This is a genomic window from Halomonas sp. MCCC 1A11062, assembly GCF_021404355.1.
GTDB lineage: Bacteria > Pseudomonadota > Gammaproteobacteria > Pseudomonadales > Halomonadaceae > Halomonas > Halomonas aerodenitrificans.
On record NZ_JABFTW010000010.1, the window covers coordinates 113,559 to 169,892 of the forward strand.

Annotated in this window: 53 protein-coding genes; 19 read left to right on the plus strand and 34 right to left on the minus strand. The window is 64.4% G+C overall.

Translation table 11 applies throughout. The features are described 5' to 3' along the window. Nucleotides 1–482: 482 nt before the first annotated feature. The 4 genes from HOP58_RS13005 to HOP58_RS13020 all read right to left on the minus strand — a co-directional run bounded on the left by HOP58_RS13005 (nt 483) and on the right by HOP58_RS13020 (nt 2,941). On the minus strand, nt 483–764 hold the full coding sequence (locus HOP58_RS13005) for a DUF503 domain-containing protein (RefSeq protein WP_010628074.1): 282 nt from the start codon (nt 762–764) through the stop codon (nt 483–485). A gap of 110 nt (nt 765–874) precedes the next feature. Beyond that, a complete protein-coding gene (locus tag HOP58_RS13010; RefSeq protein ID WP_010628073.1) occupies nt 875–1,297 on the minus strand; it encodes a hypothetical protein in 423 nt (140 codons plus the stop codon). A 248-nt stretch (nt 1,298–1,545) separates the two neighbouring features. Continuing rightward, nucleotides 1,546–2,157, minus strand: coding sequence for a glutathione S-transferase family protein (locus HOP58_RS13015; RefSeq protein WP_234260511.1), 612 nt, complete (start codon nt 2,155–2,157; stop codon nt 1,546–1,548). A gap of 22 nt (nt 2,158–2,179) precedes the next feature. Further along, complete coding sequence (locus tag HOP58_RS13020) at nt 2,180–2,941, minus strand: metallophosphoesterase (protein ID WP_010628071.1); 762 nt, start codon at nt 2,939–2,941, stop codon at nt 2,180–2,182. A 164-nt stretch (nt 2,942–3,105) separates the two neighbouring features. On the opposite strand from HOP58_RS13020, the gene HOP58_RS13025 reads away from it, so the two are divergent. Then, nucleotides 3,106–3,678, plus strand: coding sequence for a hemerythrin domain-containing protein (locus HOP58_RS13025; protein ID WP_234260512.1), 573 nt, complete (start codon nt 3,106–3,108; stop codon nt 3,676–3,678). 92 nt (nt 3,679–3,770) lie between these two features. On the opposite strand, the gene HOP58_RS13030 is transcribed toward HOP58_RS13025, so the two are convergent. The 3 genes from HOP58_RS13030 to HOP58_RS13040 form a co-directional block, all read right to left on the minus strand. Continuing rightward, nucleotides 3,771–4,229 carry a VOC family protein gene (locus HOP58_RS13030; protein WP_234260513.1) on the minus strand — a complete coding sequence of 153 codons (459 nt, stop codon included), beginning with the start codon at nt 4,227–4,229 and terminating at the stop codon, nt 3,771–3,773. A 67-nt stretch (nt 4,230–4,296) separates the two neighbouring features. Beyond that, nucleotides 4,297–5,052: a hypothetical protein gene (locus tag HOP58_RS13035; RefSeq protein WP_234260514.1), complete on the minus strand. Its 756-nt coding sequence runs from the start codon at nt 5,050–5,052 to the stop codon at nt 4,297–4,299. An 8-nt stretch (nt 5,053–5,060) separates the two neighbouring features. Further along, a complete protein-coding gene (locus HOP58_RS13040; RefSeq protein WP_234260515.1) occupies nt 5,061–6,533 on the minus strand; it encodes an amidohydrolase family protein in 1,473 nt (490 codons plus the stop codon). Between the two features lie 261 nt (nt 6,534–6,794). Here HOP58_RS13040 and HOP58_RS13045 point away from each other — a divergent pair, with 261 nt between their 5' ends. The 7 genes from HOP58_RS13045 to HOP58_RS13075 all read left to right on the plus strand — a co-directional run bounded on the left by HOP58_RS13045 (nt 6,795) and on the right by HOP58_RS13075 (nt 13,627). Further along, a complete protein-coding gene (locus tag HOP58_RS13045; RefSeq protein ID WP_234260516.1) occupies nt 6,795–7,670 on the plus strand; it encodes an NAD(P)-dependent oxidoreductase in 876 nt (291 codons plus the stop codon). Nucleotides 7,671–7,688: 18 nt separating this feature from the next. Continuing rightward, nucleotides 7,689–8,891, plus strand: a complete 1,203-nt coding sequence (locus tag HOP58_RS13050) for an MFS transporter (RefSeq protein ID WP_234260517.1) — start codon at nt 7,689–7,691, stop codon at nt 8,889–8,891. Nucleotides 8,892–9,018: 127 nt separating this feature from the next. Then, entirely contained in the window at nt 9,019–9,873 is an 855-nt protein-coding gene (locus HOP58_RS13055) for a MoxR family ATPase (protein WP_234260518.1), read from the plus strand. 3 nt (nt 9,874–9,876) lie between these two features. After that, nucleotides 9,877–11,055: a VWA domain-containing protein gene (locus HOP58_RS13060; protein WP_234260519.1), complete on the plus strand. Its 1,179-nt coding sequence runs from the start codon at nt 9,877–9,879 to the stop codon at nt 11,053–11,055. 234 nt (nt 11,056–11,289) lie between these two features. Beyond that, on the plus strand, nt 11,290–11,931 hold the full coding sequence (locus HOP58_RS13065) for a hypothetical protein (RefSeq protein ID WP_234260520.1): 642 nt from the start codon (nt 11,290–11,292) through the stop codon (nt 11,929–11,931). Further along, nucleotides 11,928–12,686 carry a DUF3307 domain-containing protein gene (locus HOP58_RS13070; protein ID WP_234260521.1) on the plus strand — a complete coding sequence of 253 codons (759 nt, stop codon included), beginning with the start codon at nt 11,928–11,930 and terminating at the stop codon, nt 12,684–12,686. The genes HOP58_RS13065 and HOP58_RS13070 overlap by 4 nt, the downstream gene beginning before the upstream one ends. A gap of 2 nt (nt 12,687–12,688) precedes the next feature. Further along, a complete protein-coding gene (locus HOP58_RS13075) occupies nt 12,689–13,627 on the plus strand; it encodes an N-acetylmuramoyl-L-alanine amidase (RefSeq protein WP_234260522.1) in 939 nt (312 codons plus the stop codon). Here HOP58_RS13075 and HOP58_RS13080 read toward each other — a convergent pair. Then, entirely contained in the window at nt 13,606–14,622 is a 1,017-nt protein-coding gene (locus HOP58_RS13080; RefSeq protein ID WP_234260523.1) for a 1-aminocyclopropane-1-carboxylate deaminase, read from the minus strand. The genes HOP58_RS13075 and HOP58_RS13080 overlap by 22 nt on opposite strands. Nucleotides 14,623–14,814: 192 nt before the next feature. On the opposite strand from HOP58_RS13080, the gene HOP58_RS13085 reads away from it, so the two are divergent. Further along, on the plus strand, nt 14,815–15,312 hold the full coding sequence (locus HOP58_RS13085; RefSeq protein WP_234260524.1) for an Lrp/AsnC family transcriptional regulator: 498 nt from the start codon (nt 14,815–14,817) through the stop codon (nt 15,310–15,312). 40 nt (nt 15,313–15,352) lie between these two features. Here the strand turns inward: HOP58_RS13085 and HOP58_RS13090 are convergent, their stop codons facing one another. Further along, nucleotides 15,353–15,790 carry a hypothetical protein gene (locus tag HOP58_RS13090; RefSeq protein ID WP_234260525.1) on the minus strand — a complete coding sequence of 146 codons (438 nt, stop codon included), beginning with the start codon at nt 15,788–15,790 and terminating at the stop codon, nt 15,353–15,355. A 134-nt stretch (nt 15,791–15,924) separates the two neighbouring features. Here HOP58_RS13090 and HOP58_RS13095 point away from each other — a divergent pair, with 134 nt between their 5' ends. From HOP58_RS13095 to HOP58_RS13105, 3 genes are all read left to right on the plus strand, one after another. After that, the gene (locus HOP58_RS13095; RefSeq protein ID WP_234260526.1) at nt 15,925–16,518 is read left to right on the plus strand and encodes a GNAT family N-acetyltransferase; all 594 of its coding nucleotides are present in this window, start codon (nt 15,925–15,927) and stop codon (nt 16,516–16,518) included. Nucleotides 16,519–16,864: 346 nt separating this feature from the next. Continuing rightward, nucleotides 16,865–18,586, plus strand: a complete 1,722-nt coding sequence (locus HOP58_RS13100; RefSeq protein WP_234260527.1) for a proline--tRNA ligase — start codon at nt 16,865–16,867, stop codon at nt 18,584–18,586. Continuing rightward, on the plus strand, nt 18,546–19,253 hold the full coding sequence (locus HOP58_RS13105) for a lytic transglycosylase domain-containing protein (RefSeq protein WP_346657460.1): 708 nt from the start codon (nt 18,546–18,548) through the stop codon (nt 19,251–19,253). The genes HOP58_RS13100 and HOP58_RS13105 overlap by 41 nt, the downstream gene beginning before the upstream one ends. A gap of 6 nt (nt 19,254–19,259) precedes the next feature. Here HOP58_RS13105 and HOP58_RS13110 read toward each other — a convergent pair whose 3' ends face one another. The 7 genes from HOP58_RS13110 to rfaH all read right to left on the minus strand — a co-directional run bounded on the left by HOP58_RS13110 (nt 19,260) and on the right by rfaH (nt 23,854). Continuing rightward, complete coding sequence (locus HOP58_RS13110) at nt 19,260–19,691, minus strand: hypothetical protein (protein ID WP_234260528.1); 432 nt, start codon at nt 19,689–19,691, stop codon at nt 19,260–19,262. Beyond that, nucleotides 19,688–20,638 (minus strand): alpha/beta hydrolase, encoded by a 951-nt coding sequence (locus HOP58_RS13115; RefSeq protein WP_234260529.1) that lies wholly within the window; start codon nt 20,636–20,638, stop codon nt 19,688–19,690. Before HOP58_RS13115 ends, HOP58_RS13110 begins: the two co-directional genes overlap by 4 nt. A 66-nt stretch (nt 20,639–20,704) precedes the next feature. Further along, a complete protein-coding gene (locus HOP58_RS13120; protein WP_234260530.1) occupies nt 20,705–21,835 on the minus strand; it encodes a GGDEF domain-containing protein in 1,131 nt (376 codons plus the stop codon). Further along, entirely contained in the window at nt 21,829–22,314 is a 486-nt protein-coding gene (locus tag HOP58_RS13125; protein ID WP_234260531.1) for a hypothetical protein, read from the minus strand. The genes HOP58_RS13120 and HOP58_RS13125 overlap by 7 nt, the downstream gene beginning before the upstream one ends. A 153-nt stretch (nt 22,315–22,467) precedes the next feature. Beyond that, nucleotides 22,468–22,584, minus strand: coding sequence for a cytochrome c oxidase subunit CcoM (gene ccoM, locus HOP58_RS23165; protein WP_275949231.1), 117 nt, complete (start codon nt 22,582–22,584; stop codon nt 22,468–22,470). 157 nt (nt 22,585–22,741) lie between these two features. Further along, nucleotides 22,742–23,248, minus strand: a complete 507-nt coding sequence (locus tag HOP58_RS13130) for a peptidylprolyl isomerase (RefSeq protein WP_234255473.1) — start codon at nt 23,246–23,248, stop codon at nt 22,742–22,744. Between the two features lie 63 nt (nt 23,249–23,311). Beyond that, the gene (gene rfaH, locus HOP58_RS13135; protein ID WP_010628049.1) at nt 23,312–23,854 is read right to left on the minus strand and encodes a transcription/translation regulatory transformer protein RfaH; all 543 of its coding nucleotides are present in this window, start codon (nt 23,852–23,854) and stop codon (nt 23,312–23,314) included. Between the two features lie 179 nt (nt 23,855–24,033). Here rfaH and HOP58_RS13140 point away from each other — a divergent pair, with 179 nt between their 5' ends. Beyond that, nucleotides 24,034–25,401 (plus strand): MFS transporter, encoded by a 1,368-nt coding sequence (locus tag HOP58_RS13140; RefSeq protein ID WP_234260532.1) that lies wholly within the window; start codon nt 24,034–24,036, stop codon nt 25,399–25,401. A gap of 8 nt (nt 25,402–25,409) precedes the next feature. On the opposite strand, the gene HOP58_RS13145 is transcribed toward HOP58_RS13140, so the two are convergent. Together HOP58_RS13145 and HOP58_RS13150 are read right to left on the minus strand one after the other, a co-directional pair. Continuing rightward, nucleotides 25,410–27,227 carry an SEC-C domain-containing protein gene (locus HOP58_RS13145; protein WP_234255475.1) on the minus strand — a complete coding sequence of 606 codons (1,818 nt, stop codon included), beginning with the start codon at nt 27,225–27,227 and terminating at the stop codon, nt 25,410–25,412. 107 nt (nt 27,228–27,334) lie between these two features. Then, nucleotides 27,335–28,579 carry an AarF/ABC1/UbiB kinase family protein gene (locus HOP58_RS13150; RefSeq protein WP_010628046.1) on the minus strand — a complete coding sequence of 415 codons (1,245 nt, stop codon included), beginning with the start codon at nt 28,577–28,579 and terminating at the stop codon, nt 27,335–27,337. 133 nt (nt 28,580–28,712) lie between these two features. Here HOP58_RS13150 and HOP58_RS13155 point away from each other — a divergent pair, with 133 nt between their 5' ends. From HOP58_RS13155 to HOP58_RS13170, 4 genes are all read left to right on the plus strand, one after another. After that, entirely contained in the window at nt 28,713–30,647 is a 1,935-nt protein-coding gene (locus tag HOP58_RS13155; protein ID WP_010628045.1) for a DNA topoisomerase III, read from the plus strand. Nucleotides 30,648–30,723: 76 nt separating this feature from the next. Beyond that, nucleotides 30,724–31,629, plus strand: a complete 906-nt coding sequence (locus HOP58_RS13160; RefSeq protein ID WP_234260533.1) for a 2-dehydropantoate 2-reductase — start codon at nt 30,724–30,726, stop codon at nt 31,627–31,629. 131 nt (nt 31,630–31,760) lie between these two features. Next, the gene (locus HOP58_RS13165) at nt 31,761–32,417 is read left to right on the plus strand and encodes a hypothetical protein (RefSeq protein WP_010628043.1); all 657 of its coding nucleotides are present in this window, start codon (nt 31,761–31,763) and stop codon (nt 32,415–32,417) included. Nucleotides 32,418–32,684: 267 nt separating this feature from the next. Further along, on the plus strand, nt 32,685–33,344 hold the full coding sequence (locus HOP58_RS13170) for a peroxiredoxin (RefSeq protein WP_234260534.1): 660 nt from the start codon (nt 32,685–32,687) through the stop codon (nt 33,342–33,344). 99 nt (nt 33,345–33,443) lie between these two features. Here the strand turns inward: HOP58_RS13170 and ppc are convergent, their stop codons facing one another. The 5 genes from ppc to cysM are packed head-to-tail and all read right to left on the minus strand — an operon-like array spanning nt 33,444 to nt 41,591. Beyond that, the gene (ppc, locus tag HOP58_RS13175; RefSeq protein WP_234260535.1) at nt 33,444–36,092 is read right to left on the minus strand and encodes a phosphoenolpyruvate carboxylase; all 2,649 of its coding nucleotides are present in this window, start codon (nt 36,090–36,092) and stop codon (nt 33,444–33,446) included. Further along, on the minus strand, nt 36,089–36,994 hold the full coding sequence (mazG, locus tag HOP58_RS13180) for a nucleoside triphosphate pyrophosphohydrolase (protein WP_010628040.1): 906 nt from the start codon (nt 36,992–36,994) through the stop codon (nt 36,089–36,091). Before mazG ends, ppc begins: the two co-directional genes overlap by 4 nt. Then, nucleotides 36,991–39,267, minus strand: coding sequence for a GTP diphosphokinase (gene relA, locus HOP58_RS13185; protein ID WP_010628039.1), 2,277 nt, complete (start codon nt 39,265–39,267; stop codon nt 36,991–36,993). Before relA ends, mazG begins: the two co-directional genes overlap by 4 nt. A gap of 4 nt (nt 39,268–39,271) precedes the next feature. Further along, the gene (locus HOP58_RS13190; RefSeq protein WP_234260536.1) at nt 39,272–40,693 is read right to left on the minus strand and encodes a TRAM domain-containing protein; all 1,422 of its coding nucleotides are present in this window, start codon (nt 40,691–40,693) and stop codon (nt 39,272–39,274) included. A gap of 1 nt (nt 40,694) precedes the next feature. Then, entirely contained in the window at nt 40,695–41,591 is an 897-nt protein-coding gene (gene cysM / locus HOP58_RS13195; protein ID WP_010628037.1) for a cysteine synthase CysM, read from the minus strand. A 117-nt stretch (nt 41,592–41,708) separates the two neighbouring features. Here cysM and HOP58_RS13200 point away from each other — a divergent pair, with 117 nt between their 5' ends. After that, on the plus strand, nt 41,709–44,423 hold the full coding sequence (locus HOP58_RS13200; RefSeq protein ID WP_234260537.1) for an ATP-binding protein: 2,715 nt from the start codon (nt 41,709–41,711) through the stop codon (nt 44,421–44,423). Nucleotides 44,424–44,478: 55 nt separating this feature from the next. Here the strand turns inward: HOP58_RS13200 and pdxJ are convergent, their stop codons facing one another. The 10 genes from pdxJ to rpoE form a co-directional block, all read right to left on the minus strand. After that, nucleotides 44,479–45,273: a pyridoxine 5'-phosphate synthase gene (pdxJ, locus tag HOP58_RS13205; RefSeq protein WP_010628035.1), complete on the minus strand. Its 795-nt coding sequence runs from the start codon at nt 45,271–45,273 to the stop codon at nt 44,479–44,481. Nucleotides 45,274–45,305: 32 nt separating this feature from the next. Further along, nucleotides 45,306–46,007 carry a DNA repair protein RecO gene (gene recO, locus HOP58_RS13210; RefSeq protein ID WP_234260538.1) on the minus strand — a complete coding sequence of 234 codons (702 nt, stop codon included), beginning with the start codon at nt 46,005–46,007 and terminating at the stop codon, nt 45,306–45,308. 51 nt (nt 46,008–46,058) lie between these two features. Then, nucleotides 46,059–46,958, minus strand: a complete 900-nt coding sequence (era, locus tag HOP58_RS13215) for a GTPase Era (RefSeq protein ID WP_234260539.1) — start codon at nt 46,956–46,958, stop codon at nt 46,059–46,061. Next, nucleotides 46,955–47,647, minus strand: a complete 693-nt coding sequence (gene rnc, locus HOP58_RS13220; RefSeq protein ID WP_010628032.1) for a ribonuclease III — start codon at nt 47,645–47,647, stop codon at nt 46,955–46,957. Before rnc ends, era begins: the two co-directional genes overlap by 4 nt. A 24-nt stretch (nt 47,648–47,671) precedes the next feature. Beyond that, entirely contained in the window at nt 47,672–48,475 is an 804-nt protein-coding gene (gene lepB, locus HOP58_RS13225; RefSeq protein ID WP_010628031.1) for a signal peptidase I, read from the minus strand. 13 nt (nt 48,476–48,488) lie between these two features. Next, complete coding sequence (lepA, locus tag HOP58_RS13230) at nt 48,489–50,306, minus strand: translation elongation factor 4 (protein WP_010628030.1); 1,818 nt, start codon at nt 50,304–50,306, stop codon at nt 48,489–48,491. Nucleotides 50,307–50,504: 198 nt separating this feature from the next. Beyond that, the gene (locus HOP58_RS13235) at nt 50,505–51,938 is read right to left on the minus strand and encodes a DegQ family serine endoprotease (protein WP_010628029.1); all 1,434 of its coding nucleotides are present in this window, start codon (nt 51,936–51,938) and stop codon (nt 50,505–50,507) included. Between the two features lie 43 nt (nt 51,939–51,981). Beyond that, nucleotides 51,982–52,923: a MucB/RseB C-terminal domain-containing protein gene (locus HOP58_RS13240; RefSeq protein WP_234260540.1), complete on the minus strand. Its 942-nt coding sequence runs from the start codon at nt 52,921–52,923 to the stop codon at nt 51,982–51,984. Between the two features lie 47 nt (nt 52,924–52,970). After that, nucleotides 52,971–53,681 (minus strand): sigma-E factor negative regulatory protein, encoded by a 711-nt coding sequence (locus HOP58_RS13245; protein ID WP_234260541.1) that lies wholly within the window; start codon nt 53,679–53,681, stop codon nt 52,971–52,973. 182 nt (nt 53,682–53,863) lie between these two features. Continuing rightward, nucleotides 53,864–54,469, minus strand: a complete 606-nt coding sequence (gene rpoE, locus HOP58_RS13250) for an RNA polymerase sigma factor RpoE (protein WP_010628026.1) — start codon at nt 54,467–54,469, stop codon at nt 53,864–53,866. 298 nt (nt 54,470–54,767) lie between these two features. Between rpoE and HOP58_RS13255 the strand changes: the two genes are divergently transcribed. After that, the gene (locus HOP58_RS13255) at nt 54,768–55,844 is read left to right on the plus strand and encodes a 3-deoxy-7-phosphoheptulonate synthase (RefSeq protein WP_010628025.1); all 1,077 of its coding nucleotides are present in this window, start codon (nt 54,768–54,770) and stop codon (nt 55,842–55,844) included. Nucleotides 55,845–55,924: 80 nt separating this feature from the next. Here HOP58_RS13255 and HOP58_RS13260 read toward each other — a convergent pair. After that, nucleotides 55,925–56,334, minus strand: a 410-nt coding sequence (locus HOP58_RS13260; RefSeq protein ID WP_234260542.1) for a transposase, incomplete at its 5' end; no start/stop codon positions are given.

Here is a 56,334-nt window from a genome sequence, read left to right on the forward strand (position 1 = left end):
GAATACCGCTCCGCAAGGGTAGACCATGCCAACGAAAAGAGAACACCACCGACCGACCAAGGTCGCATTGCCTTTGCCGACACGTTCGCCCAAGCTCGGGAAAAATAAAAAAGACCCCCCGAAGGGGGTCAGGTGGAGCACGCCAGCTCACATCGGTATATCGCCCGCTGTCGTTCAGCCTTTGGCGACGTTGCTCAGAAGGCAGTTCTTGCCGACCTTCCGAAGCGTTGATCGGTTACTCAGTACTAATTAGTAACTCAGTACTGGGTTTCTTGCTTCGTTGCTCAATACAATGCGATAGCCGCGCCAACAATTACAGAACTCTTGAAAAAACAAAGACCTGCAAGAAAAACAGTACGCATGCTTTGTGCCATACGCCGCCAGCTCACTCCCTTCTGCACCATCAATGCTCATAAAAATGGCCTGCTGACTTATTTTGATGCAATGCAAAATCAGCGTGCCTTCATATGCCAAGCACTCATCTACAGCATTTCGCGTGAAACCTTCAGCACTCGGCCGTCCACCGTGCGCTGCAACTTGTCTTCGATCTCACTGCACAGCGACTCCACTTTCTGTCGCTCGTTCCCTGTCACCACGAAAGTCCACTCGCTTGCTTCGAGCCGATCGTGCTGGCCGCTCTCGCACACTGCCACAGCCGGATTACGACCGAAGCGCTCGTGAATGCCACCCATGCGCTGGCGCTTCTCCTTGAGCGATGCGCAGCCCGGCAGGGAAACGTCGAGTGTCAGTACGGCGATGAACATGCGGCTGAGGCTCCTGTCGATGGATGGCCCGCCTGGGCCAGTAGAGCGATGCGGCTTCACCCATCCAGATGAGGCCCAGGCAGACCGCTTTCAACCGGCAGCCGTCGCGCTCAGGCGCTATCGACGTTGCCCGTCGGCAAGGTCACCTTCATGTTCATCATGACGTTCACCGCAAACGCCAGTATGCCCAAGCCAACGATCACCGAGGCCAATGCCACCACTGGCTCGAGCTGTCGCATGCCGCCCGCGTAAAAGTGCAGGCATACCAACAGCACCGGAAGACCGCCGTTGTGCAGGTAGAAGTGAAGTCGGCCGAGAAGGCTACGCGCAGCAGCCGGATACAAGTGATACATCAGACCGGCCAGGGCCAGGCTTGCCCAACCCAGCAGGTTGATGTGTGCATGCACGCTACGAAAGACATATTGATGACTGGCGGCCATCACGATGCCGTAGATGACGCCAACCAGGAGATACACCACCGCAATTTTCAGCCACAGAAGGGCCATTTTCTTGTCTGCCATTGCACCGGTCATTGTCGTTCTCCCACGAACCCTTGCTCAGCGGGCAACGTCGGCTCGGCCATGGCCCCGATGGAGTATGTGAAACCTCCATGAGGACAGGATGGTGCAGACCGCCTGCCGTTGACGGGTTGATTTCGTTATTGTCAGGGTGGTGACAGGCTGCGCTGCCAATGCTGAAACGGCGCAACCACGTACCATGGGTACGCCATTTCTTTATGGCACCAAATCGGATACTTGGGTACTAGCTTTGATGGGCTACGTCACGAGTTCTTCGAGCCCATCGGAACATGTCGTGGATGAGCAGCCACCCTGGCGAGCCAGGCCTGCACGGCAGGATAGCCAGCGAGCGAGAAGCCACCTTCATTGGCGACGTGGGTATAGGCATACAATGCGATGTCCGCCACGGTGAGCGTCTCCCCCACCAGGTAGGGCGAGGCTGCAAGCGTCTGCTCCATGACGTCGAGTGCCTTGTACCCACTCGCTTGCTTGCCTTCGTATTCCGCCCGGCGCTCCTCGGGCAGGCCAAGGTATTTGGCGATGAAGCGCGCTACCGCAATATAGGGCTCGTGGCTGTACTGCTCGAAGAACTGCCAGCTCAGTACGTGCGCCATGGCCAGCGGCTCATCGGGCAGATAGGCGGTACCGTGGGCTAGATAATCGAGAATGGCGTTGGATTCGGCCAGGTACTCGCCAGAAGGCAGTTCGAGCAACGGAATCTTGCCGTTGCGGTTCTTGGCCAGAAACTCGGGACGGCGCGTGTCGCCGGCCAGAATATCGACATCGATCCATTCGTGTTCGATGCCCAGATGGCTCATCAATAGCTGTATCTTGTAGCAGTTGCCGGACCGACGATCGCCGTAGACCTTGAACATTATTCTCATTCCCTCTTCTCGCTCATATTTCGACGACCAAGTCGTTCACGAACAGCGGCGGCTCGAACTCGTCGGGGTAGCCGCCTGGGTTGGCCAGTATCCGCGTGCCGCCAAGCACACGATCCACCGGCTCGTGCACGTGGCCGTGAATCCACAGCTCCATACGTCCCATCAGGCTCGGCAGATGAGAGGCAAAGGCTGGCGACAGCGCATCGCCCCGGTAGCGCGGCGGTATACACTCCGCCAAGGGAGCGTGGTGGCTGATCACTACCCGCGGCCCGTCGAAGGGCCGGGTCAGTTCCGCCTCCAGCCAGGACAGCGATTCGGCATGCAGCCGGCGACTCTCCGCCGGGCTGAAGGTCTGCCCTTCCGGCTGTTCGATGATGCTGAAATCGGGCATCATCCAGAGGGCTTTCTGCTCGGTCAGCTCAGGATCATGTTCCGGCTCACCATCGTACAGGGCGAAGTCGGTCCATAGCGTCGTGCCATGAAAGCGCACCCCATCCAGCGTCAGTGAGCGATTGTCGAGCAACTCGATACCCAGCCGCTCGGCTTCGTACGCCATGGCCTGTCGCAACAGCGGCATGCTGGTGCCATAGAATTCATGATTGCCCGGCACGTAGAGAATGGGCAACCCGGCGAAACGCTCGGCCGCCCAGCTCAGCCCCTCGGCATGCCGGTGAATGTCACCGGCGAGAACCACCGCATCAGCCGGGACGTCCGGCAGTTCGCGCCCTTCATCGAAGTGTTCCAGATGAAGGTCGGATAGCACCCTGAGTCGCATGTCCCCTCCCTTTCGAAGCGCAGGATCGTTGATCCGCCTCCTGGCGAGCGATTCAGCATAAGGCGGTAGTGCCCGGCTATGCCAGGTTTGGCTGATACGACCACTCACGGCTATGTTGAGATGGCCTGTTGCAAAAGGCGCAACGACTCAATGGAGGGAGTCTCATGAATCAGCATACCAACACGTCTACACACGACGTCGTCGATATTCTCACCCTCGACCATCGCGAGATGGAGGACCTGCTGGACCAGATCCAGCGTTCCCCCGACGCCGAGCAGCGCCGGGAGCTCACCGATACGCTGATTGCCGAAGTGATGCGTCATTCGGTTGCCGAGGAAATGTACGTCTATCCGGTGATGGAGAAGCGTATTCCCAACGGCAAAGAGGAAGCCGAGCATGACAAGGAAGAGCACGACGAGATCGTCCAGGTGATGAAGCAGCTGGAAGACGTTGACGCCGCCGAACCGGCCTTCATGGACCATGTGCACAAGCTGGACGAACTGCTGCGCCACCATGCCAAGGACGAGGAAGCCGACCAGTTCCCCCAACTGCGTCAGCGTCTCCCCGAAGAAGAGCGAATCGACCTGGGCAAGAAAGTGGAGAACGCCAAGCAGCTGGCGCCAACCCGCCCTCACCCCAGCGCGCCCCACTCCGAACTGTTCCACAAGACCGTGGGCCCGGGTGTGGGCATGGTCGACCGCCTGCGTGACAAGCTCAGCGGAAGAATGACCGGCTGATCATTACTTGCCGGATCCAGGTGCCTAATTCAAGGCACCTGGATGGTCCGCTCATAATTCAAGTCTGGGGTACGCCGTAATTGCTTGCCCAATCAACGACTAGGCGCCATAGCCGAGTCAAAGCAGTGCCTTTTTACCATGGGTCGTAGGTGCCGAAGTTCCAGATGGCCTTCCAGGTCGCGGCAGCTGAAGCCCCTGCCGCCATAATCTTCGTCCTTGATCTCCATGACGATCTCGGCACCAGCCGCTTTGGCGCGGGTGTACACGGCGTCGGCATCCGAAACGATGAGATAGGCACACTGCGTTTCGGCGCCACCGATCTCATCCGGCTGTTTCATCAGGCGCCCGAACTCACTGTCCGTGGCGGACCCCAGCATGATCATTCCGTTGCCGAACGTCAGTTGAGCATGGGCTATGGAACCATCATCGTTGGCGGCCGCGAATTGCTGCTCGAAGCCGAAGACATGGCAGAGCCATTCAATGGCCGCTGGCGCGTCTCGATAGCGTAGGCAGGGAATCACCGTGGCACGTGTGTTCTTTGTGTCGCTCATATTACTTCCCTCTTGCACGACCGCGCTTGCTGGCAACCATACTCGGGATCCCCCCTCCGATGGCTGCCTAAAAGCGCCAAGTTAAGCCCACTAGCGGGCCGCCCATCGCAATATCGAGCCGCGCGCCTTCTTCGTCACGATCCAGTGCCAGATGGCGATAGCCGGCGGAAAGATAGAGGGCTTCGCTGAATTGATAGTTTGCGGTTGCCACAACCTGCCAGGTGCTGTCAGCCCCGATACCGAATCCCCCTACATCGGCATGCAGCAGCGTGGACCATGCCGGACTCCACACCGAACGCAAGCGCGCGGCCAGAATCGGGTCGACCCAGCGCTCGGTGTCTCGCAGACCGATCCCCAGGCCCGGCACGGAGACTTCTGCTTCCATACGCCAGGCCCGCACGCCGACGAGCAGGTCCAGAAAATGCCCATGATCACTGAAGACCTGGTAGCCGGCTGCCGCTGTGAGCGAGCGCTGCTGCACCTTGCCTTCGGCGGTCACGCCCGGCGGAATCACACCCTCATGGCTGAGCGAGGCGTAGGTGATATCCCCGAACAGCACCCATCGCTCGTAGCGGGCGCTGCCAGAAATGAAGAGCGCGCCTTCCAGGTCGTCCAGTATCTCGCCGAACGTACGCGAGGTGCTCACCGACGGGGAACTCGCGAGCGGGCGAATGTCACCGGACAGATTCGCCAACCAGACGTACGGCGTGAGCTGAAAGCGCCAACTGTCTTCACGTGTCTGGGCCTGGGCCTGGGCCTGGGCTGCCGCAGTAAAGCCCATCGCCACGATGACCAGGACAAGGTAAATCAATCGGACGATCATGGTTCGCCTCACAGAGTGTTCTTGTAAATGCGTCCATCCTTCATGATCAAACGCAGGTTGCGATCCGGATCGGTGAGGAAATCGAGGTCGCGACTCGGGTCACCATCCACGACCAGCAGATCGGCCAGTGCACCTTCCTCGATGCGCCCCAGCGTGCCGGGATAGGGGCTTCGAGGGCCGGAGAGCCCGAGCAGCTCCCCGTTGCGGCCGGTGGCCATGGACAGCACCGTGAGCGGATCGTAAAAGCGCGTCAGCTTGGCAAGATGGCGTAAATGACCAGGCGCATTCTGAGGGCTGAAGAGGATATCGGTGCCCCACGCCAGTCTGACATCGAAGCGCTGCGCCAGCTCGTAGGCACGCTCGGTACCCTCGGCCACTTGGCGCTGGGCCTGGCGGCGAGCCTCGTCGGGGTAGACGTTGGCGTCCTCGTCCTGAAGAAAAGGCTGCAGACTCCACCAGGTGCCCTCTCCCGCCATCATTCTCACGCTCTCCTCATCGGCGAGCTGGCCGTGTTCGATGGACTTGGCACCAGCCCTGATGGAGCGTTGGATACCGCGTGGGGTGTAGACGTGCACCATCACGTAAGTACCCCAATCTCCCGCGGCCTCCACGGCGGCACGCAGCTCACGCTCCGTGAACTGCGTGCTGTCCAGAGGATCGTAGGCCGAGGCAACCCCACCGCCCCCCATCAGCTTGATCTGGGAAGCGCCGAGCATCAACTGCTCGCGGGTGCGCCGCATTACCTCGGCTTCGCCATCGGCGATCGCTACCACCCCTTGACGCTCCGGCTCGCTGAGGGGCGTCGTGGTGCCTCGGGGTACTTCATAGCGCATACGGAAGTCGCCGTGCCCCGAAGTCTGCGAGATCATCGCTCCGGCCGGGAAGATCCTCGGCCCCGTGACAACCCCCTCATCGATGGCACGCTTCAGCGCGAAGGATGGTCCACCGGCATCCCGCACCGAGGTGACTCCACGCATCAGGGTACGCTCCGCTTCTCTGGCGGCGACGAGATGTACGTACCCCGGGTCGGCAGTCATCGCCGCTGTCTGGGTGATGGCGACCAGGGTGCTATGCCAGTGTGCGTCGATCAGCCCTGGCATCAGAACGCGGCCACCACAGTCGATCACTTCGGCTCCCTGCGGCTCGGCATCTCCAGCCAGCAGCGCCTGGATACGGCCCTCCTCCACCCGCAGAGCTACATTTTCACGCAGCGCCCCGCTGCTGCCATCGAAGAGCCTGAGATTGTAGAACAGCAGTGGGCCACTGCGGTCCTGCGGTTGGGCGCTTACGGCCCTGGGCGCATGAAGCCCGGCAAATAGCGCCATGACGGCCGCCGCACCGCCAAGGAAATGACGCCGCGAGATATCGGCCATCATGCGTTGATGGAAGTGGTGCAGCAGCGGCGAGCCACAACAGCAGGCACCGTGGGTATGGGCAACCGATTGCGTACAGGCACGCATGGTATGGCCAGCGGTCGGCATATTGAGGTCCTCGTCCTGAGGGCGCCTCAAGATAAGCGAGTATTGCCGCCCCTGTACGGTGCCCGTTTCTACAGGTTCCACAACGTAACACCTAGAAACTAGACCGCTGCCCGACTCTACGCCAGAGCTTATCGATTACCGTACGGTCGATGTTCTCAGTCTACGCATACCGCATCACCAACCATGATCAGCTTGATGGAAAATACTTCCATAGCGCATGCTAGGTGTTCCGCTTCCCTGCCCCCATTCTGGAGAAACGACATGACACAGCCCCGCCTCGGCTTCATCGGCATCGGTCTGATGGGCGACCCCATGACGCGCCGCCTGCTCGATGCCGGCTACATGGTCACGGTATGGAACCGCACAGCGGAGAAGTGCACTCCACTGCGTGAGGCCGGAGCCACGGTGGCAACCTCCATCGCTGAGTTGATGGCAGGGGTGGATGTGGTGATGCTGTGTCTGGCCAACACGGCCGTGGTGGAAGAGGTAGTGTTCGGCGACGGCGGCGTGACGGCGCATGGCCGCGCGGGACAGCGCTTGGTCGACCTCTCCAGCAGCGACCCGGCGGCAACGCGGCTCTTTGCCGAGAGATTGGAGGAAGAGTGCGGCATGCGTTGGGTGGACGCACCGGTCTCCGGCGGCGTGGCAGGTGCCGAGGCCGGCAGCCTGGCGATCATGTGCGGCGGTGCGGAAGTGGACGTCGAGGCGGTACGTCCCCTGCTGGCTCCACTCTCGGCACGGGTGACGCATATGGGCCCGGTGGGTGCGGGACAGGTGACCAAGGTGTGCAACCAGATGATCGTCGGCTGTCAGGCGGCGGTGATTGCCGAGATGGTGGCCCTGGCCGAGGCCAGCGGCGTGGATGCCTCGCGCTTGACCGAGGCGCTGGCCGGCGGCTTCGCCGACTCCAGGCCGTTCCAGATTATGACCCCGCGCATGGCGGCAAGGGAGTTCGACAACCCGGCCTGGCATCTGCGCACCCTGCTCAAGGATCTCGACATGGCCGTGGCCCAGAGCCAGCGCGCCGGCAGCGGCACACCGATGACAAGCCTGGCGGCACAGTTGATGCGCACCCACGTCAGCCACGGGCACGCCGAGCACGATCCGGCTACGCTGGTAAAAGCGTATCGACGATAAGCGCAACCAGGACACCCCATGGCGGCCCCATCCCGCGAGAAAGCAAACGTAGCCATTCTGGTCACCGGACAGACCCTGTTCATGATCGCTGCCATCACCGTGATGACGCTGAGCGGCGTGGTGGGTCATCAGCTGAGTCCTGACCCCGGGCTTGCCACGCTGCCCATCGCGCTGATGATGGTGGGCACGGTGGTTTCCACGCTGCCCGCTTCGCTGTTCATGAAGAGCGTGGGCCGGCGGCTGGGCTTCATCACCGGCGCGGCTCTGGGTGGCGTAGGCGGCGGCCTGCTGAGCTTCGCGGCCATCGCGGCGGGCTCGTTCTGGCTGTTCTGCGCCGGCAATCTGCTGCTCGGGCTCTACCAGGGCTTCGCCATGTACTACCGCTTCGCCGCCGCCGACGTGGCCAGCCCCGCCTTTCGCAGTCGCGCCATCTCACTGGTGATGGCAGGCGGCGTGGTGGCCGCCTTCCTGGGGCCGTGGAATGCCAGCGCCACCCTCGGCTGGGTGGCCGGGGTGCCCTCGGGCGGCCCCTATCTGGTGATTGCCGTGCTGGCCCTGGTGGCCATCGGCCTGTTGACTCAGCTACGCGTGCCGCCAAGCGGCGAGCCGCAGCCCGGCGACATTGCCCGCCCCATGGCAGTGATCGGCAGCCAGCCGGGCTTTCTGGTCGCCGTGCTGGCCGGCGCCGTGGGCTACGCCATCATGGTACTCGTCATGACCGCCACTCCGCTGGCCATGCGGGCGGCGGGCTTCGAGATGAGCCAGGTCGCCGTCATCATGCAGTGGCACGTGCTGGGCATGTTCGCACCCTCGTTCGTCACCGGCAGCCTCATCGCCCGTTTCGGCGTCGACCGTATCCTGCTGGCCGGTGCCGCCATGCTCGCGGCTGCCGTACTACTGGCCAACCTGGGCCAGACGATTGCCCATTTCTGGGTCGCCCTGGTGTCGCTCGGCATCGGCTGGAATTTCCTCTTCGTCGGCGGCAGCGCGCTGCTTTCCACCATGCATACCGAGGCGGAACGAGGCAAGGTACAGGGCATCAACGACCTGATCATCTTCTCGCTGGTTGCCATCGGCTCGCTGATGTCGGGTCACCTGTTCCACCGGCTGGGCTGGGAGGCACTCAATCTGGCCATGCTACCGTTGATCGTGCTGGTGGCGCTGTCCGTGCTGGCCTGGCTGCTGGTGCGGCGACACGCCTCGCGCCCCAGCGCCGATTGAGCTCCTCCTCCCGTCTCGTTGTGAGTCACGACGGACGGGTGCGTTTCCGCCGTTGTATTTGTCGCCTGCCCCACCCTTCCGTACACTTGTTTGACTCTCCCCTACACGAGCTATCGCCGAGGCACCCATGGCTTTCGATTCGACCTCTACCTATGTGGCTACCGATGCCCTGAAGCAAGCAGTGAACGCCGCCGTGACCCTGCAGCGCCCGCTGCTGATCAAGGGCGAACCGGGCACCGGCAAGACCCTTCTGGCCGAAGAGCTGGCGAACTCACTGGGCACAAAGCTGATCACCTGGCACATCAAGTCGACCACCAAGGCCGCCCAGGGGCTCTACGAGTACGATGCGGTGAGCCGCCTGCGCGACTCCCAGCTCGGCGTGGAGGGCGTGGAGAACGTCGAGAACTACATCAAGCCCGGCAAGCTGTGGGAGGCTTTCACCGCTGACGAGCGCGTGGTGCTGCTGATCGACGAGATCGACAAGGCCGATATCGAATTTCCCAACGACCTGCTCCAGGAGCTGGATCGCATGGAGTTCCATGTCTACGAGACCGGCGAGACCGTGCGCGCCCGCCACCGGCCGATCATCGTGATCACCTCGAACAACGAGAAGGAGCTGCCCGACGCCTTCCTGCGCCGCTGCTTCTTCCACTACATCGAGTTTCCCGACCGCGAGACCATGCAGGCCATCGTCGATGTGCATTTCCCCGACATCGCGCCGAAGCTGGTGAGCCAGGCGCTGGAGGTGTTCTTCGACCTGCGCCAGGCACCGGGGCTGAAGAAGAAGCCCTCTACCTCGGAGCTGGTGGATTGGCTCAAGCTGCTGATGGCCGACGAGCTGGCCCGCGAGGCGCTCTACCACCGCGACCCGGTGAAGGCGATCCCGCCGCTGGCCGGAGCCCTGGTGAAGAACGAGCAGGATACCCAGTTGCTCGAACGGCTGGCCTTCATGATGCGCCGCCAAGGCAACCAGAGGCGCTGAGCCATGTTCATCGGCCTGTTCGAAACCCTCAAGCGCGCTGGCGTGCCGGTGTCGCTGCGCGAACTTCTCGACCTGCATGCGGTGGTCGAACGCGGCGTGGTTTTCGCCGACATGGAAGCGTTCTACCAGGTCGCGCGTACCGTCATGGTCAAGGACGAGCGCCACTTCGACCGCTTCGATCGCGCCTTCGCGGCCTGGTTCGACGGCCTGGAAAATCTCGATGCCGCCATCGAGGCGCTGATTCCCGACGACTGGCTGCGCCGCGAGTTCGAAAAACAGCTCTCCGAGGAAGAGAAGGCGCAGATCGAATCCCTGGGCGGCCTGGAGCAGCTGATCGAGACCTTCAAGAAGCGCTTGGAAGAGCAGAAGGAGCGCCACGCCGGCGGCAACAAGTGGATCGGCACCGGCGGCACTAGCCCCTTCGGTGCCTATGGCTACAACCCCGAGGGTATTCGCATCGGCCAGCAGGGCTCACGCCACCGCCGGGCGGTGAAGGTGTGGGACGAACGCCGCTTCCGCGACTACGACGACTCCCTCGAACTCGGTACGCGCAACATCAAGATGGCGCTGCGCCGACTGCGCAAGTTCGCCCGCCAGGGCGCGGCCGAGGAGTTCGACGTCGACGCCACCATTCGCGACACCGCCCGCGACGCCGGTCTGCTCAACGTGCGCATGCGCCCCGAGCGCCACAACACGGTGAAGGTGCTGCTGTTCCTCGACGTGGGCGGCTCCATGGATGATCACATCCGCGTCTGCGAGGAGCTGTTCTCCGCCGCCCGCTCGGAGTTCAAGCACCTGGAGCACTACTATTTTCACAACTGCTTGTACGAAGGTGTCTGGCGCAACAACTACCGCCGCACCAACGAGCGCATCCCCACCATGGACGTGCTGCATACCTACGGTCGCGACTACCAGGTGGTGATCGTCGGCGATGCCGCCATGTCGCCCTACGAAGTGACCCACCCCGGCGGTAGCGTGGAGCACTTCAACGAGGAGGCCGGTGCCGTATGGCTCAAGCGCCTGGCCGACAAGTTTCCCCGCCTGGCCTGGCTCAACCCCATGCCGCCGCGAGCCTGGGAGTACACCCACTCCACCCAGTTGATTCGTCAGTTGATCGACGACCGCATGTACCCCATGACCCTGGAAGGACTCGAGAACGCCATGCGTGATCTGGCGCGCTGATGCTTGCTCCATGCCAAGCCCACCCATATACTGTACATACATACATGATTCTGAGTAACAGATCCTGAAGCGGCCACGCTATTAGGCCGGTCTGGGCAAACGACACTTTGGGGCAAACGACAATGGGGAACGCGACACGGCGAACGGTCTCGCTATAGCCCTTTTGGGTTATTAAATTGAAAAATAGCCTTAAAGGGCTATTATAATGACATCACCGACGCGTAGAGCAAGCCTATGGCGCAGCGCATTGCCGTTCTCACGGGCGACCTGGTCGACTCCCGCAAGGCCAGTGATCCCCAGAGGCTCTTTCAGGTACTCGATACCGCCATCGAAGCGATCACCGCGCGCTACGACGGACAGAGCGAGCGCTATCGTGGCGACGGGTTCCAGATCGCCCTGCCCGACCCGGCGGTCGCCATGCCCGCGGCGGTGCTGCTGCGTGCGGCCTTGATTCGTCATTCGGAGGAGCGCCAGCGCTGGGATGCGCGCATTGCCGTCGCCATCGGCCGGGATTCCTGGCAGCCCGGGCAGCGGGTAACCGAAGCCAGCGGTGAGGTATTCGTGCGCTCCGGCCAGACCCTGGATACCATGAGCGAAGGCACGACCCACCTGGCGCTCAGCCTTGTCGAGGAGCCCAGCAGCGAGTGCCTGGCACTGCTGACCCGCTTTGTCGACGATCTGCTCGACGGCTGGTCGCGCTACTCCGCCGAAACCGTCTATCTCAGCCTGTGGCACGAGGAATCCCAGCAGGCGCTGGCCAAGCGGCTCGGCATCAGCCAGCCTAGCGTGCACAAGCGACTGCGGGCCGCGCGCTGGGCACTGCTCGACGACTATCTGCGCTATCTCGGCCAACGATTCAAGGACGACTCACCATGAACGCCGATCTCTCGCTGCTGCTGGGGCTTGTGCTGGTCCATCTGCTTGGTGACTTCGCCCTGCAGCCCAGCCGCTGGGTCGAGGCGCGTTACATGCACAAGGTGCGCTCCGCTCAGCTCTACCTGCACGCGGCGCTACATGGCGCCCTGGCCCTGGCGGTGCTGAGTGCGGCCACACTGACTCAGGCCACTGGCGCTTCCTGGAACATGGTGCTGAGCGGCGCGGCAGCGATTGCCGTGAGCCATGCCGTGATCGACCTCGGCAAGGCCTATCTGTCGCCCATGCGGCTGCGCTGGTTCATGCTCGACCAGCTGCTGCATCTGCTGGTGTTGATAGGCGTCTGGCTGACCTGGCTGGGCCACTGGGAGCCGCTGGTGGCATTCTGGCAGTGGCTGTTCACGCCACAGGTGCTCGGCACCGTCGTCGCCTACGTCCTCGTCACCCGCCCGCTGTCGATCGTCATTGCCTTGGTGATACAGCGCTGGAGCGCCCAGATCGACAATCCGGGTACGCTGATTGCCGCCGGCGCCCGCATCGGCATGGCCGAGCGCGTGCTGGTGCTGACCCTGGTGCTGCTCGACCAGTTGACCGCCATCGGCTTCCTGCTGGCGGCCAAGTCGGTGCTGCGCTTTGGCGAGCTGCGCGGCGCCCAGGATCGCAAGCTGACCGAGTACGTGTTGATGGGCACTCTGCTCAGCGTCTCGACCGCCATGGTGCTCGGTTTGTTGATACGACTGGCGGTACAGGGGAGCTGAGCATGTCGAAACGTTGGACCGCCATCATGAGTATCGCCCTGGCCGGCGTATGGCTGGCCGGTTGCGCCGCACCGGAACAGCTTGAGCGGCGCAGCGGCTATGTAGTGGATCACTCCTGGGTCGCTCCTTCGCACAACAGTCGAGTGCGCCATCTGGTGATGCATTACACCGATATCGACGAAGCCGAGTCGCTGGCCGTGCTCACCGGCCCTCATGTCAGCGCCCATTACGTGCTGCCTCTGCCGCCGCGGGACCACCGCGGCCAGCCGCTAGTCTATCAACTGGTCGACGAGAACCGCCGCGCCTGGCATGCCGGCGCCAGCGCCTGGCGGGGGCGCATCAACATCAACGACACCTCCATCGGCATCGAGATCGTCAATCTCGGGCCCGACCGCCCCTATGCCGAGGTGGAACGCCTGCTGGAAGAGAACCCGGAAGCGTCGGTGGATATCCAATGGGCGCCCTATCCCGACGCCCAGATCGAGGCGCTGATCGCGCTGTCCCGGGACATCATCGAACGCCACGGCATCCACCCCGCCGACGTGGTGGCCCACTCCGACATCTCGCCCACACGCAAGATCGATCCCGGCCCTCACTTTCCCTGGCGCGAGCTATATGAAGCCGGTATCGGCGTATGGCCGGAAGCGGAAAGCGTGTCTCGCTGGCGGGCGCGCTTCGAGGCCGAGGCCGTACCGCTCGACACCCTTCAGGAAGCACTCAAGCGTTGGGGCTATCGGCTGGAGGCGACGGGCAAGCTGGACCAGGAGACCCGCGCCGTGCTGCGGGCCTTCCAGATGCGCTTCCGCCCCAGCGACTATCGCGGCACGCCGGACGCCGAGAGTGCCGCCATCCTGTGGGCGCTGCTGGAGCGCTATCGTCCAGCAGCGCTGGATGGCCTCGACCAGCCAGTACAGAACAGTCAGCCGTTACGAAACAGATAGCTGTAGGCATTCAACGCCGGCACCCCACCCAGGTGGGCGTAGAGCACGCGAGAGCCCTCGGGGAACTCGCCGTTGCGCACCATGTCGATCATGCCCTGCATCGACTTGCCCTCGTAGACCGGGTCGGTCAGCATGCCCTCGAGGCGCGCGCAGAGACGGATCGCCTCCAGCGTACCCTCGCTGGGCAGGCCGTACTCGGGGCCGCCGTAGCGGGCATCCAGTACCACATCCTCATCGGCGATCCTCCCTTCCAGCTCGACCAGTTCGGCAGTGTGTCGGGCAATGCGCAGGATCTGTTCGCGGGTGCGCTCCGGCTTGGCCGAGGCGTCGATGCCGATCACCCGCCGTGCCCGGCCGTCGGCGGCGAAGCCGACCACCATGCCGGCCTGAGTGCTGCCGGTCACCGAGCAGACCACGATGTAGTCGAACTTGAAGCCGAGCTCCCGCTCCTGCTGGCGCACCTCTTCAGCGAACCCGACGAAGCCCAGGCCGCCATAGGGATGCTCGGAACAGCCGGCGGGAATCGGGAAAGGCTTGCCGCCGCGCTCGCGCACGTCCTCCAGCGCCTGCTCCCAACTGGGACGGATGCCGATGTCGAAGCCCGCCTCGTCGAGGCGCACCTCGGCGCCCATGATGCGCGACATCTCGATGTTGCCGACTCTGTCGTACACGGCATCCGAGTAGTTGACCCAGTCTTCCTGTACCAGCACGCATTGCATGCCGAGATGGGCCGCCACGGCAGCGACCTGGCGCGTCTGGTTGGACTGGATGCCGCCGATGGAAACCAGCGTGTCACAGCCCTGTTCCAGAGCCTCGGGAATCAGGTATTCGAGCTTGCGTGTCTTGTTGCCGCCGAAAGCAAGGCCGCTGTTGCAGTCTTCACGCTTGGCGTACAGCTCGACCTTACCGCCAAGATGGTCGCTGAGGCGCTTCAGCGGGGTGATGGGTGACGGTCCGAAGGTCAATGGATATCGGGGAAAGCGCTGCAAGTTCATGGGGTTTCTCCTGCTGACGAAGCAAATGGCGATGGTCGGTCCGCTCGGCCACCGGAGCTTGACCTTTTTTCATACTACCCGTCAGAAAGAGTTGCCTGGTTGCAAAACAGGGTCGATTATTCAAACCAAAGAAGGCTTTTTCTCGCTCCTTGCGAATATAAGTCCGTATATAGACATGAGCAGGAAATAAAATTGCGCGACACGACCACCCACTCCGCTTCCGCGACTGGCGTCGAGCTGGATCGCATCGACAAGCGTATTCTCAGGCGGCTGCAGCAGGACGCCTCGATCTCCAACGTGGCGCTGGCGGCCGAGGTCAATCTCAGCCCACCCGCCTGCCTGCGTCGCGTCGAACGGCTGAAACGGGAAGGCCTGATCCGCGGCATCGTCGCGCACCTCGATCCCGAACGGCTCAATGCCGGCATGGTGGTGTTGATTGGGGTGGTGCTGGATCGCTCGACGCCGGCATCCTTCGCTGCCTTCGAAGAGGCCGCGCAGCGCGTCACCGGCTGTATGGAGTGCCATGTCGTCACCGGCGAGTTCGACTACTTCATGCTGGTCAGAACCCGGGATAGCCAAAGCTTCAACAAGCTGCACGCCGAGCAACTACTCTACTTGCCCGGGGTGCGCCAGATCCGCTCGTTCATGGGACTGAAAGAAGTGGTTTCGACCCACCGGGTGCCGCTGTGACACCACAGGGCACCCGGCAGATCGATGGAAGATCTTTCTCTTACAGCGTGGCCAACCGCTCCCTGTCGTTCACTCCGGCCATGCGCACCAGCGCCAGGGCCTCGTCGAGGCTTTCCACCTCTTCGACCCGCAGCAGCTCGCTGTCGAGACTGACCCGCTTGCCGGTCTTCTCGGAGAGCAGCTTCTCGAGGGTCGGCACGTCCATGTTTTCGTCCATGATCAGCGTATCGACGCTGGCCGTATCGTGGGTGCCGGGAAGGTAGATGGTGCCGTTGGAGAAGTCCACGGCATAGGCGATCACGCCAGGTACGATGAAGAACAGCAGGCCCACGCCGTTGGCGATGGCGACCACCGGGTCGATACGCCCACTCATCTGGCCTTTGCGCTCGGGGTGGAAGACGGTACCGCAGCCCACCAGGGCGGTGATGGAAACGCCAAGCACCAGGCCGGTCAGGGCACGACGGATCAGGATCCTCATGGAAGGGATGCTCCGCAGAAGTCGGGTTACCGGCGTCGAGGGCGATTGCCGCCCTGGGCGCCGCCATGGAGAATGGCGGGAGATTACCACAGTCACGACTGATACGAGCGTTTACATTTTTCACGGAGGCCCAAATGAGCGAGATCGGATTACATACCTGCCAGGGCAGCGCCATCGAGCCGCGGCTGGAGGAGCTGGCTCATTTGCGGATCACCGTGTTCCGCGATTTTCCCTATCTCTATGACGGCAGCTTCGACTACGAGGCCGACTACCTGCGCCGTTACGCCGAATGTCCCGACAGCGTATTCGTGCTGGCCGAGGATGGCGATGCTCTGGTGGGGGCAGCCACGGGCATGCCGCTGGCCAAGGACGTGGCGGAGTTTCGCGCCCCCTTCGAGCAGGCCGGCTTCGATGTGAACAGCGTGTTCTACTACGGCGAGTCAGTGCTGCTGCCGAGCTACCGTGGCCGCGGCATCGGCAAGGCCTTTCTTGCCAGGCGCGAGCATCACGCTGCCGAACGCGGCTTTACCACCGTCGCCTTCTGCGCCGTGGAGCGCCCTGACGACCACCCGCTGAAACCGGCAGGCTATGTGCCGTTGCACGGCTTCTGGCGCTCCCAGGGCTACGAGCGCCACCCGGAGCTCGCCACCACCTTCCACTGGAAAGACATCGGCGAGCCGACGGAGACCGACAAGCCAATGGTGTTCTGGCTGAAGTCGCTGCAGTAACCTGCACACAGACTGAGCCACCGCGAGCGAGGGGCGCCGGGGACAGGGCGCAGAGGAGGTCTTTTGCCATGGGTGAGGAGCATTGCTCCGAACGGGCTGGCCATGGATGGCCAGCACCGGTCCTGCAAGCGGAGCAGGATGCGAGAGCGCCGCAGGGCAAAAGTAGCGCCCAGGGATGGGTTTACAGCGCCTCCTCGGAGCCCTGTCGACGGATAAGCCCCGAGCAGCCATGCCAGGTTGAGCAACGCTTTTGCCGCCGTTCCTCGTTGGCCTTACAATGCCCCGAACGCCGCTCGCCGCGGCATCTCGATTCATGTCAGCCCACGCTGAAGGAAACGCCGGACCCATGCGCGCCACCCAACTGTTGATTGCCACCCTCAAGGAAACGCCTGCCGACGCCGAGGTCATCAGCCACCAGCTGATGCTGCGTGCCGGCATGATCCGCCGCCTCACCTCGGGCCTCTACACCTGGCTGCCGATCGGCCTGCGCACCCTGCGTAAGGTGGAACGCATCGTGCGCGAGGAAATGGACCGCGCCGGCGCCCAGGAAGTCTTGATGCCGGCGGTGCAGCCCGCCGAGCTGTGGCAGGAGTCGGGCCGCTGGGAGCAGTACGGCCCCGAGCTGCTGCGCCTGAAGGACCGCCATGAGCGCGACTACTGTGTCGGCCCCACCCACGAAGAGGTGATCACCGACCTGATGCGCCGCGAGCTCTCCAGCTACAAGCAGCTGCCGGCCAACTTCTATCAGATCCAGACCAAGTTCCGCGACGAGATCCGCCCTCGCTTCGGCGTGATGCGCTCGCGCGAGTTCATCATGAAGGATGCCTATTCCTTCCACTTGGACCAGGACTCCCTCAAGGAGACCTACCAGGCGATGTATGACGCCTACACGCGCATCTTCACCCGCCTGGGCCTGGATTTCCGTCCGGTGCTGGCCGACACCGGCGCCATCGGTGGCGACAACTCCCACGAGTTCCACGTACTGGCCGACTCCGGCGAGGATGACATCGCGTTCTCCACCGAATCGGACTACGCCGCCAACATCGAGAAGGCCGAGGCGCTGCCCGCACCTCTGGGCACCAACCCCGAGCGCGCCGCGCCGAGCGAAGCGCTGCGCCTGGTCGACACGCCCAACGCCAAGACCATCGCCGCCCTGGTGGAACAGCACGGCCTGCCCATCGAGAAGACCATCAAGACCCTGATGGTGCGCGCCGCCGAAGGTGGCCTGATTGCCCTGCTGGTGCGCGGCGACCACGAGCTAAACGAGATCAAGGCCGAGAACCTGCCCGAGGTGGCCGCCCCGCTGACCATGGCCACGGAAGAAGAGATTCGCGCCGTGGTGGGCGCCGGTCCCGGCTCGCTGGGTCCCGTGAAGCTGAACATGCCGATCATCGTCGACCGCAGCGTGGCCTTGATGAGCGACTTCGGCGCCGGTGCCAACGTCGACGGCAAGCACTACTTCGGCATCAACTGGGAGCGCGACGTGGCGCTGCCCAAGGTGGCCGATATCCGCAACGTGGTCGAGGGTGACCCCTCGCCGGACGGCAAGGGCACGCTCTCGATCAAGCGCGGCATCGAGGTCGGTCACGTGTTCCAGTTGGGCAAGAAGTACTCCGAGGCGATGAACGCCACGGTGCTCGACGACAACGGCAAGGCGGCACATACCTGGATGGGCTGCTACGGCATCGGCGTGACCCGCGTGGTGGCCGCCGCCATTGAGCAGAACCACGACGCAGCCGGCATCATCTGGCCCAACGCCATCGCCCCCTTCCAGGTGGCACTGGTACCGATGAACGCACACAAGTCGCAGCGCGTGCGCGAAGAGTCCGAGCGCCTCTATGAGGCGCTGACGGCAGCCGGCATCGACGTGCTACTGGACGACCGTGACCTGCGTCCCGGGGTGAAGTTCGCCGACCAGGAGCTGATCGGCATACCCCACCGCCTGGTGGTCGGCGACCGCGGGCTGGACAATGGCGAGCTGGAGTACAAGGGGCGGCGTGACAGTGAAGCGACCATGGTCCCGGCCGATGGCATCGTCGAGTTCCTGCGCGAGCGGATCGGCGCCTGACCGGCGACTGGCCGCCGCGGCCCTGCTGGCCGCGGCCGGCCTTTTCGCCCCGCCACTGACGGGTGAAGAGCGGCTCAGCCCAGGTGGGAGCGAGCCAACGAACCTGGCCGACGCCCTACCCGCGGCCTTGCAGACCCCGCCTGCCCAGCGCGTGCGGGTAGAGCCCGACATTCCGCCCTCGTTGCGCCAGACTCTCGACACCCTGGTTGCCGTGCCGCCCTCGCCGGATCAGGTGTGGGCGGCGCGTCGCTGGATGAGCCAGATGGAACCCAAGCTCGCACGCTTCATCCCCGACGAGGCACTGCGTGGAGAAATGCTCACCCGTATCTATCACGAAGCGCGCCTGGCCGGCCTGGCACCGGAGATCGTGCTTGCCGTCATTCAGGTGGAAAGTGCCTTTCAGCCGGAAGCCGTCTCCTCAGCCGGCGCCGTCGGGCTGATGCAGATCATGCCATTCTGGATTCGCGAGCTGGGCCGCTCCGCCGACGACCTGATGGATCCATGGTTGAACCTGCGCTACGGCTGCACCATTCTTGCCCACTATCTCGCCGTGGAGCGCGGCGACCTCACCCGCGCCCTGGCCCGCTACAACGGCAGCCTGGGCCAGACCTGGTATCCCGAGCGGGTGATGCGCGCCTGGCACGACAACTGGTGGCTCGCACGCTGACCCTCGTCACTCCGAGCCGCGCCGACGCTCCCACCACAGATGTGCGGCCAGCGGTGCCAACGCCAAGGCTGGCGCCAGCAGCATGAAGCCGACCCGGGTCTGGTAGACCGACGTGAGCATGTTCTGCTCGATGGCCACCACGCTACTGGCGATACCGATCGCCACCGCGGCCAGCAGAATGACGAACCAGGCCAGATGCGCCCGACGCAGGCCATCGATACCGAAGCGCAGAAAGCCTATAGCCAGCCGCCAGGCCGCCAGAATGCCGAGCAGCTTGATCAGCATGCCCAGGTCGAACGCCAGTAGCGTGGCATGGAGATCCGGAATCGGGTAAGCCACGTAGGTGAGCGGCACCAACAGCGCCATCAACAGCGTGAGCGGCACCAGCAGTAGCACCACTTCGGCCAACAAGATCCGCTTCCTGGCTGTCAACGTCATGCGTTCTCCTCCATGAAGCGCCGGGTGACCTCGGCCAACGGCCCCGGCGCCGTGAACACCAGGGTATGGGCAACATCCGGGAGTATCTCGAGCTCACCCCGCGGCAGACGCCTCGCCAGCATCTCGGCGAATTCCTGATGGGTGATGGGATCGTGCTCGCCACGCACCACCAAGGCCGGCGCCTCGACATGGCGCACCTTCTCCTCGACGGGATCGGTGACCTGGAAGATATAGGAACGGATCATGCGCCACAGCCCCGCCTTGCCGTACTCGGGAGCCGTCACCTCCCCCAGCATCTCGGGGTTGTAGGGCTCGTTCTGACGCCAGCGAACGAACTGCCAGAAGGTCGAGCGCTCGTCGGGTGGCGTGGTGGGTCCCTGCAGGATCAGCCGATCCACCCGCTCGGGGTAGCGCATCGCCAGATCGATGATGACCTGACAGCCGAAAGAGTTGCCGAGAAAGGAGGCACGCTCGAGGCCAATGGCATCCATCCACGCCACCAGCCAGTCCGACATCTGGGGGATATTGAGCACTTCACCGGGATCCTCGCTGTCTCCGTACCCCGGAATGTCGGGAACGTAGACGGGAAAATCCTGCGCCAGCAGGCGTGCGGTGGGAACCATGTAACGGCCCGAGAGCCCCGAGCCGTGAATCAGCACCAGCGGTGGCGCGTCGGGCGGTGCGGCTTCGGTAGCGACCAGTGCGTGCAACGAGACGCCGTGTACCGACGTTCGTCTTGCCTCGAGCGGCCCGAGGTCCATCCATTCATGGAACGGGGGAAACTCAGGCGCAAGAAGCTCATCGTCGGTGTCGCCACAGCCACCGAGCAGAAGCCCCAGGCTGCCGCCTCCCACCAACTGCAGAAAACGACGACGACCGATATTGTCGGCGGCGCGAAAACCGCTATGCCGTTCGGGCGTTTCCCTGCCCTCATGCGGAGTCATCATCCGACTCCCCCTTCCGTGGCGCTGAAGAATGTCAGGTCGTATTATAGAATTTGCCTAGTACCCACCCTAGCCAGCCATTTCGCGACTGTCCAATGCCGCCACTTGCCAGCCGTCGCGCCCCTTCTTCTTGACTTCGTATAGCGCCACGTCAGCGGCAGCATAACCTCTCTCGTAACCGGCATGGTCCGCCTTGAAACGTGCCGCCCCGACACTGAACGTCACATGCGTGGCATGCGGATGCGACGGATGGGGCAAGGCAGCAGCACGCAGCGATTCGACGAGATTGCGACAGCTGGCATCCAAGGAGCGATCATCCTGGCACTCGAACAATACGGCAAATTCGTCGCCCCCCAGGCGATACAGCCGCGCCCGCTGTTCCATTGCCTGCTGAATCAATTCGACCAGACGACGCAGCAACCGATCGCCATCGGGATGGCCAAGGCTGTCGTTGTACTGTTTGAAATAATCGATATCGACGAGCAGTAGTCCCATCTGCTGCCCATGCTTGGCCATGACGTCATCATGCAAGGCACTGCGGTTGCCCACGCCGGTGAGCGGATCTCGCAGGGCTCGACTCATCCACTCTAGGCTTTCTTTTGCCGATTTGGCTGCACGGCGGCGCTGCAGCTCATGCATTAGCCAGAAACCCAGGCCCAGCACGAATATCACCAGGCTCCCGGCCAGCACCTGCCCCTGGTGACGACGCGTCTCGTCGACGAACTCCGCCGTGACGGCACTGCGCCGGTCCAACTGGTGCATCTCGATTCGGGTTAGGCAATGCATCGGCGCGAGCACGCTCTGCCGCAGGTGGGTGGCCGTGACAGGCGCATCGCCCTCGAGACGCAGGAGCAACTCATCGATGGCGTCGAGACTTGGCGGAGTGCAGTCGTACTCACGTCGATAAAGACCGATATCGAACAGACTGTAGGCAAGTTTTATCTGGAAGTGGGCCTGCTGCCGGATCTCGGCATCGTCAGGCTCCAACAGAAGCAGGTCGAGCCCCTGCTGCAGATAATCGCGGGCACGCGTGGCCAATTGCTGACCGGTGAGATTTCCCGACTGGCTGAAATAGGCATGGATCTCGGGGTAGACCCAGCGCGTCTGATACGCGATCAACAACATCAACGCCACGAAGCTCATCAGGCTGAGCCACAGCCAGCGTACATGTCGCCACCAAGGTAGCTCCGGTTCTACCATACCGCCTCGATGCTGCGGATCATCCACACCCAGTCGTTGAAATTGCGCAAATTTCCGGGATCGCGGCTGCCGTAATCACGCTCTACCAAGCGCACTGGGCCACGCTGGCGAAGGCTGATAGGTTCGTCATCCTGGTGAGTGACGAGAATCCAGTTCGGGTCGTCCCAGTCCGGTAGGGTCACATCGTAGTCGTCCCAGGCCACGAAGTGCAGCTGGGGCGGCACCCGGCCGAAGTGTTCGACGAGAAGATCGCGGAAGACCAAGCCTCGAATGCTCACCTCTTCGGTCAGATAAGGCTCGAAGAAATGGAATTCGACGTCGGCTCGCTCCCGCAGTGACTCGATGGAAAGCTCGATTTCCCGTTCTCCGTCGTGCAGCAGCAGCGAATCGGGGTTGGCCTGTACGGCAGGAGACAGCAACAGCGCTCCGAGCAGCACCGCCAGGGCACGGCCGTAAACGTCGCGTCCAGACTGGAACATGATCAAGACCCCTCGTGCTTTTTCTTGCTGTTATCGATCACGCCATCGGCGTATCGTTTCGCTGGAGTCTAACACGAAAAAATGCCGGCCCAATTGGGCCGGCTACTGGGGGGAAAACTCCCCCCTCCCCTGACGACTTGCCTACAGGCTGATTCAGTGCTTGCGCTTGCGACGATGGTCGCGAATCACGAAGCCGACCCAACCTGCCATGAATGCGATCATCATCGCGACGGTTACCAGTCCGAAAATTACGGCGTCATCCCAGTACATGTCGTTTTCTCCCCGTCACTCGATGCGATGAGTTCACTCTAGCCCGTTGAAGGCAGAGGAAAACTGACCTGCATCAAATTTCGCCTCAGCCATGACGAGTGGCGCCCGACGAATTGATGCAGGTCAGTTTTTGAGGGGGATTCGTGCGGGTTCGGCTTTAGGAAAGCTTGCGGTCTTCGACTTGGGCTGGCGTAACATCGTCGGGCAGCGGGTGCCCCTTGGCCAGCTCGGCGCGATTCGCCTCGCGCACGCTCAGCACTTCCAGCGCGTAGCTCAGGGTCTGGCCAGCCAGCGGGTGGTTGGTGTCGACCAGCACCTCGTCGTCGCTGACTTCGAGCACGGTGACGATCTGCGGGCCGTCATCGCCCGGCGTCTGGAAGCGCATGCCCGGCGTCAGCTCCTGCTGAGGAAAGGCGCTGCGGCCGAATGACTGCACCAGCTTCTCATTGCGCTCACCGTAGGCGTCCTGCGGCGGCAGCGTCACGTTCAGTCTGTCGCCGGGTGCGTGACCCTCGAGCTCGCGCTCGAGGCCGGCCATGATGTTGTCGTGGCCGTGTAGGTACTCGAGGGGCCTGGCACGTGCCCGCGAATCGTCGAGAATCTGGCCCTGCGCATCGCTCAGCACGTAGTGAAGGGTCACGACCCGCTGCGGGGCGATGTTCATGGTGAACTCCTGAGGCTCTGTGAGCGTTGATGGGTAGTGTCGGGGGAAAGACCGGCAGCCGCTTCAGTTGCCCGGGCGCAAGCTGGCCACGGGCATTTCCAACTGTTGCTGCCGGTTGAGCAGATTGAGTAGCACGATGGCCCGCTCATCGCCCTTGTGACTGGCAAAGACCGCCTGCAGATCCTTGAACGGCCCTTCGGTGATCTCCACCTTCTCGCCGGCACGGAAATAGACGTTGACGGTATTCTCCAGGCTCTGGGAGCCCTGCTCGCGCAGCATCGCGATGAGGTCGTCGTCGACCGGCAGCGGATGGTTGCCGAAATTGACGACACGCAGCACGCCACGAGTCGAGCGAATCGGTCGCCAGTTACTGGCAATTCGATCGAGGCGAATGAAAAGGTAATGAGGGAACAACGGCTCATCCAGCCACACCAGCTTGCCCCCGCGTTTCTTCTGCACCTGCAGAATGGGGTGAAACAGTTCATAGCCCTGATTGGCCAGATGCTGTGCGGCACGGAAGGATTCTCCGCCCTTGCACTGAACGACGTACCACCGAGGCAAGTTATCGTCCGTGTCATCGATCGGCTGACGTTCGCTATGGCTCATGAAGGCCTCCTGATCGGAATTACCTGCTGGCATCGATGCCGGTGCTCTGCAACAATCGAGCGGCCGGACGATGGGTCCTCCTGGACCGTCCACCTCCGCTGAACGGCGGGTCATTCTAACATCGTTACGAGCCCCGGGCCGCCCCCTGGCCATCGTTACATCGAGGAGTTTCGCCACGCATGACAATCCCTACCGCTCAGCGCAGTTGGGGAGCCGCCCTGGCCATCTACCTGCGCGCGCCCGTGATCACCATGCTGTTCCTGGGTTTCTCGGCCGGGCTGCCGTTCCTGCTGGTCTTTTCCACCCTTTCCGCATGGCTGCGCAGCGATGGCATCCAGGTGGCCGCCATCGGCTTCTTCTCCTGGATCGGCATGCTCTATTCGATCAAGTTCTTCTGGGCCCCCATCGTCGACCGCCTGGCACTGCCTGTGCTGACCCGAACCTTCGGCCAGCGCCGCGGCTGGATGCTGCTGGCTCAGGCCATGATCGCCGGTGGGCTCGTCGGCCTGTCGAGCCTCGACCCACAGCAGAACCTGGCCCTGGTGGCCGCCTTCGCCCTGCTGGTCGCCTTCGGCTCGGCGACCCAGGACATCGCCATCGACGCCTTTCGCATCGAGTCGGCGCCGGATGACATCCAGGCGGCCATGGCCTCCACCTATATCATCGGCTATCGCGGCGGCCTGCTGGCCGCCGGCGCCGGCGCCCTCTACCTCGCCTCGTGGCTCTCCTGGCAGGCAGCCTACCTGGCCATGGCCCTGCTGGTCGGCGTGGGGGTGATCACGGTGCTGCTGCGCCCGGAGCCCAAGCGGCTGTCGCTCACCACTCAGCTGATCCACGAACCCAAGGTTCGGGCTTTCATCCGGGCCAGCCGCGGCAAACCGCGAGCGCTGCGCCGCCTGGGCGCGTGGCTGATCGGCGCGGTGATATGCCCGTTCACCGATTTCATTTCCCGTCATCGCCTCAAGGCGCTGTGGCTGCTGGTGTTCGTGGCCGTGTTCCGCATCAGCGACCTGGCCATGGCATCGATGGCGAATCCGCTCTATATCGACCTGGGCTTCTCCCTGGCGACCATCGCCAACGTGACCAACGTGTTCGGCATTGCCATGAGCATCAGCGGCGGCATTCTCGGCGGACTGCTGGTAGCGCGCTACGGCATCGGGCCGATCCTGGTGCTGGGCGCGGCGGCGGCCACCCTGACCAACCTGCTGTTCGCCGCCTTGGCGCTGGCCGGCCAGAGCCTGCCGATGCTGGTGATGGCCATCGTCGGCGACAACCTGGCCAATGGCCTGGCCAGTGCGGTGTTCATCGCCTTCCTGTCGAGTCTGACCTCACGTGCCTACACCGCGACCCAATACGCACTGTTCTCTTCGCTGATGACGCTGCCGGGCAAGTTCCTGAGCGGCTTCGGCGGGCTGGTAGTGGCGGCAGAGGGCTACGCCACCTTTTTCGTCATTGCCACCGCGCTGGGATTGCCCGCCATTGCCTTGGCGATCTGGATCAGCCGCGACAAGGATCTGGTACCGCCGCCGACGCCACGGGCCGCCTGACGGGAGTATCAATCGTCAATCTGACTCTGCAGCCAGTCCAGCGCCCCCGTCGTGGCACGCCACTGGTCGCGCATCAGCGTGCGGTACTGCCACGCCTCGGCGCGGGTGCCGGGCTCGGCGACGTTGTCCGGGCCCAGTTGCACCGGGCGGGTCTGCTCGGCACACAGCATCGGCAGCGCGTGGGGATTGTGGCGACGCACGTCGCGCAGCGCCTCGTTGGCCTCGTCGATACGCTGCAGTCGGAACAGGGCCAGAGCTCGCCCCATGAGAAGGCCCAGCACCGGCGTATCGTCGCGCTGGGTCTCGGTCACGCTCAGCGCCTCACGGTCGCGCCCTTCCCGCAGCAGTTGATCCAGCACCAGTTCCTGCAACCCCAGGCTGTCCTGATCGTCGAGCGTCAATAGCCGCTCGGCCAGCCGCCGGGAACGCTCGCGAGCCCCCCGCTCCATGCCAACCACCAGCGCCAGCCCAGTGCGCAGCAGCACGGCGTTGTCGGCGCTGTCCCAAAGGAACGGCCCCTCGCCCTCGCCGCGAATTCGCTCGAGCCAGCGCTCCAGACGGTCGGAAAGCGGTTCGAACAGGCTGGGCGACATCCACGGCAGGCTGCCGAAACGGCTGGTCAGGGCCAGGGTGAGCGACTGCACCACCCGCGGCGAATCGAGCCACTCCGGATGCGCGCAAAGTTCACGCAGCCAGTCGCCGGCCTGCAGCCAAGGGTCACCCTTGAGTCCCAGGGCACTGTCGTCGTCCACGTCGACCTGGAAGTGCTTCTGCCAGGCAGCGAATAGGGTGTCTTCACGGGCGCTGCTACGATATTCCAGTTCGCCGTTCTCGGTCTCGCCAATGTTCAGCCCAGGGGCCGGCGGCAGCTCCGCCAGCAGTGCCTGCAGCGAAGCCAGCGGCTCCGCCAGGTCCTCTTCGGCGTTGAGCAACTGATCGGCGAGGGTGGCGCCCGGATTCTCCGCCAGATCGGCCAGGAACTGCAGCTGCTCGGGCTCGAGGTCGCCCTTGCGGGCCAGACGCCGGAACCAGAAGCGGGCCCGCTCGGCGGCTTCCTGCTCGTGCCCTTCGTGCAGCAGCAGCATGGCTTCGATGTAGGCCAGGGTCGGCGAGTCGGGCAGCGCCTGCTGGGCGCGCACGAAGGCAGCGCGGGCGCTGTCCAGATCGTCGCTGTCGAGGTGCATGAGGCACAGGCGCTCCAGCGCCACCCCGCGCAGGAACAGCGGGCCGCGGTCGAGCACCTCATCGAGCAGCTCGGCCCGCTTGCGAGTGAAGCCGCGCTCCTGGTAGAGGTCGATCAGCAGCTCGAAGGCCGGCTCGGCCTGAGCCGGAAGGCGCGACCAGTCGGCGCGCTGGAACAGCGATTCGAGGATCTGCTGGGCGCGACCGCGCTGGCCGGTTTCGGCGGCGATCAGGCCTGCTTCCAGCAGGGCCTGAGCGGGCGCGTGGCCGCTCTCCAGGGCCGCCTTGAGGGTGGGCCCCTTCCAGTCGCGCAGCGAGAGCATCCACATCAGGTGGTCCGGCACTTCGGCCGGCATCGCGACGGCTCCGCAGCAGTGCTTGGTCTTGCGCCCGGAGTCGCACCAGCAGGGTTCGTTGCGGCCCGGACGTGCCAGCGGCTCACAGGTGAAGCCGGCGCGCTCCAGCGGGGTCTGGCTCCACAGGATGGGCGCCATTGCCTGGGCCATGGCCAGATCGCCGCCCATCAGTTCGGCGCCTTCCTCGCGCGCCCAAGCCATGAACGCCGGATAGCGCTCTTCCTCTCGGATGGCTGCCAAGGCACCCGAGGCAAAACCCAGCAGCTGCTCCACCCATACTGCCAGCATTCACTCTCTCCGCCAGTTCGAAAATGGCGCATATAGTAACAGGGAAGCGTGACTCGGTGTTGTGCGCAAGGAGCGTTCGCACCCGTCCCGGGTTCCGCCCTCGGAACTCAACGGCGCGCCCATTCCAACAGCGGCCGGGTACGGGCGTGCATGTCCAGGCGGGCCCCCAGGCGTACCAGGTTCCAGTAGTGCCCGTTCAAAGTGCGCGAGAGCAGCAGCACGTCGGCAGGCGGCTGCAGGCGGTCCATGGCCGCCCACACCTTGGGCGTGAGATCGCGCAAGCGGCGATGCACCCTGACGTCCGAGAAGTCCTGAGGGCCAGGCTCGAACAGCGGCGCCACGGCCTCGGCCGATTCACGATACAGCGCCAGCGGCGCTCCCTGCCCCTGGCGTCCGCCCAGTCGGCGCAGGGCATCGTCCATCGCCATGGGGTCGCCGGCCAGGGTGGCATCGAGCAGCTGCATCATGGCGCGGAGATGGGCTTCAGGTACCGGGATCACCGCCCCCAGATCGTAGATCACCAGCCGGCCATCGTCGGCCACGGCAAAGTTGCCGGCATGCGGGTCGGCATGCAGTTCGCCGTGGGTAAATAGCTCTTCGGTGAGCCAATCGGCAAGCGTTGCGGCAACGCGCTGGCAGGTCGCATCGTCGGCCTGCTCCAGCTCGCGCAGCGGCGTGCCGGCCACGTAGCGCATGGCCAGTACCCGCGGTCCGGAAAGCTCGGGCAACGGCTCGGGGATGAGCAATCCCTCGAGATGAGAGTAGCGCTGGCGATAGCGTGCCAGCGCGTTGGCCTCGGCATGGTAGTCGAGCTCGCCGCGCAGGCTGGCGGCAAGCTCCTCGAACAGCGCATCCAGACGCACCTGGGGCACCTTCAGCCAGCGCCCCAGCCGCATGATGCGTCGCAGTTGGGCCAGATCGCCTTCCAGAATCTCGGCCAGGCCCGGGTACTGCACCTTGAGCACCAGGGTTTCGCCGGCATGGGTGACCGCGCGATGCACCTGCCCCATCGAAGCGCTGGCAAAAGGCCGTGTCTCGACCTCGCGGAAGTGACGCTCCAGGTCGCCGTACTGCGCCTCCAGGGTGCGGCGAATGCCCTCCCAGGGCATCGGTTCGGCCTGGCGCTGCAGGCGGGCCAGCTCCTCGGCGAGATCGGGCGGCAGCAGGTCGTCCCACTGGGCCACGATCTGGGCCAGTTTCATGGCCGGCCCCTTGAGCTCGGAGAGGCCGTCGAACAGCGCCTCGCCCAAGGCGCGCCAATCGGCTTCGCCACCGAAGCGACTGCGCAGAAACGCCCCGCCGGTACGCGCACCGAGACCGAAAAGCCGTCTCGTCCTTCCTCGCTCACGCATGTGGATGCTCTCCTGGCCTTTGCTGCCGAACCACGATACAGGAACCGTACAGCTTTTTGGCGCACGACATCTGGTCTTACCGACGGGTTACTGTAAGAATATCCATAAACGAACTCCCAAGTCCGAGTCTTTCATGCGCCTGATCATTGCCGAGAAACCCAGCCTCGCCCGAGCCATCGCCGACGCCCTACCGGGCGACACGAAGCGTGAGGACGGCGCCCTGCGCGGCAACGATACCGTCGTCACCTGGTGCCTGGGCCACCTGCTGGAGCAGGCACCGCCCGATGCCTACGATAGCGCCTACAAGCAGTGGCGGCTGGACCATTTGCCGATCCTGCCGACCCGATGGCAACTGGCGCCACGTCCCAAGGCCAGAGGCCAGCTCGCCGTGATTCGCAAGCTGCTCAAGCAGGCCCGCGTGGTAGTGCATGCCGGCGATCCGGACCGCGAAGGCCAGCTGCTGGTGCAGGAAGTGATCGAATATCTGGGCTGGAAGGGGCCGGTGGCGCGTCTGCTGGTCAACGACCTCAACCGGCCTGCGGTACAGCGCGCCTTGTCCCGTCTGGAGGACAACGCCCGATATCAGCCGCTCTATCGCGCCGCCGAGTCGCGCTCTCGGGCCGACTGGCTGTACGGCATCAACCTGACCCGCGCCTGGACCCTGACCGGCCGTCAGGCCGGCCACGACGGGGTGCTCTCGGTGGGCCGTGTGCAGACCCCGGTGCTTGGCCTGGTGGTGCGCCGCGACGCCGAGATCCGCGACTTCAGGCCCTATCCCTTCCACGTGCTGTGGGCCGATCTGGCAGTCGCCAACGGCAGCCTGCGCGCCTGGTGGCAGCCCGGCGAGCAGCACCGCCTTGACGAGCAGGGCCGCCTGCTCGAGCGCGCCCCGGCCGAGGTGCTGGCGGCACGTCTGCCAGGCGCCGAGGGGCGTCTGACGTCGCTAGAGAGCCGCCAGAAACGCCAGGCCGCTCCGCTGCCCTATTCGCTTTCTGCGCTGCAGGTGGACGCCGCACGGCGTTTCGGCCTCTCCGCCCAGATGGTGCTGGATATCTGCCAGCGGCTCTACGAACGCCACAAGCTGATCACCTACCCACGTTCGGACTGTCGCTACCTGCCCGAGGAGCATCTGGTCCAGGCTCGCGCCACGCTGAGCGGCGCCTGCAGCCAGGACGAGACGCTACGCGGCTGGCTCGCCGGCGCCGATTTCGCGCTGCGCTCCAAGGCCTGGGACGACAGGAAGGTCGGCGCCCACCACGCCTTGGCGCCCACCGGCAAACCGGCCGAACTTGCACGCCTGGAGCGTGCCGAAGCCGATGTGTTCCGACTGATCGCCCGCAACGTGCTGGCCCAGTTCTACCCGCCGCTGATCGCTCGTGAGGTGAAGGCGGAATTTACCATTATGGGCGAGTGCTTCCGCGCCAGCGGACAGGAACTGCTGCAGCCGGGCTGGAAGCCACTCTTCACCACCCGCGACGAGGCTCCACCGCTGCCACCTCTCAGTGAGGGGGAAGGCTGTCGGGTGACGGCAAGCGCCGTGGAGGATCGCGAGACGCGCCCGCCAGAACCCTTCACCGATGCCAGTCTGATCAAGGCGATGATGAACATTGCCCGCTACGTCGACGACCCCCAGGTCAAGCGCACCCTGCGTGAGCACGACGGCCTGGGCACCGAAGCGACCCGCGCCGGCATCATCGAGACGCTGATCGAGCGCGGCTATCTGGTACGCCAGAACAAGGCGCTGCGCGCCACTCGCCTGGGCAGCGGTCTGATCGCCTCGCTGCCCGATGCCGCGACCCGTCCCGAGCGCACGGCGCTATGGGAGCAGCGCCTGACGGCGATTGCCGAACGCGACGACGACCCGGCCCCCTTTCTCAGCGCTCTCGTCGACGACCTGCGCGGCCTGCTGAGCAAGGCCGACTCGCAGCGACTGCGCCAGGCCATGGCCGCGGCCCAGGGCGAGGTAGCGACCGGCTCGCGTAGCCCCCGGCGCAAAGCGTCCGGCAAGCCGCGGCGTAGCCGAGCGGCGTCGACACGAGGGCAACGCAAGCCACGCACCAAGGCCTAGCCGTGCCTGACACGTCGGGCTGGCGTGATTCGGCAAGCCATCGGTATGCTGCCGTATTCCATCAACGAGGCACACCATGAACGAGCAGACTCACCTGGTCGTTGGCCCCGGCGCCCTGGGCCGGCTCGTGGCCCTGCACCTGGCGGGTGTGGCACCGGTCAAGGTGGCCGGACGGCGGGGCCTGCCCACCACGCAGACCCTCGTCACGCCGGAAGGCATCCGGCGCACCGTGCCCCTGGACATGACCACCCTGGCGGAGCTGCCGCCGCTGGCACCGGCATTTCTGCACCTGACCACTAAGGCCTACGACGCTCATGCGGCCTACGAGAGCGCCATGGCCCGGCTCACCGGCAGCCCGATTCTTGTGCTGTGGCAGAACGGCTATCAGGTCCAGCCCGAACTTCAGCGCCGCCACCCGGGGCCCGTGCTGTGCGCCTCCACCACAGAGGGTGCCTGGCTCTCGGGCGACGAGGGCGTGACCCATGCCGGACGCGGCATCACCTACCTCGGCGATCTGACCGGCCGCCATGCCGAATGCTGCCGTCAGCTCGCCGCTACGCTGAATCGCGCGGGCCTGGTCGCCGAGGCGGTGTCGGACATCGAGAGGCGGCTATGGCACAAGCTGGCGATAAACGCAGCGATCAACCCCCTGGTGGCACGCTACCGTATCCGTAACGGTCAGCTGCGCGACCGGCCGTTTCGCCCCATGGTGGAGCGTATCGTCGGCGAAGTGGCCGCAATCATGGCGAAAGTGGGTATATCTCCACCGCCGGCTGGCTGGCACGCACTGGTGTGGCAGGTGATCGAGAGCACCGCCGACAATCGCGCCTCGATGCTGCAGGACGTGCTCGCAGGTAGACCGACCGAACGCGACGCCATACTCGGACCTCTGCTCGCTGCCGCCCACGAACATGGCCTCGATACGCCTTGTCTCAAGGAGCTTTACGACTACCTGGCGAGCGTCTCGGTTACGCTTCGTTGAAGCCCGGTCTGGCGATACTCTGGCCATACTGCTAGGCTTTTGTGGGGATCCTCAAAGGCATGCGCATGATTTTGCGACCAAGCCTGAGGCATCACTACTGATTCACCGCACAGGGAAATGGATCTGAAAACATGAAGGCGTGTTTCAGAGGTGCCGTGGCCATGGCCGCCTGCCTGACGCTGTTGCCGCTGTCGGCCATGGCGGACGACGGCATGTCCGTCGCGGATGAGCCCCTGGCATACTCCCACGCTTCCCTCGACCTGCTAGCCGCCCTGGCGCACTCTCCTTTGAACACTCCCGCCTATGCCGGCAAGAACAGCGACCTGATGTATCTCGACAACGGTCTGGTGCTGGAGGGCAGCGACCTGCAGACGCCGGATGGCTACACTTCGGGCTTTCGGGTGACAGCAGGCTTCTCGCCGGTCAACCTGCCGCGGCTCGACCTGGGGGCCGAGTTCACCTACCGCGAAAGTGACGAGGTGCCGACCCGCCACGCTGACCAGGCGCTGCTGGTGAATACCACGACCTTGGGCGGCAGCCTGGTAGCGGGCGTGCGGCTGGGCCAACTGGGCCTCTATGCCAAGTCGGGCTTTGCCGAATGGGAGGGCGACCCGGTGACCCAGAGCGAGTCGCTCTACATGGCGACCGCCGGCACCGCCAGGATTCAGGGCTTCGGCGCCCGGCTGCAGCACAACCGCCTGGTGAGCCGGCTCGAATTCGAGGAGATCGACGCCCCAAGCATGGCGCACCTGAACCTCATTACCGCCTCGCTGCACTACGCCTTCTAACCTCCATACGCCTTCTGAGCGCACATGCCTCTGCCTCCTCAGGCTAGCTCTTTGCCTGAGTGTCGCCCCTCGTGCTCATTACCTGCGCTTCTTTCCTCCATACGCCTTCTGAGCGCACATGCCTCTGCCTCCTCAGGCTAGCTCTTTGCCTGAGTGTCGCCCCTCGTGCTCATTACCTGCGCTTCTTTCATGCGTGTCCTATATTCAAGCAGCGTCCGCATGGGGCCATGCGACGCTACCCCGAACCCATGATCCTGGAGCACGACGATGAGTCTCAGAATCGGCGATACCGCGCCCGACTTCACGGCGCAAACCACCCAGGGCACCTTGAAATTCCATGAATGGATCGGCGACAGCTGGTGCATTCTGTTCTCGCATCCCAAGGACTTCACCCCGGTCTGCACTACCGAGCTGGGCTTCATGGCCAAGCTCAAGCCCGAGTTCGACAAACGCAATACCAAGATCGTCGGCCTCTCGGTGGATCCGGTCGACAATCATGCCGCTTGGGCCAAGGATATCGAGGAAACCCAGGGCACCGCGCCCAATTACCCGATGATCGGCGACGACAAGCTTGAAGTGGCCAAGCTCTACGACATGCTCCCCGCCGAGGAGCCGGGCAGCGCCGAAGGCCGCACGCCGGCCGACAACGCCACGGTGCGTGCGGTATTCATCATCGGGCCGGACAAAAAGATCAAGGCGATGCTGATCTACCCGATGACCTCAGGCCGCGACTTCAACGAAGTGATGCGCCTGCTCGACTCGGTACAGCTCAATGCCAAGCACACCGTGGCCACACCGGTGAACTGGCGTCCCGGCGACGACGTGATCATCCCACCCTCGGTTAGCGACGAGGAGGCCAGGAAGAAGTACCCCGAGGGCTTCACCACCATCAAGCCCTACCTTCGCACCGTCAAGCAGCCCCGCTGAACCTCTCTTGCGCTCACCGCATAGCACGATCGCCCCGGCAAAGCCGGGGCGATCGTCATGAAGCTGCTTTTCGACAAAGCATGGCCGAGCGCAGTGACTTTAGCCCGTGTTGCGCAGGCCCGCGGCGATGCCCGCCATGGTGACCATCAGGGCGCGCGACAGCTCACCGCTGATGGCACCATCGGCATCGCGGTTACGCTGTAGCAGCTCCGCCTGAAGGCCGTGCAGCGGATCGATGTAGGGATTGCGTACCTCGATGGCCTGTCGGATCAGCGGCGTCTGCTCCAGCAGCTGCGGCTGGTCGAGAATGGACAGCAGCACCGACTGCAGCCGGGTGAAGCGCTCGCGCAGCTGAGCGCCCAGCTCCTTGAGTGCAGGCTCGTCGACCAGGCGTTGCTCGTAGTAGGAGGCGATGCCCACGTCCGCCTTGGCCAGCAGCATCTCGAGCATGTCGAGATAGGTGCCGAAGAAGGGCCAGCGATCGCGCATCTCGCGCAGCACCTCGAGCCCACCGTCCTCTTCCAGGCGAGTGCCGAAGGCTTCCCCGCTGCCCAGCCAGGCCGGCAGCATCAGGCGGATCTGGGTCCAGGCAAAGATCCACGGAATGGCCCGCAGCGTCTCGACGCCACCGTCCTGACGACGCTTGGTCGGGCGTGAGCCCAGCGGCAGGTGCCCCAGCACGCCTTCCGGCGTGACCGCGCGGAAGTAAGGCACGAAATCGGGGTCCTCACGCACCACGCCGACATAGGCCCGGTGAGCGAGTTCGGCCAGGCGGTCCATTTCCTCGCGCCAGTGAGCCTCCGGCGCCGGCGGCGGCAGCAGCGTCGCCTCGAGCACAGCACAGGCGTAGATTTCCATGGAACGCAGGGCGATGTCGGGCTGACCGAACTTGAAGCGAATCATTTCGCCCTGTTCGGTGACCCGCAGGCTGCCGTTCACCGAACCCGGCGGCTGCGACAGAATGGCCGCATAGGCCGGACCGCCGCCGCGGCCGACGGCGCCGCCGCGACCGTGGAACAGGGTCAGCGCCACGCCATGGCTGCGGCACACCTCCACCAGGCGCTCCTGGGCGCGATACTGGGCCCAGGCCGCCGCCAGCTGGCCGGCGTCCTTGGCCGAATCGGAGTAGCCGATCATCACTTCCTGGCGGTCGCCGACCAGCGCCCGGTAGCCCGGCAGCGCCAGCAGGCGGTCGACCACGTCGCCGGAGCGGTTGAGGTCGTCCAGGGTCTCGAACAGCGGCGCGATGGGCAGCGAGACGACGCCCCCCACCTCTTTCATCAGCAGCGCAACCGTGAGCACGTCGGAGGGCTGGCCGGCCATGGAGATGATGTAGGTACCGAGCGCCTCGGACTGCTCGTTGGCGATGACCAGGAAGGTGTCGAGCACCTCGCGGGTCTCCGGCGAGCACTCCCAGCGGCGCGGAATCAAGGGGCGTCGCGATTCCAGCTCGGCGAGCAGGAAGGCCTGGCGCTGCTCCTCGCTCCACTCGCGGTAGTGGCCGAGGCCGAGGGTCTGGGTCAGCTCCTCCATGACCATGGCGTGCCGGCTCGCCTCCTGACGAATGTCGAGCTTGGTCAGGGTCACGCCGAACACCGCCACCCGGCGCAGAGTATCGAGCAGCGCGCCGTTGGCGATGGTGTCGAGTCCCACGTCGCAGAGCGAGCGGTAGCAGGTGAGCAGCGGCGCATAGAGCTGGTCGCTGCTCTCGATGATCGCTCCGCCCTCGTAGCTGCGCCCGTCGAGCTGCGCCTTGGCCCAGTCGCGGGTGGCCTCGACCCGCTGCACCAGACGCTTGAGTAGCTCGCGGTAGGGCTCGGCCACGTTGCCCACCTCGGCCCGCAGCGCGCTGTTGCACTTCCACATGGACAGCTCGGCCTTGAGCTGTTCGAGGTCACGCAAGTAGAGATCCGCCGCCATCCAGCGCCCCAGCAACAGCACCTCACGGGTTACCTTGGAGGTCACGTTGGGGTTGCCATCTCGGTCTCCACCCATCCATGAAGCGAACACGATTGGTGCGGCATCCAGCGGCAGGCGTTCACCAGCGGATTCCAACAGCAGGCTGTCGAGATCGCGATGGAACGCCGGCACCGCCTGCCACAGCGAGTTCTCGATAACCGCGAACCCCCACTTCGCCTCGTCCACCGGCGTGGGTCGCTCGTGGCGGATCTCGTCGGTATGCCAGGCCTGGCTGATCAGCTCCTCGAGGCGCCCGCGGGCGCGGCTGGCACGCTCGGGGTAGTCGAGCGACGACTCGATGACGGTGAGACACTCGTCGATGGCATCGTACTTCTGGATCAGGGTACGACGAATGACCTCGGTGGGATGGGCGGTGAGCACCAGTTCGACGCGCATGCTGGCCAGGCTCTCGACCAGCTTACGCGGCGTGTGGCCGGCGCCGCGGGCCCGCTGCAGCAGCTCGGAGAGCACTGGCTGAGAACCCGGCTTGTAGTCCTCCACGCGGCGAAAACGTGCCCGATAGTGCTGCTCGGCGATGTTGGCCAGATTGAGGAACTGGTTGAAGGCGCGGGTCACCGGTAACAGGTCGCGGTCCGGCAGCTTGCGCAGGTACTCGATGAGCTCGCGGCTGCTCTGCACGTCTCCCTGTCGGCCGCTCTTGGCCAGGCCGCGGATGGTCTCGATGCGGTCGACGAAGCCCTTGCCCAGGTCGTCGGCGATGGTGCGGCCCAGGCTGTCACCGAGGATGCGTACGTTGTCGCGTAGGGATTCGTGCAGATCGCCGCTCATGGTCGATCTCCTCCTGAAGACGGTTCTGGTGATTCGGCAGATATCGGGGAAACGCTGCTCTCGAGCCGCTTGGCCTCCTGCCAATGCCGCTCCATGGTGTCCAGGTCGACGTCGCGGGTGGTCATGCCGCGCTCGGCCAGGGCACGCTCCACGTGACGGAAGCGGCGTTCGAACTTGGCATTGGTGTCGCGCAGGCACTGCTCGGGATCGGCCTTCAAGGTGCGCGCCAGGTTGGTCACGGCAAACAGCAGATCGCCTACTTCCTCCGCCGCATGACGATGATCGCCCTCGGCCAGGGCCTGCTCGACCTCGCCGAGTTCCTCGCGGATCTTGGCGATCACACCCGTGGCGTCGGGCCAGTCGAAGCCGACCCGAGCTGCGCGCTTGGAGAGTTTGACGGCACGCGACAGCGCCGGCAGCGTACGCGGCACGTCGTCGAGCACCGACACGTCGGCCTCGGCACGCTCGACGCGCTCCTTCGCCTTGAGCGACTCCCAGCGACTGTTGACGCTCTCAAGTTCAGCCTGGCGCGTCTCGACCTGTTCGGCGCTGACACCGGGCGGCCGTCGCGAGGCCAGGGTGCCGTCGGGAAACACATGCGGATGGCGGCGCACCATCTTCGCCGTCAGGGTATGCACCACGTCGTGAAAATCGAAGCGCTCTTCTTCACTGGCGAACTGGCTGTAATACACCACCTGGAACAGCAGGTCGCCGAGCTCGCCGGGCAGCTCGCCCCAGGCTCGGCGCTCGATGGCATCGGCCACCTCATAGGCCTCTTCTAGAGTATGCGGCACGATGCTGTCCCAGTCCTGCTTGAGATCCCACGGGCAGCCCTGCGCCGGGTCGCGCAGCACCGCCATCAGCGTCAGCAGGTCGTCGATGCCATGGCGGGTCTCGCTCATGAACCACTCCCCTTGCGTTTCATCCCCTTGGCCCCAGTGCGCAAACGCTGCACCTCGATCACATTGGAAAGCTGCTGGATGCGCGAGAAGAGCCGCCCCAGGGTCTCCAAACCGTCGACTTCCACGGTGATGCGCATGCGGGCGATGCCGTCGCTGGTGTCGGTCAGGGTGTTGACCGACAGCACGTTGACCTTCTCATTGCTGAGGATGCCGGTCACGTCGCGCAGCAGGCCGGAGCGGTCCCAGGCCTGGATTTCGATGTCCACCGGATACTGGGTGCGGGCGCGCTGGCCCCACTCCACCTCGATGACCCGCTGGGGCTCGTCGATGCGCAGCTGCAGGATGTTGGGGCAGTCCTGGCGATGCACAGTGACGCCGCGCCCCTGGGTGATGAAGCCGACGATCGGCTCGCCGGGTACCGGGTGGCAGCAGTTGGCCATGCTGGTCTTGAGGTTGCCCACGCCCAGCACGGTGATGTCACTGCTGCCGCCCTTGGACTGATCGCGCTTGGGCTTGGCCAGCAGACGGTCGAGCTGCTCCTGATCGTCGGTCTCGCCGAACAGCTGCTGGGCCTGATGCAGCACCTGGCCGATGCGCAGATCGCCCGCGCCCAGGGCGGCATACATGTCCTCGGGCGAGGCGTAATTGACCTTGTTGGCCAGGGTCTCGAGATCCATGTCCTCCACGTCGAGGCGGCGCATCTCGCGCTCGAACAGCGCCTTGCCCTCTTCCACGTTCTGCTCGCGGGCCTGATGCTTGAACCACGACTGGATCTTGGCCCGCGCCCGCGAGGTGCGCACATAGCCGAGGCTGGGGTTGAGCCAGTCGCGGCTGGGCCCGCCCTTGCTGGCGGTGAGGATCTCGACCTGCTGACCGGTCTTGAGCTTGTAGGTGAGCGGCACGATGCGGCCGTCGATCTTGGCCCCGCGGCAGCGGTGGCCGACCTCGGTATGCACCCGGTAGGCGAAGTCGATGGGCGTGGCGACGCGCGGCAGGTCGATGACGTGGCCGTCCGGGGTGAAGACGTAGATGCGATCCGGCGCCACGTCGCTGGAGAGCCCTTCGCGCAGGTCGCCGAAGTCGCCCACCTCGTCCTGCCACTCGAGCACTTGGCGCAGCCAGGCAATCTTCTCCTCGTAACTGGAGCTCTTGCCGCCGGTGTCGTGGCCTTTGTAGCGCCAGTGGGCGCAGACGCCCAGCTCCGCCTCGTCGTGCATGGCGAAGGTGCGGATCTGGATCTCCAGCACCTTGTTCTCGGGCCCCAGCACGGCGGTGTGCAGCGATTGGTAGCCGTTCTTCTTGGGGTTGGCGATGTAGTCGTCGAACTCGTTGGGCACGTGGTGCCAGCGCGAGTGTACCAACCCCAGCACGGTGTAGCAGTCGGTCACCTCCGGCACCAGGATGCGAACGGCCCGTACGTCGTTGACCTGGGAGAAGTCGATGCGCTTGCGCTTCATCTTGCGCCAGATCGAGTAGATATGCTTGGCGCGGCCGTTGACCTCGTACTCGTTGATTCCCTGGGCCTCGAGCATGCTCTTGAGGGTTTCGACCACGTCGTGGATGTAGCGGTCGCGATCCAGGCGCTTCTCGGCCAGCTGGCGGGCAATCGCCTTGTAATCGTCCTCGTGCAGGTAGCGGAACGAGAGGTCTTCGAGCTCCCACTTGACCTGGCCGATGCCCAGGCGATGGGCCAGCGGCGCGTAGATGTCGAACACCTCACGGGCCACCTGCAGGCGCTTCTCGCGCGGGGCATCCTTGACCTGACGCAGGGCGCAGGTACGCTCGGCAATCTTGATCAACGCCACACGCACGTCGTCGATCATGGTCACCAGCATCTTGCGCAGGTTGTCCTGCTGGTCGTGTTGCACCAGGCCCTGGCTGGGAACCTGGATGTTGCTGATGGCGGCCATCTGCAGTACGCCGGCAATCAGCTCGGCCACCTCCTTGCCGAACTGCCGGGTGACGGCGTCGATGGAGATCAGCCCCTCACGCACTGCGCGATAGAGCACCGCCGCCTCCAGCGCCGCCTGATCGAGCTTCAGCAGGGCCAGAATGTCGGCCATTTCCAGGCCCATGCGATAGGTGGTGTCGCGGGGCAGCCACGCCTTGTGGGGGCGGTCCGCCTCCATGGCGAGACGCTTGGTGAGTTCACAAGCCTCGCGCATCTCGTCGGGATCGCGCAGCTTGACGTCTTCCTGCAACCGCTCCAGCCAATGGCCGATATCGACGTCGCCATCGTCGGTCAGCGGCTGGTCGTCGCGGACTTTCACCATCTTTCTAGACTCCTTGCGATGACGGCTGGCCTGCACCATGTTCGAGCAGGAGCAGGGTCTCCAGGTGCGAAGTGTGCACGAACATGTCGGCTACCATCGCCTGAACGATGCCATAACCGCCATGCACGAGCCGTGCCGCATCGCGCGCCAGCGTGGCAGGGTCACAGGCAATGTAGACCAGCTTCGGCACCGGGCGTTCGACCAATGCGCGACATACCGCATCGGCACCGTCCCGGGGCGGGTCCAGCACCACGATATCGGGCACCAGGTGTGCCAGCAGCTTCGCTACGGCGACTTCATCGTTCAGGTTGGCCTGGTGTGCCTCGAGTTCGAGTGCGCTATCGCGTGCGTTGGCTTCGAGCCTAGCCACCATGGCGGGATTGCCCTCCACCGCCGTGACCCGGGCACCGTCGGCGGCCAACGGCAGGCTGAAGTTGCCGATGCCGGCAAACAGATCCAGCAGGCGCTGACCGCTGGCGGGAGCCAGCCACTCCCGCACGCTACGCACCATCTCGCGATTGATCTCTGCGTTGACCTGAATGAAGTCTCCCGGCGCAAAGTTCAAGCGCAGCTCGCCCACGTCGAGCGGTAGCCGATAACCGAGCGAGGCCGGCTGCCCCAGCCATTCGAGAGTGGGTTCGTCACGCCCCAGCAGGTACGCGACGACGACGTCATTGGCCTGGCCAAACTCCCGCCAACGCTGCAGGTCGGTGGGGTTCTCGCGCAGCTGGCGAACCACCACCACGCGGGTCGAGTCGGCGGCGATCAGCTCCAGGTGGCCCACCAGTCGCGGCGCTTCGAGCTCGCTCAACTGAGCCCGCAGCGGCAAGAGCAGGGCCGCAAGCTCGGGAACGAGCACCTCGCAGGCCCGGATATCGACCAGACGGCTGGCATGCCGGGCACGAAACCCCAGGTGAACGTCGCCCTGGGCGTCCACCTTGACGCCCAGACGCGCACGGCGCCGGTAACCCAGCGATTGTCCCGCCAGCAGTCGAACGGGGTGAGCGAGTTCGATGCCCTCACGGCCGAGAAGATCGGTGAGCACGTTGCCCTTGTGCCGACGCTGCGCCGCCACCGCCAGGTGCTGCATGTCGCAACCGCCGCATTGACCGTAATGAGCGCAAGGCGGCGTGACCCGCTCGGGCGCGGGCTCGAGCAGCGTGCGCACATGGGCTTCGTCGAAGCGCTTGCGGGTGCGATGCACCGCCACCTCGACACGCTCGCCCGGCAGCGCCCCCTCGACGAACAGCGTCTTGCCGGCAGCGGTGCGAGCCACGCCCCGGCCATCGTGGGCCAGACGCTCGATGCTCACTGCCTCGCCGTCGGCTTCGCGCGCTGCCGGACGCTGGGCTTCGGCGTGCCGCTTGTGCAGCCCTGAGACACCGGAACGCTGACGTGCCGGTCGCCGCTTGCCAAGCAATGCCAACTCAAACCTCCGGGGCGAACAGCCCAGTCGAGAGATAACGATCGCCACGATCGCAAACGATGAACACGATCACGGCGTTCTCGACTTCTTCGGCGACGCGCAGCGCACCGGCCAGGGCACCGCCGGAGGAGACTCCGGCCAGAATCCCTTCCTCGCGCGCCAGGCGGCGCATGTGCTCTTCGGCCTCGTGCTGGCCGATGTCGAGCACCCGGTCGACACGGGTGGCATCGAAGATGCTCGGCAGGTACTCCTTCGGCCAGCGGCGGATACCGGCGATACTGGCGCCATCCTCCGGCTGCAGACCGACGATCTGCACCTCCGGATTGCGTTCCTTGAGATAGCGCGAAACGCCCATGATGGTTCCGGTGGTACCCATTGAGCTGACGAAGTGCGTGATGGTGCCGTCGGTCTGTTCCCATAGTTCGGGGCCAGTACCGCGATAGTGGGCCAGCGGGTTGTCGGGGTTGGCGAACTGATTGAGCGGCTTGCCTTCGCCCCGCGACACCATGGCTTCGGCCAGGTCGCGAGCTTCCTCCATGCCGCCCTCCTTGCTCACGGTGACCAACCTGGCACCATAGGCGGCCATGGCCTGCTTGCGCTCGCTGGATGCGCTGTCGGGCATGATCAGCACCATGCGATAACCCTTGATGGCAGCCGCCATGGCCAGGGCGATGCCGGTGTTGCCCGAAGTGGCTTCGACCAGCGTATCGCCCGGCGTGATGTCGCCGCGCGCCTCTGCTTGTTCGAGCATCGACAGCGCCGGGCGGTCCTTGACCGAGCCTGCGGGATTGTTGCCTTCGAGCTTGGCGAGCAGCGTGTTGTTGCGTCCTGCGGTGATTCGCTTGAGTCGCACCAGCGGCGTGTGGCCTACGACATCCTCGATGGTGGGGAACTGCATGTAAGCGTCCTTAGGCTAACGTCTTTTCCGTAGTATATCCGCGCCGTCATCGACTGGACAGGCATGCCCCGTCAATGTGGCATACTGAGGAGGCTGGCCCGTGACCAAGGAACACCGATGTCGCTCGGAAATCGACTGACACTATGGATACTGTGTCTCCCTCTACTTGTGCTGTTGCTCGTAAGCGTCTCCCTGCTGAAGCAGGATACCGAGTGGCGTAAGGCGGCCCTGCGCGACCGTATCGTCACCGCCGTCGAGCAGCAGAGCCCGGAAATGGCGCAGGCTCTGTTCGATGGCGCCCAGTCCCGGCTCGATGGCATGGCCCGGCGCCTGCTGGAGATCGACGAGACACGCGGCGTCGGTATCTACACCGACGAAGGCCTGATCGAGCTGGAGATGGGGCGCAATCGCGCCCAGGTGGCCTCCTCGCCACCGCACACCACGCAACTCGACACCAGCGGCGACCTGTGGCGGCTGATGATGCCCCTGGCAGTGGCCAACAACGAGGGCACTGCCATGCCCCAGGCATGGCTGGAACTGGATATCGATACCCGCGCGCTCACGCTGGATTACTATCGGCGCCTGGCCACCGCTGGCCTGGGGCTTTTGATCCTGGGGCTGCTGCTGTTCGTGATTGCTTCCGCCCTGGGCCGCCGGCTCGACTCCAGCCTGGACAACGCCGCCGAAGCATTGAGGCGCCTGCGCAGCGGCGACCTGGACATCCGCCTGCCGGAAGAGGGCGCCCCGGAGCTACGCCGCCTGGCTCGTCACGTGAATGCCCTGGGCGACGAGATGCAGCAATCCCGCGAAAACACGCAACGCCAGATCGAGCAGACCACCTCCGAGCTGGAAGAGTCGATGGAAACCATCGAGATCAAGAACATCGAGCTCGACCTGGCACACCGCAGAGCGCTGGAAGCCAACCGCATCAAGTCCGAGTTCCTGGCCAGCATGAGTCACGAGATCCGCACCCCGCTCAACGGCATCGTCGGCTTCTGCCGGCTACTGGGGCGCTCGCGCCTGGAACCGCGTCAGCGCGAGTGGCTCGATCAGGTGCAGGTCGCCTGCGACAACCTGCTGGCCCTGGTCAATGACGTGCTGGACTTCTCACGCATGGAAGCCGGTCGCCTGGAGCTGGATCGCGCCGAGCTGGACATGGTCTCGCTGGTTGACGAAGCGCTCGCGCTTCAGGCTCCGTTGGCCCATCAGAAGGGTCTTCATCTGCTGGGCCTGGTCTACGACGACGTGCCTTCGCCGCTGCGCGGTGACCCGCTTCGCATTCGCCAGGTACTGACCAACCTGACCCACAATGCGCTCAAGTTCACCGAGCAGGGCGAGGTCATCGTCCGGGTCATGGTCGAGGAGCAGCCCGACGTCGAGCATGTCCTCCTGCGTGTCAGCATCAGCGATACCGGAATCGGACTCACCTCCCAGGAGCAGCACAATCTCTTCCAGGCTTTCCGCCAGGCCGCCGCCAGCCATCCCCGGCAATACGGAGGTTCCGGCCTGGGTCTGGCCATCAGCCGGCAGCTGGTCGAACAGATGGGCGGGCAGATCACCGTGGAGAGCGAGCCCTCGCGCGGCTCGACCTTCTCCTTCACACTGCCGCTGGACGTCGTGGGCAACGGCATCGAGACAAGTGACGACATCCTGGACGGCAGCCGGGTCGCCCTCTTCGAGCCCCATGCCCCGACCCGCCACGCACTGAACCACCTGCTCACCCTGTGGGGTGGGCAGGTGGAAGAAACTCACCAACCGGATCTGCTGCCGCCCGCCCCCGCGCTGCTCGTCGCCACGCTCCCCACCGAGCTGAATGACGATGTGGTCGAGGAGTGGCGCGCACGCCTCCAGGCCTGCCCCTGCCCGGTGCTGCTGCTGGTCAACATGGCGCCGCTGGAGCTACCCGACCTGCACCTGCCACGCGGCTGCGAGATCCTCTGCAAACCGGTTTCGCGCCAGGCCCTTGCCGATGCGCTGCGCCGTTGCAGCTCGGCACAGCGTCGCCCCGCCATCGAAGCGCAACGGCAGCACAAGGCACGAATCCTGGTGGTGGATGACAATACGATCAACCGGCGACTGCTGCGCGAACTGCTGCAAAGACCCGGCCTGGAGCTGGCCGAGGCCGGCAGCGGCGAAGAAGCCCTGGCCCTGGCCGAAGGCGAGACCTTTCATCTGGTGCTGATGGACATCCGCATGCCGGGAATGGACGGTATCGAAGCGACCCAGGCATTGCGCCGCATGGGTGGGCACTGGGCGCGCTGCCCCATCATCGCGGTGACCGCTCATGCTCACGACAGCGAGCGAACGCGCCTCCAGGCGGCCGGCATGCAGGAAATCCTGATCAAGCCGGTGGACTCCAATCGCCTCGAAACCATTCTGCAGCGCCACCTCGGCTTCGTGCCACCCCTCCCCGCTAACGCTTCTGCTCCTACCCCCGCCCTGCCGGCGGTGCGTGAAAATGACATCGCCGCGGATCTGGCGGTCGTCGATCTGGAACTGGGCACACGACTGGCGAATGGCAACGAGAGTCTGGCCTACGAACTGCTCGGCGAGCTCGTGGCTTCACTGCCCGACACCCTCGAACAGCTGCACAAGGCACTGGCCAGCAGCGATTCCGAGGCACTGCTGGATGCCGTGCATGCCCTCAACGGCGCCTGCCGCTACTGCGGCGCGCCCGAGCTGGCCCTGGTCGCCGAAACCCTGGAAACACGGCTGCGTTCGCGGGGAATGTCGGAGGTCTCGTCGCTGCTCGAAGACCTGTTCAAAGCCATCGACAGGCTCAACGAGTGGCATGCCCAGAGCCAGGAAGCGCCTCCCAGTACCGCCAAGTGAGCCTGGCTGCGTCGCCTAGCCCCACCTGACGGCGTTATCGGCAGCGGCGCTGAGGTCAATCCTCATCGTCGTGCTCATGGTGATGGTCGTGCTCTTCGAGCGAAGCGACGAAGCCCGCCTCCTGCCCGGCGATGATCAACCGTTTCATCTCGGCCACGGCCTCCTTGAGCCCGACGAACAGCGCCCGGGCAATGATGGCATGGCCGATGTTGAGCTCGTGCAGGCCCGGAATGGCAGCGATCGCCTCGACGTTGTGGTAGTTCAACCCATGCCCGGCATTTACCGTCAGCCCCAGTTCGAGTGCCATTTCTGTCGCTGCCGTCAGCCGCGCATGCTCCTCGCGCGCCGCCTGCCCGGAGCGCTCGGCATAGGCCCCGGTGTGCAGCTCGACGACCGGTGCCCCGGCGCGCTTGGCCGCTTCGATCTGACTCGGCTCGGGATCGATGAACAGGGAGACCTCACAGCCCGCTGCCGCCAGACGTCGGCAGGCATCGGCCACGGCAGCGAAATTGCCCACCACGTCCAGCCCGCCTTCGGTGGTCAGCTCCTCGCGCTTCTCGGGGACCAGGCATACGTGCGCCGGGCGCACCTCCTCGGCCAGCGCCAGCATCTCTTCGGTGACGGCCATCTCCAGGTTCATGCGCGTATTGAGCACTTCGGCCAGCAGGCGCACGTCGCGTGTCTGGATGTGACGACGATCTTCCCGCGGGTGCACGGTGATACCGTCGGCGCCGGCTTCCTCTGCCAGTAGCGCCGCCTGAACCGGATCGGGGTAGCGTGTGCCGCGCGCCTGACGCAGCGTGGCAATGTGGTCGATGTTGACGCCAAGCAGAATGCGCGGGGGATGCATGGTGGCCTCCAGCGGCTGGTTGAATGAGCGAATCAGTGTGAGGGGGGACGGCGCCGTTCGGCAAGCTGACGCATCAGCTCACGGGAACGCAGCGGACGTGTGCCGAGCAAGGGCGCCAGCGCCGCCCGCGCCACCGCCTTGGCCGGCCCGGCCAGCCCGGGGGCTGCCCAGTCGCCGCCGGCCAGCAAACGCAGGGTACGGCCATCGATTCCGGGCGAGCCGGGTACGAAGGCACGCGAGGCGGTATCGAAACGGTAGCGTGCCTGGGGGTCCAGCTCCTCGCCCTCAGGCGTGGTGTAGCGCGGCAAGGCGTCCAGCGCATCGAGCAGCGTGAACTCCAGGCGCCGCAGCGCCATGGCACGCCCATCGGGTCGCGGCAGCGCCCCGAGCAGAGCAGTGTAGAAGGCGAACACGTCCGGCACGGGCAGCTCCACCGGCAGCGTTCGCGTCAGCAGTTCATTGGCATAGAGTCCGCACAGCAGCCCTTCCCCGGCCAGCAGCGCCGCCGCGCCACGACTCTCCATCAGGCGCAGGCGTTTGAGCTCCCCTTCTCCCACCCAAGTGACGTGCAGCGGCGCAAAGGGCTGCAGACGGCCCCGCGAGCGCGAGCCCGGTCGCTGCACGCCCTGAGCCACCGCCCGCACGCGGCCGTGCTCGAGGGTCAGCAGCTCGACCAGAGCGCTGGTCTCGCGATAGGGACGTTTGTGGAGAAGAAAGGCCGGCTGCGGCTGCATGGTGAATCGCCTGAACGAAAAAGGGGCAAGCGCAGACAGGTTTGGGCAGTATCAGTCCAGGTCGTAGCCGAGGCTCTTCAGCGCTCGCTCATCATCCGACCAGCCGCGCTTCACCTTGACCCAGAGATTGAGCATGACCTTGGCGTCGAGCGCACGCTCCATGTCGAGCCGCGCCTCGCGTCCGATGTTCTTGATTCGCTCACCCTTGTCGCCGATGAGGATTTTCTTCTGCCCGGCGCGCTCCACCAGGATCAGGGCGCTGATGTGCACCACCCTGCCCTCGTCACGGAACTCCTCGATCTCGACCGTCACCTGATAGGGCAGCTCGTCGCCGAGCTGGCGCATGATCTTCTCGCGCACCAGCTCCGCCGCCAGGAAGCGCTGGCTTCTGTCGGTGACCTGATCGTCGGGGAAGTGGTGGATGCCCTCGGGCAGATGCTTGGCCACCTCCGCCTCCAGCTCCGGTACGTTGGTACCGTGCTTGGCGGAAACAGGAATGATGGCGGCAAAGTCGCGGCGCGCGCCGACCTCGGCCAGCCAAGGCAGCAGCGTACTCTTGTCCTCGAGCCGGTCGACCTTGTTGACGGCGAGGATCACCGGCGCCTGAACGTGCTCCAGACGCGACAGCACCACCTGATCCTCATCGGTCCAGCGCGTGCGGTCGATGATGAACACCACGCAATCGACGTCGCGCAGGGCCTGAGTGGCGGCCTGGTTCATGAAGCGGTTGATCGCCTTGTTGCGATCGCGCCCCAGGATATGGATGCCCGGCGTGTCGACGTAGATGAACTGCGCCTCGCCCTCGGTCTTGATCCCCATGACCTGATGTCGGGTGGTCTGCGGGCGACGCGAGGTGATCGATATCTTCTGGCCGAGGATGCGGTTCATCAGCGTCGACTTGCCGACGTTGGGACGACCGACGATGGCCACGAAGCCACAGGTCTCGCTCATGATTTCGCCCCTTTCTGGTTTTCGAGCTGGAGCAGAGCAAGCTCGGCGGCCTGCTGCTCGGCATGACGGCGGCTGGAGCCGGTACCCAGGGTATGCGTCGCCAGCAGTTCGACGTGACACTCGACCGTGAAGGTCTGGTCGTGCGCCTCGCCCTCGACGGACACCACATCGTAGCGCGGCAGCGGCGACTGACGCGACTGCAGGAACTCCTGCAGCCGGGTCTTGGGATCCTTCTGGGTATCCTGCAGATCGATCGACTCCAGGCGCTCGGCGTACCACGCCAGCACGCGGGTACGCGCCACATCCATGCCGGCATCGAGATAGATGGCGCCAAGCACGGCTTCCACTGCGTCGGCCAGGATCGAGTCGCGCCGGTGACCGCCGCTCTTCATCTCGCCCGAGCCTAGCCGCAGGCACTCGCCGAACGACATCTCCCTGGCCAGCTCGGCCAGGGTCTGGCCGCGAACCAGCCGTGCCCGCAGGCGCGACAGCTGGCCCTCGCGAGCCTGGGGAAAACGCTCGTATAGCGCCTCGGCAATCACGAAGTTGACGATGGAGTCGCCGAGAAACTCGAGCCGCTCGTTGTTTTGGCCCCCAAAGCTGCGGTGCGTCATGGCCAGCTCCAGCAGAGTGATGTCGCTGAAATCGTGGCCGATGCGTCGGCTGAAGGCGGAAAGGGATTTGCTCACGAAATTCCTGTTATTGCTGATCCATCAATGGATGCGGCGAACCTGGGTGAAACTGGGCAGACCACCGTCCCAGTGCATCCATACGGCAAAGGCTCGGCCGACGACGTTCTCCTCGGGCACGAAGCCCCAGTAGCGGCTGTCGTTGGAGTGGTCGCGGTTGTCGCCCATGGTGAAATAGTGGCCATCGGGTACCACGATCTCGCGCACACGCGGGCCCGGGTCACGTGGATTATTGTAGATACGATGGCTGACCTCGCCCAGGCGCTCCTCCAGCAGCCACTCGCCCGGCGCGGTGGGCGGCGCTTCGTCCAGCACGCGCTTGGGTACGGGCTCGCCGTTGACGTACAGCTGCTTGTCTTCGTAGCGCACGGTATCGCCCGGCAGGCCCACCACTCGCTTGATGAAGTTCACCGAGGGCTCACTGGGGAAACGGAACACCATGACGTCGCCACGCTCGGGCTCACCCAACTCGACGATACGCGTGTGGGTCACCGGCAGACGCAAACCATAGGCGTACTTGTTCACCAGGATGAAATCACCCACTTCCAGGGTCGGACGCATCGAGCCCGAGGGGATCTGGAACGGCTCCACCAGGAAGCTGCGCAGCAGCAGGACGACCAGCAATACCGGAAAGAACGAGCGCGCATAGTCGACCGGCCAGGGCTCCTTCATGGCCCGCTCGCGGGCAGCCTCGTCGAGCCCTTCCGTGGTGCCCGCCTCTACGGCGGCCAGTTTGCGGCGACGCGCCGGGCGCCACCAAACCAGATCGAGCAGCCAGATCAGTCCAGTGATGGCGACTGCCACCACCAGTAGCAAAGAGAAATCCATGTTATCGCCGGTCCTAGTCGTTCACCTTGAGTACGGCCAGGAAAGCGTCCTGGGGAATCTCCACCCGACCGACCTGTTTCATGCGCTTCTTGCCCGCCTTCTGTTTCTCGAGCAGCTTCTTCTTGCGCGTCACGTCCCCACCGTAGCACTTGGCCGTCACGTTCTTGCGCAGCGCCTTGACCGTGGAGCGAGCCACCACCTGACCGCCGATGGCAGCCTGGATCGCCACGTCGAACATCTGGCGCGGGATCAGCTCCTTCATCTTTTCCACCAGCACCCGCCCCCGCGTGTGGGCATGGTCGCGGTGAATGATGACGGCCAGCGCATCGACCCGGTCGCCGTTGATCAGCACGTCCAGCCGCACCAGCCTGGCCGCCTCGAAGCGCTCGAAGTTGTAGTCCAGCGAAGCATAGCCCTTGGAAATAGACTTCAGCCGATCGAAGAAGTCCATTACCACCTCGGACATGGGCAACTCATAGGTGAGCTGGATCTGGCTGCCGAGGAACTGCATGTCGAGCTGGTTACCGCGACGGTTCTCGCACTCCATGATCACGTTGCCGACGAACTCCTGCGGCACCAGGATGCTGGCGCGCACGATCGGTTCGCGCATCTCGTCCACGTCGGCCATGTCGGGCAGCTTGGAAGGGTTGGAGACATACTTGACGTCACCGTTCTTCATCGCCAGCTCGTAGACCACCGTAGGCGCGGTAGTGAGCAGATCGAGATCGTACTCGCGCTCGAGCCGCTCCTGGATGATCTCCATGTGCAGCGTGCCGAGGAAACCGACGCGGAAGCCGAAGCCCAGCGCATCGGAGTTTTCCGGCTCGTACTCCAGCGAGGCGTCGTTCAGCGCCAGCTTCTCCAGCGCATCGCGGAAGTCTTCGTAGTCGTCGGCGCTGACCGGGAACATGCCGGCGTAGACCTGCGGCTTGACCTTCTGGAAGCCGGGCAGGCGCTCGACGTCCGGTGTCTTGGCGTGGGTGATGGTGTCCCCCACCGGGGCGCCGTGGATGTCCTTGATACCGGCCACCACGAAGCCCACTTCACCGGCACGCAGGATGTTGGTTTCCTTGCGTATCGGGGTAAAGATACCCACCTCGTTGGCCTGCCAGTCGCGACCGGTGGACTTGATGCGGATCTTCTCACCCTTTTTCAGGGTGCCGTCGAAGATGCGCACCAGCGACACCACACCGAGGTAGTTGTCGAACCAGGAGTCGATGATCAGCGCCTGCAGCGGCGCATCGGGATCGCCCTTGGGCGGCGGAATGTCGCGCACCAGGCGCTCGAGCAGCCCATCGATGCCCAAACCGCTCTTGGCCGACACCTGGCAGGCATCGGTGGCGTCCAGCCCGATGATCTCCTCGATCTCGTGGGAGACCTTGTCCGGGTCCGCCTGGGGCAGGTCCATCTTGTTGAGTACCGGCAGCACCTCGAGCCCCTGCTCGATGGCGGTGTAGCAGTTGGCCACCGACTGCGCCTCGACGCCCTGAGCGGCGTCCACCACCAGCAGTGCCCCCTCGCAGGCATACAGCGAGCGCGATACCTCGTAGGAGAAATCGACGTGCCCCGGGGTGTCGATGAAGTTGAGCTGGTAGGTGTTGCCGTCCTGGGCATGATAATCCAGCGTGACCGACTGGGCCTTGATGGTGATGCCGCGCTCGCGCTCGAGGTCCATCGAGTCGAGCACCTGCTCCTTCAGTTCGCGCTCGGTCAGTCCGCCGCAACTCTGAATCAGGCGATCTGCCAGGGTCGACTTGCCGTGGTCGATATGGGCAATGATCGAGAAGTTACGAATGTGCTTCAGTTTTCCGTTGCTTGCTTCGTTGCTCATCTAACCCAGTCCGGTATTCGACACGAGCGCGGCAGCGGCAATCTAGGACGGCGCCCGTTCACGTCATATGAATTCAATGGCCGGTATTGTACCGGCATGGCCAAGGGTTGGACAGCACAGCCGCATGCAGCGGCAAAAACGACGACACCTCCCGCATGAGCGGGAGGTGTCGTAGCGACGGTCGGTTGCCTTCGCCGCTCAGCCGTTGCCCAGGCGCAGTGCCACGAACAGCGAGCGACCCTCACGGTAGAGGCGCACCGGCACGGCGCGATCGGTAGGCAGCCTTTCGACCAGCTCGCGCAGTTGGGCCGGCTCTTCCACGGCGTGATGGTCAAGGCTGACGATCACGTCACCGGGTCGAATGCCGGCATCGGCGGCCGCCCCACGGGGGTCGACGTCACGCACCACTACTCCGCTGTCGATTCCGAGCCGCTGACGCTCGGCATCCTCGAGTTCGGCCACGGCAATGCCCAGGCGCGCCTGAGCGTCCGAATCGCCACCGGGCCGTGCCTGCTCCGAGCGCTCGCTATCCGGCCAGTCGCCGATGGTGACGGCAATGTCTCGGCGTTCACCGTCACGCATGATGGTCAATTCGGCATCGTTGCCCGGCGTGACCCGCCCGATCAGGCGCGGCAGGTTGCGCGAACGCTCGACCTCCTCGCCATCGACCTCGAGCACGATGTCACCCGCCTGCAGGCCGGCACGTGCTGCCGGACCTTCGGGGTCGAGGTCGGCGATGAGAGCACCGCTGGCGCTGTCCATGCCGAACGATTCGGCCAGGTCGCGCGACACCGGCTGGATCATCACGCCGAGCCAGCCACGACGCACGCGGCCGTCGTCACGCAGCTGATTGGCAACGTCCATGGCCACGTTGATGGGAATCGCGAACGACACACCCATGAAACCACCGCTGCGGGTGAAGATCTGGGCATTGATGCCCACCACCTCACCATCGAGATTGAACAGCGGCCCACCGGAGTTGCCCGGGTTGATGGCAACGTCGGTCTGGATGAAAGGCACGTAGGCATCACGCGGCAGCGTGCGGTTGATGGCGCTGATGATGCCCGCGGTCACCGAGTGATCGAAACCGAACGGCGAACCGATGGCCGCCACCCATTCGCCTACGCGCAGCCGGTCGGAATCTCCCATGCGCAGCGTCGGCAGGTCGGAAGCATCGACCTTGAGCAGCGCCACGTCGGTCTGGGTATCGGCACCGATCAGCTCGGCTTCGAGCTCCCGGCGGTCGTTGAGACGCACGAGGATTTCGTCGGCTCCGTCGACCACATGGGCATTGGTGAGGATGTAGCCATCCTGACTGATGATGAAACCGGAGCCCAGGGACTGACGTTCATGTCCCCGCCCCGGCCCACCGCCTCCGCCACCGGGCGGCGCCGGGAAGCGGTCGCCGAAGAAGTGGCGGAAGATATCCGGAATGTCCTGTCCGCCGAAATCTTCGAACCCCTGGGAGCGCCCCGAGATCATGCGAGTCGTCGAGATGTTGACCACTCCGGGGGCCGCCTGCTCGACCAGCACGGTGAAATCGGGCAGTTCGCGGGCAAAGGCAGACTGCCATGACAGCAGCATGGCCACCAGCAGCGCCCAAAGAGAGACCTGTCGCGTCAATGGCTTCATGAGAGCTCCTGCATCAGCATTTCGTTATCTCTAGCGGAACTTACTATTCGGATGCTTCGCGCCAGGTGAGACTTTCCGCCACCTGGGCCAACACCCGCGGCGGCAACTCACCCATTGCCACCACCTGCATGGGCCGACCATCCACCACCACATGGCGTACCACGGCGAGCGAGATTCCCAGACGATGCAGCCCCGGAATCAACCGCTCCCGCCCCTCCTCGATCGGCTCGACGAACAGACTCAGGGTCGAAAGGCCATCGCTGTAGATGCGATGACCGATCTCCGGATCGTGTCGGTCGGTCTGCGTATCGACAGGCTGATCGAGAAATCCATTGGGCAGCCAGGCCGCCCGCCAGGCCTGCCGTGGCGGCGTGGGGCTCGCATCGAGCACCACGCCGCCTTGGTACAGTTGCGGTGGCTGGAGTTCGGTCAGTTGGAACGTCTCGACCACACGCCCTCGGTCGTCGATCAACTCGCGCTTGAGCGGCAATGCGGTGTGTTCGTCGAGCCACAGGCGATGGCCGAAGCGCAAACCGTCCAACGGCTCGATATCCAGCCGAACCGCACTGCGATTGGCGATACGCTCATCGCTGCCCATGGAAAGCCGATAATACTGCTCGATATGCCTGGCCATGCCTGCCGGCGATGCGGGCACTTCCGGCTCGCCGTTGGACCAGCTCATGCGGCCGATATGGCCACGGCGCTCGAAGAAGACGGGCGGCCCGTCGAGGAAACGCGCCACTTCGCGCTCGATGCCGTCCTGGATGTCGCGGGAAAGCGCCAGTGTGCGGACGCCATCGATGCCGATGCGTACCGCCCGCGCCTGAAAGACATGACAGTGCCCCGCCCACAGGCTGCGCTCGAACCACTCCAATGGCGATTCGGGACGCTCCCACTCGGCCAGCTGGCGGCAGTCGAAGCGTTCGGTCTCGGTTGGCTCATCCGCAGTTTCTGCAATCGCCACGGCACCGTAAGCCAGGAGCAAGGCACCGCTAAACGCAGCCAGGCACCTGGCGTTACGCCTGTTGACCATCAGCGCTGCCCCAGCGTCTCGTTACCCGAAGCCCGCAAGAGTGGCATCCAGACGTCGCCGCTCAGGTTGGTGGCCCCCTGAGAATGACGGTCGAGGTATGACTGCAGCAAGCGCGCCTGCTCCTGGTCGGTGCTGCGGGATTGCCGCGGATTGGGAGTCAGGAACAGAGGGTTGTCGAAACCGGCGCCGACCGGCATCACGCCGCCGGCCTGACCGCCCGACACCGCCGGAGAGAACAACGGCATGCCAACGGGGGTGGCCTGGCTGCCGCTTCCGGCCTGGGCCACGAGGTTGCGCTGTGTCTGACCCGCAGCAGCGGGCGCTTGATTGTCGGCCAGCTCGGTCTCACCGCCCGAGCGGGTGAAATCGGTGCCGTTGTAGAATTGCACCCCGGTGATCACCATCAGCGTGACCGCCGCCGCAATCCCCGCGCTGCGAGCAAAGGGCTGGATGCGACGCGGTGCAATACGAGGCGCTTCCATTTCAGGCACCGGCTCGGCTTCAAGCCTGGCCATGATACCGGCCGAGAGGTCCGTACTGACATCGATGTCATGATCCCGCCGCATGACGCTGCGCATCAGATGATAGCGCCGCCAGGCTTCCGCCGCGTCCGGCTGCTCTTCGAGTGACTTGAGCATTCGGCGAAGCTCGAGATCATCACCTTCGTTGTCCATCAGGGCAGAAAGCGATTCCCGTGCATTCTGACTCATTCCTCAACACCCCCACATCGACAAGGCACCCTGCCTTGCTACCAATGTTTTCCGGCATTCCCGAACGCACCGAAACGGAATGCCGACAGCCCATGATTTGCCGCTCTCAAACTGCGGTCAATGCTTCAGACGTCATCGACGCGAGACAGTTCAGCGTCGAGACGAAAACTTCTTGAAAAACTTCACTCGGTCACCGATTCCCGGGTCCGAGCCGTCTCCACCAGCGGTTGAATATGTTGATCCACCGCCTCACGAGCACGAAAGATCCTCGAGCGCACCGTTCCCACCGGACACTGCATGATGTTGGCGATGTCCTCATAGGAGAGCCCATCGAGCTCGCGCAAGGTGATGGCCGTGCGCAGATCGTCGGGCAGGTTTTCGATGGCCTCGAAGACGGCCGCCTCGAGCTGATCCCGGGCCAGCGACGACTCCGGGGTTTCGATATCGGAAAGCCGACCGCTATGGTCGAGAATTTCGGCATCGACGATATCGAGATCGCTGCCTGGTGGGCGGCGCCCCTTCGAGACGAGATGGTTCTTGGCCGTATTGATGGCGATGCGATACATCCAGGTATAGAACGCGCTCTCGGCGCGGAACTTGCCAAGAGCACGATAGGCTTTGATGAAAGCCTCCTGGGCCACGTCCTGTACTTCGGCGTGGTCCTGAACGTAGCGACCGATCAAGCCGATGATCTTGTGCTGATACTTCTTCACCAGCAGGTCGAAGGCACGCGTATCGCCATTTTGCGCACGCTCCACGAGCTGCTGATCGGTTTCCCGGTTGCCCATTCATGCCCTCCCCGACAGGGCAGCGCCCCGAGGCGGGATGCGGGAGTAAAGCGTCGTTGAATAATCTGCTTGCATGGTTTCAACCTGGAGCCCGTTGGCCGCTGAATGTCCCTGGACGTCGTCGTCCGTCCCGACAAGTGTTCCTGTTTCTTGGCCGCGCATCAAGCCGGCCGCCATGCTGCCGGCGCTGAGACCCCTCGGGCAGCTTCGGGTTCCGTTCCGATTGCCGATTATTCCCTCGGCGGGTGTATAGTAGTTCATCTTCTTGCCTTCAACGCATCACGACACAGGTAGCAACATGTCAGATCAGCAGGTCAGCAACCTCAACGTCCTTTCCCAGGACGTACTGATCACTCCCGAAGCCCTCAAGAACGAGATCCCCCTCGGTGACGTCGCCGAGAGAACGGTGATCGAGGGTCGCCGGACCATTCAGAACATTCTCGACGGCAGCGACCCGCGCCTGCTCGTGGTGGTCGGCCCCTGCTCGATCCACGACGTCGACGCTGCCCTGGACTATGCGCGTCGCCTGCGCCGCCTGGCCGACGAGGTGAAGGACAGCCTGTTCATCGTGATGCGCGTCTATTTCGAGAAGCCGCGTACCACTGTCGGCTGGAAGGGCCTGATCAACGACCCGCATCTCAACGGCTCCTTCGAGATCGAGGAAGGCCTGCACATCGCCCGCCGGCTGCTGGTGGAACTCTCCGAGCTCGGCCTGCCGCTGGCCACCGAGGCGCTGGACCCGATCTCGCCGCAGTACCTGCAGGACTGCATCAGCTGGTCGGCCATCGGCGCGCGCACCACCGAGTCCCAGACCCATCGCGAGATGTCCTCGGGCCTCTCCAGCCCGGTGGGCTTCAAGAACGGCACCGACGGCAGCCTCGACGTGGCCATCAATGCCCTGCAGTCGGTCTCGCATCCGCACAACTTCCTCGGCATCAACCAGAGCGGCCAGGTGGCGATCATCCGCACCCGCGGCAACGCTTACGCCCATGTGGTGCTGCGCGGCGGCAACGGCAAGCCCAACTACGACAGCGTCAGCGTGGCGCTGGCCGAGCAGGAGCTGAAGAAGGCCGGCATCAAGCCCAACATCATGATCGACTGCTCCCACGCCAACTCCAACAAGGACCCGGCGCTGCAGCCGCTGGTGCTGGACAACGTCACCAACCAGATCCTCGAGGGCAACCGCTCGATCATGGGGCTGATGGTGGAGTCCAATATCGGCTGGGGCAGCCAGAAGATCCTAGACGACCACAGCCAGATGCAGTACGGCGTTTCCGTCACCGATGCCTGCATCGACTGGGCCACCACCGAGGAGACCATGACGCGCATGGCGAGCAAGCTGAGCACGGTGCTGGCGGAGCGACGCCAGGGCTGACAGCCGCGACACAAGCAGCACGACAGAGAAGGGCTCGCACTGCGGGCCCTTGAGTTATCGTCAAATCTGGTGGATGGCGATCAGGCCGCATTCCTGTCTGATTGATCAACTACTTGCTCCCCGTCCTGGAACTTGACGTTGCTGACGACCAGTTCCAGCTTCTGGAAGTGCTTGATCCTCCTCCATCGCTTTTGAGCGCTCTGGAGCAGCTTGAAGACCATCGCCAGGGTCGTCGCCCGGGAGCCGCAGTTCCGGCTCCGTTTGGTCCTCAGACGGACCGTGGCGAAGGTCGACTCGATCGGGTTGGTGGTGCGGATATGCACCCAGTGCTCTGCCGGGTAGTCGTAAAACGCCAGCAGCTCGTCCTGGTCCTTGGCCAGGCACCCCATCGCCTTGGGGTACTTGGCCTCGAAACGCTTCACCGTGCGATCGAAGGCCCTGCGTGCCTCGTCGCGGGTCTCGGCCATCCAGATGTCATGGAGGTCCGCCT

Excerpts from the sequence above, each read along its gene's own strand:
- ppc (WP_234260535.1), bottom strand. The coding sequence starts at position 36,092 with ATGAGCGGCGATCTGCACGAATCCCTACGCGACAACGTACGCATCCTC.
- HOP58_RS13160 (WP_234260533.1), top strand. The coding sequence starts at position 30,724 with ATGAACGAGCAGACTCACCTGGTCGTTGGCCCCGGCGCCCTGGGCCGG.
- HOP58_RS13150 (WP_010628046.1), bottom strand. The coding sequence starts at position 28,579 with ATGCGTGAGCGAGGAAGGACGAGACGGCTTTTCGGTCTCGGTGCGCGT.
- HOP58_RS13030 (WP_234260513.1), bottom strand. The coding sequence starts at position 4,229 with ATGAGCGACACAAAGAACACACGTGCCACGGTGATTCCCTGCCTACGC.
- rfaH (WP_010628049.1), bottom strand. The coding sequence starts at position 23,854 with ATGAGCCATAGCGAACGTCAGCCGATCGATGACACGGACGATAACTTG.
- HOP58_RS13065 (WP_234260520.1), top strand. The coding sequence starts at position 11,290 with ATGGCGCAGCGCATTGCCGTTCTCACGGGCGACCTGGTCGACTCCCGC.
- HOP58_RS13130 (WP_234255473.1), bottom strand. The coding sequence starts at position 23,248 with ATGAACATCGCCCCGCAGCGGGTCGTGACCCTTCACTACGTGCTGAGC.
- HOP58_RS13165 (WP_010628043.1), top strand. The coding sequence starts at position 31,761 with ATGAAGGCGTGTTTCAGAGGTGCCGTGGCCATGGCCGCCTGCCTGACG.
- pdxJ (WP_010628035.1), bottom strand. The coding sequence starts at position 45,273 with ATGCATCCCCCGCGCATTCTGCTTGGCGTCAACATCGACCACATTGCC.
- HOP58_RS13080 (WP_234260523.1), bottom strand. The coding sequence starts at position 14,622 with ATGAACTTGCAGCGCTTTCCCCGATATCCATTGACCTTCGGACCGTCA.
- HOP58_RS13235 (WP_010628029.1), bottom strand. The coding sequence starts at position 51,938 with ATGAAGCCATTGACGCGACAGGTCTCTCTTTGGGCGCTGCTGGTGGCC.
- ccoM (WP_275949231.1), bottom strand. The coding sequence starts at position 22,584 with ATGTACTGGGATGACGCCGTAATTTTCGGACTGGTAACCGTCGCGATG.
- lepA (WP_010628030.1), bottom strand. The coding sequence starts at position 50,306 with ATGAGCAACGAAGCAAGCAACGGAAAACTGAAGCACATTCGTAACTTC.
- HOP58_RS13075 (WP_234260522.1), top strand. The coding sequence starts at position 12,689 with ATGTCGAAACGTTGGACCGCCATCATGAGTATCGCCCTGGCCGGCGTA.
- HOP58_RS13125 (WP_234260531.1), bottom strand. The coding sequence starts at position 22,314 with ATGTTCCAGTCTGGACGCGACGTTTACGGCCGTGCCCTGGCGGTGCTG.
- HOP58_RS13145 (WP_234255475.1), bottom strand. The coding sequence starts at position 27,227 with ATGCTGGCAGTATGGGTGGAGCAGCTGCTGGGTTTTGCCTCGGGTGCC.
- HOP58_RS13100 (WP_234260527.1), top strand. The coding sequence starts at position 16,865 with ATGCGCGCCACCCAACTGTTGATTGCCACCCTCAAGGAAACGCCTGCC.
- HOP58_RS13045 (WP_234260516.1), top strand. The coding sequence starts at position 6,795 with ATGACACAGCCCCGCCTCGGCTTCATCGGCATCGGTCTGATGGGCGAC.
- HOP58_RS13105 (WP_346657460.1), top strand. The coding sequence starts at position 18,546 with ATGGCATCGTCGAGTTCCTGCGCGAGCGGATCGGCGCCTGACCGGCGA.
- HOP58_RS13040 (WP_234260515.1), bottom strand. The coding sequence starts at position 6,533 with ATGCCGACCGCTGGCCATACCATGCGTGCCTGTACGCAATCGGTTGCC.
- HOP58_RS13200 (WP_234260537.1), top strand. The coding sequence starts at position 41,709 with ATGTCGCTCGGAAATCGACTGACACTATGGATACTGTGTCTCCCTCTA.
- HOP58_RS13115 (WP_234260529.1), bottom strand. The coding sequence starts at position 20,638 with ATGATGACTCCGCATGAGGGCAGGGAAACGCCCGAACGGCATAGCGGT.
- HOP58_RS13255 (WP_010628025.1), top strand. The coding sequence starts at position 54,768 with ATGTCAGATCAGCAGGTCAGCAACCTCAACGTCCTTTCCCAGGACGTA.
- HOP58_RS13140 (WP_234260532.1), top strand. The coding sequence starts at position 24,034 with ATGACAATCCCTACCGCTCAGCGCAGTTGGGGAGCCGCCCTGGCCATC.
- HOP58_RS13120 (WP_234260530.1), bottom strand. The coding sequence starts at position 21,835 with ATGGTAGAACCGGAGCTACCTTGGTGGCGACATGTACGCTGGCTGTGG.
- HOP58_RS13050 (WP_234260517.1), top strand. The coding sequence starts at position 7,689 with ATGGCGGCCCCATCCCGCGAGAAAGCAAACGTAGCCATTCTGGTCACC.
- HOP58_RS13020 (WP_010628071.1), bottom strand. The coding sequence starts at position 2,941 with ATGCGACTCAGGGTGCTATCCGACCTTCATCTGGAACACTTCGATGAA.
- HOP58_RS13035 (WP_234260514.1), bottom strand. The coding sequence starts at position 5,052 with ATGATCGTCCGATTGATTTACCTTGTCCTGGTCATCGTGGCGATGGGC.
- HOP58_RS13245 (WP_234260541.1), bottom strand. The coding sequence starts at position 53,681 with ATGAGTCAGAATGCACGGGAATCGCTTTCTGCCCTGATGGACAACGAA.
- HOP58_RS13055 (WP_234260518.1), top strand. The coding sequence starts at position 9,019 with ATGGCTTTCGATTCGACCTCTACCTATGTGGCTACCGATGCCCTGAAG.
- recO (WP_234260538.1), bottom strand. The coding sequence starts at position 46,007 with ATGCAGCCGCAGCCGGCCTTTCTTCTCCACAAACGTCCCTATCGCGAG.
- HOP58_RS13110 (WP_234260528.1), bottom strand. The coding sequence starts at position 19,691 with ATGACGTTGACAGCCAGGAAGCGGATCTTGTTGGCCGAAGTGGTGCTA.
- HOP58_RS13025 (WP_234260512.1), top strand. The coding sequence starts at position 3,106 with ATGAATCAGCATACCAACACGTCTACACACGACGTCGTCGATATTCTC.
- HOP58_RS13070 (WP_234260521.1), top strand. The coding sequence starts at position 11,928 with ATGAACGCCGATCTCTCGCTGCTGCTGGGGCTTGTGCTGGTCCATCTG.
- relA (WP_010628039.1), bottom strand. The coding sequence starts at position 39,267 with ATGGTGAAAGTCCGCGACGACCAGCCGCTGACCGACGATGGCGACGTC.
- HOP58_RS13155 (WP_010628045.1), top strand. The coding sequence starts at position 28,713 with ATGCGCCTGATCATTGCCGAGAAACCCAGCCTCGCCCGAGCCATCGCC.
- mazG (WP_010628040.1), bottom strand. The coding sequence starts at position 36,994 with ATGAGCGAGACCCGCCATGGCATCGACGACCTGCTGACGCTGATGGCG.
- HOP58_RS13010 (WP_010628073.1), bottom strand. The coding sequence starts at position 1,297 with ATGACCGGTGCAATGGCAGACAAGAAAATGGCCCTTCTGTGGCTGAAA.
- lepB (WP_010628031.1), bottom strand. The coding sequence starts at position 48,475 with ATGGATTTCTCTTTGCTACTGGTGGTGGCAGTCGCCATCACTGGACTG.
- HOP58_RS13090 (WP_234260525.1), bottom strand. The coding sequence starts at position 15,790 with ATGAGGATCCTGATCCGTCGTGCCCTGACCGGCCTGGTGCTTGGCGTT.
- cysM (WP_010628037.1), bottom strand. The coding sequence starts at position 41,591 with ATGCAGTTCCCCACCATCGAGGATGTCGTAGGCCACACGCCGCTGGTG.
- HOP58_RS13170 (WP_234260534.1), top strand. The coding sequence starts at position 32,685 with ATGAGTCTCAGAATCGGCGATACCGCGCCCGACTTCACGGCGCAAACC.
- HOP58_RS13005 (WP_010628074.1), bottom strand. The coding sequence starts at position 764 with ATGTTCATCGCCGTACTGACACTCGACGTTTCCCTGCCGGGCTGCGCA.
- era (WP_234260539.1), bottom strand. The coding sequence starts at position 46,958 with ATGAGCGAGACCTGTGGCTTCGTGGCCATCGTCGGTCGTCCCAACGTC.
- HOP58_RS13060 (WP_234260519.1), top strand. The coding sequence starts at position 9,877 with ATGTTCATCGGCCTGTTCGAAACCCTCAAGCGCGCTGGCGTGCCGGTG.
- rpoE (WP_010628026.1), bottom strand. The coding sequence starts at position 54,469 with ATGGGCAACCGGGAAACCGATCAGCAGCTCGTGGAGCGTGCGCAAAAT.
- HOP58_RS13095 (WP_234260526.1), top strand. The coding sequence starts at position 15,925 with ATGAGCGAGATCGGATTACATACCTGCCAGGGCAGCGCCATCGAGCCG.
- HOP58_RS13015 (WP_234260511.1), bottom strand. The coding sequence starts at position 2,157 with ATGTTCAAGGTCTACGGCGATCGTCGGTCCGGCAACTGCTACAAGATA.